The sequence below is a fragment of the Streptomyces sp. NPDC037410 genome (assembly GCF_055602235.1).
In genome coordinates this window covers 164,853-210,613 of record NZ_JBVJWR010000011.1, presented here as the reverse complement: position 1 = coordinate 210,613, position 45,761 = coordinate 164,853, and the positions used below count along the sequence as shown (strand labels likewise).

The window sequence follows — 45,761 nt, the reverse complement described above, 5'->3', positions numbered from 1 at the left end:
TGGGTGGCTCCCGGGCAGCACAACTCCGGCCCACTGCGGGGGGGGGGGGGGGGGGGGGGGGGGGGGGGGGGGGGGGGGGGGGGGGGGGGGCCCCCCCCCCCCCCCCCCGGACCGGGGGCGGAGACCGTACGTACCACGTCGGGGGAGACCTGCTCGACGTCCACGGCAACACCTTCCACGGCGACTTCACCGGCATCCGCAAGAGCACGGGCGCGGGCGCGGGCACGGCCGCGGCCACGGGGGCGGGTGAACCGGAGTGAGCGACCAGGACGACGACGCGGCGACGGGGAGCGACACCCCGGACTCCGGCCACGACCGGGACCACCGTGACGACCGGGGCGACAGGGACCACCGGGCCGACGCGCACGATCGGGGCGATCGGAGCGAACGGGGGCGCGGTGACCGCAGCGACCGGGACCGCGACCGGGACCGAGACCGAGACCGCGACCGCGACCGGGACCGAGACCGTGACGGCCACCGCGGCGACGGCTCCGGTGAACCCCCGCGCGAGGCGAACGTCTTCGCGTCCGCCGACCGGGGGCCGCTCGCCGGTGGCGACACCGGTGGTGCCGCCACCGCCCGCCGCGCCCTGCGCACCTGGGCGAGCACGGCCGGCGACCGCCACACCAGCGTCCAGGGCGACGGGACGTTCTTCGAGGGCAACCAGTTCTTCTCCGTGTACGGCTTCGGCGACGCCTCGCGCTTCGTCCGGGGACCCGTACCGCCCGAGACGCTCGCCCATCTCGCCCAGGTGTACTGCGAGATCGCCGGCTACCAGCGGATGAAGGAACGGCTCCGCGAGAACCGGGTCCTCGTCCTGTGCGGAGAGCCCGGCAGCGGCCGCAAGGCCACCGCGCTCGCCCTCCTCGACGAGGTCACCGGCGGCAAGGTCTTCCGCCTCGACCCCCGTCACGGCGTCGACGAGATCACCGGCGAGGCCCTCCAGGAGGGCGGCGGGCACCTCATGGAGCTGCTCACGGAGGACAGCCGGACCGAGAACGAGGCACCGCGCGACGGCGCCGCCGCCCCTGCCCGCCGCCCCGCCACCCGCCTCTCCGAACTGCACCTGGACCGCTTCGGGGAGCTGCTCCGCAGCCGGGACGCGTACGGGATCGTCCTGGTCGAGAGCGGCGAGCCGGCCGACCGGCTGCTGCGCGGACGGTACGGGATGTACTGCGCGCCGCCGCCCGCCGGCGAGGTCCTCCGGAGGCATCTCCGGGAACGGCTGCGCGGCGAGCCCGCCGAGGCCCTCGGCGCCGCGCGGGCGCTCGCCGCGCGCCCCGACGTCGTCCGGGCGCTCGGCCTGGAGGAGCTGCGGCCCCGCGAGGCCGCCCGCCTCGCCGAGCACCTCGCCCGGCACTGGCGCGGGGAGATGACGGACGATCAACTCCTGGCGGAGTGCGCCGGGTTCGTGACGGCACAGGCCCGCGAGTGGTTCGCGGGCGCCGACCGGCCCGGTGTGCTCCCCGAGGCGCTCCCCGCCCTGAACGCCGGGGCGTTCCGGATCGCCGTCGCCGTGTTCGACGGTTCCGCCTACAGCCTCGCCGCCGAGGCCGCCGAACTCCTCTCCTGGGAACTCGCCGTCACCCTCGACCCCGGACAGGCCCCCGGGCGGCGCCTGTTCGGCGCGCACGCCGAGCACCGGCCGACGCGCGCGCGGGCCGTCCTGGAGGACGGCGAACTGGACCTCGGCCCGGCGAAGGTGCCGGTACGGGCCGTGCGCTTCCGGGGCGAGGCCCTGGCCGCCGCCGTCCTCGGGGAGATCTGGCACGGCTACCACAACGTCCGCGGTCCGGTGGCGCGCTGGCTGCGCGCCCTCTGCGACGACCCGCGCGCCGAGGTGTGGGTGCGGGCCTCCGTCGCCGCGGGGGTGCTCTGCTCCTGGGACTGGATCCACGGCTTCCGGGAGCTGATCGTCCCCCTCGCCGTGACGGACGCCCCCGTCACCCGCCTCGCGGCCGCGACCGCGCTCGCCGAGTCCGCGCGCGATCCCCGGATCAGGCCGGCCGTCGCCTCCGTACTGAAGGACTGGGCGGTCGCCGAGGACTCCACGCTCGTCGCGACGGCCCTCCTCGCGCACGGCTTCGTCCTGGCCGCCGGGGACGTGCCCGGCTCCCTCGACGCCCTCGCCCGGGTCGTCAGGGCGTGCGAGCCCGCCGACGGCGACGTGCTCGTGCCCGCCTCCTTCAGCACCGCCCGGCTGCTCGCCTCCGGAGAACCGGAGCCCGTCCTCCGACGGCTCCGCCGGTGGCTGGAGGACGGCCGGCTCAACCTCGCCAACCTGGTCCACCTCACCGTCATCCGTGCGCTGAGCACCAGGACCACCCACCTGTGGGCGCTGCGCGACGTGCCCGAACTCGACGAGCACGCGGCAAGGCCCCTGCTCGTCGCCCTGCTCGCGACCCGGCCCGGGCTCGCGTCCGAACTCGCGTGGCTGCTGCGGCACACCCTCGCCACGGCCCGCTCGGGAGAGGCCGCCCTCGAAGCCCTCGGCGGCCTGCTCCGGCGCGCCGCGAAGGACCCCGAGGCGCTCGGGCACGTCTGCGCCTTCCTGCCCCGCCTCGCGGTCGACCGCCGCGACCGGGACCGGCTCAGGGGACTGCTGAACGAACTCGTCCGGGACCGTGACCGGCCCCTGGACAAGAGCGCGGCGCGCCGGATGTGGGACGCCGTGAAGGAAGGAGCGAACCGATGACCGGGCCCGAGCAGAACAGGAACGCGCGGCCGGACGAGCGCGCCCGCTGGGACGACCGGGACCCCGACGACCGGGAGCGGTACGAGGGACGCGACGGCCGGGAACGGCAGCGCTACGAGGGACAGGGCCGACAGGAGCGGCAGCGGTACGAAGAGCAGCGCGACCGCCGGCCGTACGAGGGCCAGAACGGCGGACAGCACTCCGGCGGCCGCGACGGGGACGAGGACCTCGACCTCGACCTCGACCGCGCGCGGGAAGACGAGGAGCAGCCGCGGGACCCGGGGCGGCAGCGCCCGGCGGCCGACGGCCGGTCCGCGGCCTCCGGACGGCCGCGCGGCCCGCTCATCGGCGAGTACGCGCCCCCGTACCGCCGCCGCAGCGGCCGGGTCGCGGCCGTGCTGCTCTACCGCAACGGCGGCCACCGGGTGGTCTGGCCGGACCGCACCGAGGACGTCGACAAGCCCATGTTCGGCTCCCCGTACACCGTCTTCGAGGTACGGCTCGGCCGCAACGTCACCGAGTTCCGGCTCCAGCTGCCCGCCGCCGGCGACGGCGTCTTCTTCGAGGCCGTCGCGAAGGTCCAGTGGGTGGTGACCGACCCGCACCTCGTCGTCCAGGAACAGGTCGAGGACGTCGCCGAGCTGCTCCACGACGAACTGCTCGACGGGCTGCGCAGGCTCTCCCGGCGCTTCCGGATCACCGAGGCGCAGCGCGCCGACGAGGCCGTGCGCGAGGAACTCGCCGCCGGGCGCCTCAGCTTCGGCCGGGACATCGGGCTGCGGACCCGGGTCCTCGTCTTCATCGACCTCGACGACTCCGTCAAGGCCGAGGTCTCCCGGCGCGACCGGGTCGGCGTCACCATGGAGGCCGACGAGCGGGTCGCCGAGGCCGAGCGGCGCAGGGAGGCGGCCGACCGCGCGCTGGTCGCCGAGCGCGCCCGCGAGATGGAGGCCCTCTTCCGGCGCGGCGACCTGGCGCAGATCGCCCACCACATGGCGATGAACCCCGACAAGCAGTGGGAGATCCGCACCCAGCTCCAGCGGGAGCGGCGCGAGGGCCAGGACGACTACCTGCGGGTCTTCAACCGGCTCCTGGACACCGGTGTCCTGGAGCGGCACGACATCGGCGAGCAGATGTACCAGGTCCTCATGTACCTGCGGTCCCAGACCGGCACCGTCCTCGGCGGCATCACCGACCGGGTCCTCAATCCCTCCGGAGACCGCTCGGGCGACCGCTCGGGCGACCGCTCGCGGGGGAGGCGCGCCCTGGAGGAGGCCTCCCCGGAACCGAGCGACCCGGACTGGGACGAGGACCCCCGTGACGCCCGGCGCGGACGCGGTGACGAGGAGCACGGCCCGGCCCCGCGCGACCCCCGGGTCTACGAGCCGACCCGCGTCGAGTCGGGCTCCGAACGGGAGCGGGAACGCGAACGGGAGCGCGAGCGGGGAAGGTCGCGGGGCCGCCGGGACGACGGCTTCGACGACGGCCGCGACCGGTACGAGCCCGACGCGTACGACCGGAACGACCGGTACGACCGCGACGACCCGTACGACCGCGAGCGCCGCGACCGGCCGCGCAGGACCTCACGGCCCGCCCGGCCCAGCTCCGACTTCGACGACTGGGACGACGAATGAGCACGCCGAACCAGGCCCCCGCGCCCGCGCCCGCGCCCGCCCCCGTACCGCCCGCGGAGATGCGGTACATGGCCGAGCGGCTCCTCTCCACCGTGCGGGAGGACATCGGCCGGGCCGACACCAAGGCCGCGATCCTGCTGTCCGGCGCCCTCGCCTTCCTCGCGGTCGTGTTCTCCGGCGACCGCGCCCCGCTGCCCACCACCGGCACCGGGCTCGCGTTCCTCCTCGCGGCGGGCGCGCTGTGGACGGCCGGGGTCCTGATGCTCGTCTCGGTGGTGCTGCCGCGCACCCGGATCGGCGCGGACCGCACGTTCCTGCGCGAGCTGACGGCCGGTCCGTCCGCGGCCGCGCTGCGGGAGCAGCTCGGCGCGTCCGGCGCGGACGCCACCGACTGGCTCCTCGAACAGGCCGGCGTGCACGGGCTCGTGCTCGCGGCGAAGTACCGGTGGCTGCGCCTGGGCGTGACCGCGCTCGCGCTCGGCGCCCTCCTGGCCCTCTTCAGCGAACTGTGGTGAGAGAGACGATGCACTGGACCAACAAGGGGAGCGCCCTGCTCCTCGCCGGGGTGCTCCTCGCGCTCCCCGGCCCGCTCACGGCTCCCGCGGCCGCCACCGGTGCCGCGGGCGTGACGCGTACGGCCGCGGAGCCCGCCGAGGGCCCCGATCCGCTCGACTTCGCCGTCGTCGTCGACCAGTCGGCGAGCCTGGCCGAGAAGGACCTCGCGCGCGAGACGGAGGCGGCCGCGCTGCTCAGCCAGGGCGAGATATCGGAGCGTTCCCGGGCCGCCGTCATCGGCTTCGGCAGCTCCGAGAAGGCCGGCCAGTCGCCGGTGCGCGAGGTCTGCCCGCTGACCGTCGCCGACGCGGCCGGCCGCGAGCGGCTCAGCGCGTGCGTCCAGCAGCTCGGCCGCCGTGACACCGCCCGCATGGGCCCCGGCACCGACTTCCCGGCCGCCATCCGGCAGGCCGTCACCCGCCTCACCACGGCCGGCGGGGCGAAGACCCCGCCCGTGCCCAAGGTCGTCTTCCTGCTCACCGACGGCAAGCTGGACGTCGCCGACAGCCCCGAGTACGGCACCGACCGGGACACCCGCCAGTCCAACGGGGCGCGGCGGCTCACCGAGGAGCTCGCCCGCGCCCGGGCGGCCGGCGTGCAGATCTGGCCGCTCGGCTTCGGCAGCGAGATCGACCGCTCCGCGCTCACCGCGATGGCCGAGGGCGGCTACCGGGGCGCCTGCTCCGACATCCCCGGCTCCGTCCCCCGCATGCGGGTCGTCGGCGGCTCCGCCGAGATCGACAAGGCGCTCCAGGAGACCTTCGCCGCCGCCCGCTGCGCCCGGATCGCCGAGGGCACCGTCGGGAAGCCGCCGGCCGACCTGACCGTGACCATCCCGCCCATCGCCACCGACGGCTCCCTCACCGTCGCCAAGCACGACCCGAAGGTACGGGTCACCTACTACGACCCGGCGGGCCGCAAGGTGCCCGTGCGGGGCGAGTTCGACGGCTCGACGTTCGAGGTGAGCGGCCAGGACGGGCCGGTCGAGGCGCTGCGCGTGAAGGACCCGCTGCCCGGCCGCTGGCGCGTGCACATCGAGGCGCCGGAGGGCCACCGGGACCGGGAGGTCGCCGTCCGCGCCATCTGGCAGGGCCGCCTCCGCTCCGACGTCACCCTCGACCCGGCGTCCCCGCGCGCGGGCGAGAAGGTCACCGTGCAGGTGCGGATGCAGACCCGGCGCGGGGTCGTCATCACCGATCCGCGGCAGCTGGCCGGTCTCACGGCCTCCGCCGAGGTCGCCGGCGCGGGCTTCCAGCCCTTCACCTTCCGGCTCGCCGACGACGGGCAGGCGCCCGACCGGAAGGCCGGGGACGTCCGCTTCACCGGCACGTTCACCCTGCCCGCCGGGGCCACCGGCGACCTGGAGCTCGTCACGCGGATGGCGGCGCCCGGCATCACCTCCGACCGGCGCCCGGTGCACGCCCGGCGCGGCGCGGACGTGCCGGTGCTGACCGCGGGGCTCGTCGTCGACCGCGCCACCGTGCACCCGGGCGACACCGTCCGCGGCACCCTCGACGTCACCAACAACGACTCCGCCCCGCACACCCTGCGGCTCGCCCTCCAGGACCAGGCGCCCGGCGCCGAGCTCACCGTCGCCCCGACCTCCGTCACGGCGGCCGCGGGCAAGACCACCAGCATCCCCTTCACGGTGACCGTCGCGCCCGGCACGGCCCTCGGCGAACTCGGCGGGCAGGTCGCGGCCGTGGACACCGGTGACGGCGACACCGTCCTCGACACCGCCTTCCTCGACGTCCTCGTCGTGGCGCCGCCCACCTGGTGGGACCGCTGGTGGAAGGCCGTCATCGGCGGCGCCGTCGCCCTCCTCGTCCTCGGCACCCTCGTCGGGATCCGGATCCTCGCCGGGATCCGCCGGCGCGACCTCACCGGGACCACCCTCGAACTGCGCGACGACGGCCGCTCCCTGTACGCGCTGACCATCCGCAGGGGGCAGAGCGAGGGCGGCACCTTCGCCTTCACCGTCGACGAGCCGTACGGGGGGCCGCCCACGCTCCGCAGCGTCCGCGGCACCGCCGCCTCCACCGCCCACGTGCTGCGCCGCACCAGCTCCGGCGAGCTGCTGCTGCGCCCCAGCGGTGGCCGCCAGGTGCCGGTCAGGGCCGGTGAGCCGATCGGTCTGGGCGAGCACGAACTCGTCGTACGGGGCGGGCGCGTGCCCACGCCGCGGAGGAGCCGTCCCCCCAGGAGGCCCGGCCCCGGCCCCGGACGCGGCGGCGGCACCGGTCCCGGCACGGACCCCGGCCCCGGCCCCGGCCCCGGCCCTGGCACGGGTCCTGGCACCGGCACCGGTTCCTCCTCCGGGGCGGGCGGGTCCGGCGGGTCCGACACCTACGACGTCAACTTCTGAACGGGCACCGAGGAGAGACGACATGAAGATCTACCAGCCCATGCTCTTCGTCGGACTCGGCGGCACCGGCGGAAAGATCGGCAGCGAGCTCGAACGACAGCTCCGCAGGGAACTCTGCGGACCCGACGGCACCGACCTCGTCGACGGCGGCCGCCGGCTGCCCTTCCAGCTGCCCGACTGCCTCCAGTTCGTCTACGCCGACTTCAGCGAGGGCGAGCTGCTCGGCTACCCCCAGTTCCGGGCCAAGGGCGCCGAGGGCGCCGCCTTCGGCCGGACCTCCCGCATGGTCCGCGACCTGCTGCCCACCGACTTCGACTCCTCGCCCGAGGTGACCCGCATGCTGCGGGTCTCCGTCCACGAGGAGACCCGGCTCTGGCTGCCGCCGCAGGCCCGCCAGCCGCGCGTCGCCCCCCTCAACAGCGGCGCCGGCCAGCTGCCGACCGTCGGACGCGCCGCGCTCTTCGCGACCATGCGCTCCGGCCTCGGCCCCGTCCTGCAGCAGCTCCGCGCGGCGATCGGCGCGATCGGGCAGGCGGCGGGCGACCTCAAGCGGGTCGGCGGCGGCCGCATCCGGGGCTGCGACGTCTTCGTCGCCTTCTCCGTCGCCGGCGGCACCGGCGCCGGCATCTTCTACGACTTCATCCACCTCATCGGGCACGAGTTCCGCAACGCCAACGTGCCCGGCGTCAAGATCTACCCCCTCGTCGTCATGCCCTCCGCCTTCCCGCCCGAGGCGGGCGGCGGCCGCGAGGCCGAACTCAACGCCGCCCGCGCCCTCGTGGACCTCTCCCGGCTCGTCGACGACCAGAACGTGCCCAACGCCCTCGACACCGTCGGCGACGTCGAGGAGCACGGCCGGCTCAGCGTCACCTACCCCAACCACGGGGTCGTCGCCCTGCGACCCGCCACGATGCAGACCGCCTTCCTCTTCTCCAAGCCGGCCGTCATCGGCGCCGAGGACCTCCGTCGCTCCATCACCGCCATGGTGATGTCGCTGATCGGCACCGAACTCGACAACGGCTCGGTGACCCGCGCGGAGGACGACTACCAGTCCTTCGCCGCCAGCTTCATCAACAGGAGCGTCGAACGCGCCACCCCGGCCCGTACCGGCATCGGCTACCGGGGCATGTCCACCAGCCTCGCCGCCTCCCTCACCGTCCCCGTCGACGACCTCGCCGAGATCGTCGCCGCCCGCCTCCTCGCCCAGGCCGTCCGCGGCATGTCCGAACGCGCCCGGCGGCCCGCCCGCGACGGACAGGACCTCGTCCGCGACCTCTTCACCCGCTCCGGCATCGGCCGCCTCTGGAGCCGCGAGGCCCCCGACGTCCCGCTGCCCGAACAACTCCCGCGCGGCAGCCGGGACATCACCCAGGAACTCCGGCAGCGGCTCAACGACATGGAGGACTCCCTCCAGCGCCTCGACGTCCACCTCTCCCGCGAGATCCCGCGCCTCACCGAGGACTTCAGGCCGGGCGGGGGCACCCGCGAACTCCTCGGCCTCATCGGCCCGTTCCAGCTCGAAACCGTCCTCGCCGGACTCCCTGGCCACCCCGACCGGGTGGCCAGGGAGGGCTTCACCGGCATGCTCGACAACCGGCGCAACGACCCCGAACGGCCGCCGAACGTCCAGACCGCCGCCCCCAACATCCCCCACATCAAGCGCAGCGTCGGCGGAGTCGTACCCGCCCGGTGGACCGACCCCGACGTCCAGGACACCCTCGCCGCCCAGCAGGCCTGGTACCAGTGGCGGGCCCGCGTCCTCTGGCACCGCGGCTGGCAGGCCGGCGAGACCCAGTGGCGGCCCTCCCTCAACCGCGTCACCGCCGAGGTCGCCGAACTCACCAAGGCGCTCCGCGCCCACGAACAGGACGAGTCCAAGTCCTTCGCCGACCGCCGCCGCGAGCTCTACCGCGACGACCGCGCGGGCATCGCCTATCTGCTGCCCCCGCAGAACACCCTGCGCGCCTTCTACGACGACGTCGTCGACCGCCTCGCCCAGAGCATGGGCCTCCCCGAGACCACCGACGCCGCGACCCTCCTCGACCGGCTCGTCGGGCCCGACGACTGGCGGCGCGCCCTCGACGCGGTCCTCCGCCCCGGGGCGGCCGTGAAGGAGATCAAGCAGGTCGTCGAGCGGCGGGTCAAGCGCCTGTTCGGCGAGGCCAACGAGGACGTCTTCGCCCGCCCCCTGCTGCCCTCCATGGAACTCCTGCTCCGCGCCGCCGCGGGCGACGAGACCGCCGAGGCGAAGGTCGACCCGCGCTGGCTCGACCAGTTCCGCTCCCGGCTCGCCGGACTCATCCCCGTCGGCTTCGTCCCCGACGGCAGCGGCCCGCTGAAGATCCTCATCGTGCACCCGGCGAGCGAGTCGGACGGCCGCGCCTCCGACTTCCTCGGGCAGGAACTCAACCTGCCCGCCCGGGTGGTCCCCGAATGCCGGGCCGTCGACACCGACTCCATCACCGTCGTCTTCTTCCGCAGCGGCATGAACCTCACCGACATCTCCGAGGTCCGCGGCGTCCTCAGCCTCTGGTCCGAGGCCCGCGACTCCGGCGGCGAGGACGACTTCCTGCACTGGCGCCAGCGGCTCGGCTACCAGGACGACTGGCTCGTCTCCACCGAGGAGGACCGGCAGCGCATCCTCCACCGGCTGCTCTGCGCCCTGTGGAACGGCCACATCGCCGCCGAGGGCCCGGCCGACTCGCCCCGCCTCGTCCGCATCAGCCTCCAGGACGGCGAGTCCGCGACCATGTCGCTGCGCCTGGAGGGCTTCGACGGCGCACTCTCCAGCTGGGCGGGGCTGCTGCGCGCGTACGAACGCTGGGCGCTGCTCGACGAGGGGCAGATCATCGAGCAGTTCTGCGAACGCCTCATGCGCACCCTGCCGAAGGGCCTCGCCCAGGTCCCGGCGCCCCCGTCACCGCTCTTCACCCACTTCGTCGAGCAGGTCGCCCCGCGCCAGCTCCGCCTGATCGACCGGATCGCCGCCGAGTACGGCCCGGCGGACAGCGAATGGCTGGCCCCGCTCCGCCACTTCTGGGAGGTCACCTACCCGGGCGCCCTCGCCATGCGCTTCCCGAGCGCGGCCCGCGCGACCCGGGCGAACCTCCGTGCCCTGTACGAACGGCACGCGCCGCGCCCGGGCAAGGGGCCTGGCCGGCGGCCGGGCTCCGTACCGAGGGCCCGCCACGAAGCCGGGCCGCGCGTGCCGCACGACAACGGGTACGTGAACGGAGTCCGATACGAGAACGAGGCCCCGCGCGACCCGCGTTCCGCGCAACCGCACCGGACGCCGCCCTCCCCGTCCCCGTCCCCGTCGGCCTACGAGGGGAACTGGGAGCTGGAGCCCGAGCCGGACTTCGGGCCCGAGGAGGAAGAGCGGGACGACGGGCGGCGCGAGGGGCGGTACGACGGCCGGCAGGACGGCCGGCACGAGGGGCAGTACGAAGGGGAGCACGAAGGGGAGCACGAAGGGGAGCACGAAGGGGAGCACGAAGGGGAGCACGAAGGGGAGTACGGAGGGGAGTACGGAGGGGATTACGACGAGGAGTACGCGGACGAGGCGGACTACGGCGGCGACGTCCGGTCCGCCCGGTCCGCCGACGACGAGCCGTACCGCCGCGACCGGGGCGGTGAGGCGCGGTGAGTCCACGAGTCCCTTCCGTCCTCCCTGAGCGGCCGATGCCGGGCCACGCCGTCTGCATCGACCTGCGGACGCCGACGGGCCGGGCGTACGACTCCGAGGCCGCCGTCCGCGCGGCCCTGGACGTCCCGCAGCCCGGCGGCGAGCGGCGCTTCCTCGTCGTCGACGAGGCCGACCGGCTCGTCGCCCACCAGCTGCTGTACGAGCGCCTCTCCTCGTACGGCCCCGCGCACATCGTGTGCCTGGCCGTCGGCGCCCGGGGCGAGCGGACGCTGAACCGCTCCCTCACCCTCCGCCCGCCCGCCGCCGGCGTCCTGTGGGTCTTCGACTCCACGGAGGACGGCGTCCCGGGCGAGGCCGTGCTGCGCCCGCTCGTCGACGTCCTGTCCACGCCCGAGGTCTTCGACGCCGTCCTGCGCGCGCTCGGCGAGGTGGTGCACGGCGTCGCCGTGCCCGCCGCGCGGGTCCTGGAGCACGACCTGACCGACGAGGCCAGGGCGCGCGCCTGGCGGCAGGCGGTGGAAGGCCTGGCAGGCCCTGACGTCCCCGCCGGGAACGTCTCCGCCGAGCAGGTGCCGGCCGCGCTCGCGCTCCTCCTCGACGAGGGCGTGCCGCGCTCCCTGTCCGGGCACGCCTGGCTGCCGCTCCAGGGCCGGGCGGGCGCCCGGCTCGCCGCCTGCGACGCGGCGGTCGGGGAGGCCGTCGACGGCTACCACCGGGTCCGGGGCCCGGCCGGGCTCCTCACCGGGGCGGGCCGGGGCGGCGACCTGCCGGGGGACGTCGAGCGGGTGGCGGACGAGCTCGACCGGTTCCGTACCGCCGTCGCGGACGCGTTCGGCGCGGCGGGCGGCACCCGGCTCACCGCCGAGCACCGGGGCGTGCTGCGCGAGCGGGGGATCGAACTCCCGGAACTGCCGCGGGAGATCTCGCGGGCCGGGATCGTCCCGGCGCTGCGCGACCTCACGCACGACCTGATCGGCAAGGGACTGCCGCTGCGCTCCGTCGCGGCGCGGCTCTCCGCGCTGTCCGCGCGCACCGCGCCCGTGGGCAGCGCGGCCCGGCTCGCCCGGCTCGACGCGATCTGCGGCCGCGAGCGGCTGCGGCGGCTCGGCGCCTCGTACCCCTTCACCGCGGGCGGTTCGCGGCCCGTGGCCTTCGCCGTGACCGGGCTCCTGGCGCTGCTCGCCGGCCTCTGGCCGCTGCTCGGCTGGGTCCTCGGTCCGGCCGTCGGCGTCCTCGCCGCCGGGCTCGCCCATCTGATGCTGCGGCGCAGGCCCAACCGCTCGCCCGACGGGCGGATCGACGGCGGCGGTGCCACGGGAGCCGCGCCCCGGCTCTTCGGCGGACTCCTCGGCGGTCTCGTCGGGGCGGGCCTCGGCCAGTTCCTCGGCCTGCCCGTCTGGGCGGGGGCGGTGGCCGCGACCGTGGCCGTGGCGGCCGTCGTGCTGCTCGCGCTGCGGGACTGGACCCGGGCCGTGGACGACTGGTGGGCCCGCGCGGACCCGGAGGAGGCCTGGCGGATCCTGCGGGAGATCCAGGACCTCGTGGTCACGACCGCCGTGCACGACTGGCTCTTCGCCGAGGTACGGCACCACTGCTCGGCCGGGGCGGGAGCCGTCGCCGGACTGCTCCGGGGCCTCGCGGAGACCGCCGACACGCACGGACAGCCGCGCCCGGCGCGCAAGGACCACCACCCGGAGGCCGAACCGGCGCAGGGCCGGGAGACGGGTGCGGCGTCGTGGAGCTGGGAGGACTGGCGGGACGACGCGGACGACTGGGGGGAGACGGCGGAGGCCTGGGGCGACGGGGCGGAGGACGACCTCTGGACCGAAGCGCCGGGCGCGTCTCCGGCGTCCGACCGGTGGTCCGAGGTGCCGGGCGCGTCTCCGGCGTCCGACCGGTGGTCCGAAGCGCCGGGCGCATCCCCGGCGGCCGACCCGTGGTCCGCACCACCGGGCGAGTCCCGGGCGGCCGAACCCGCCGCTTCTCCGTACCCCTCTCCCTCCGGCTCCTTCGACCGCGACCCCGGGGTCTTGGCCGCAGGGCCGCTGTCCGGCCCCGCGCCCGGCTGGCTGGAGCGGCGGTACGGGGACGGGGGCCCCGCGCTCGTCGACACCCTCGTCGGCGACCTGGTCGCCGGGACCGTCCTGATCCTCGACCGCTGCTGGGCGGGCATCGAGCGCGACCCGGGCGGCCTCGCGCGGGCCGGCCACGAGCAGCGGCTCGCGGAGCTCCTGGACGAGACCCGGCTCCGCCTGGAGCGGGACGTGGCCGCCTCGCCGCCGCCCCGGTACGAGGGGCTCCGCGACCCCGACGCGCTCACCTCCCTCGCGGCGTTCACCGACCGTTCCGACCGGCCCGACGCGGCCCGGCTCACCGGGGTCGCCGCCGACGCGGTGGCCCGGCTGCTCCTGGCGGAGGACGACCCCGGCCGTACGGTCGTGCTGTGCGGCCCCGAGCACCTGCGGCTGCTGTCCCACGACCCGCACGCCGCCCGGCAGGTCCGCTTCGTGCCCGAGGCGATGCGGCGCGGCGCCGCCGGGGACGACATCTGGCGGGGCACCGCCGAGGACGTCGTGTGGACCGGCGCGGGACGCCACGCCGGAATCCTCCGTCTCGTACCGCTGCGCGCGGACGTCGTGCACACCGTCCGCGCCGAGGAGGCGGGAGAACCGTGACCGACCCGAACCATCCGAACCATCAGAACCACCCGAACCATCCGAGCGACCCGAGTCGTCCGACGGGCCCGGCGCACATGGACCAGTCCTTCGGGCCGGACCAGCCGCCCGGCCCGGACCACTCGGGCGACCCGAACCAGCCGCTCGGTCCCGAGCACCCCGACCACCTGAGCGAGCCGACCACGCCGACCCATCCGTACTACCAGGAGCTGGAGTTCCTCACCCCCCGGGAGGTGCCGGCGCGTTTCACCGTGCGCTACGGCGAGGACCGCCGGCCGCCCGGCCGTCCCGGCGTCCTCGCCCGCCGGGCGGTCCTCGGCGCGGGCTCGCCCGTCCTCCAGTACCGGCTCGCGTCGTCCGCGCAGGGCGACCCGCGGGCGTACGCCCTCCTGGAGCGGGAGGTGGAGGCCGCCGTCGCCCTCGAACGGCGCTACGGCGGCGCGAAGTTCGGCGCGGTCTTCGCCAGGATCGTCGGCTTCGACCTGACCGCCCCCGAGCCCTTCGTGCTGTACCGGCCGCCGGCCGGCCGCCCGCTGTCCGAGTGGGCCGGGCGCCTCGGCGCCGAGGACCAGGAGCGCGTCACCGGCCAACTCGCCATGGCCGTACGGCTCCTGGCCGAGGCCGGTTTCGTGCACCGGGCCGTCGCGCCCGACACCGTACGGTGGGACGGCGCCCGGATCCGGCTCTGCGAACCGTACGCGGCGCAGCGCGCCGGGGAGGCCCGCGAGCCCTTCGGCGGCGCCCCCTGGGCCTCGCCCGAGCAGCGCGCGGGCCACGGAACCGCCGACCCGCGCGACGACCTGTGGTCCGTCGCCGAACTCGCCTACTACCTGCTCGCCGGCCGCCCCGACCGGGGCGAGGGACCCCCGGCCGACCTCGGCGACTACCGGCGGCTCGCCGCCCTGGGGCAGAGCGGGTTCTTCGCCGCGCGCGCGGCGGACCGGCCCCGGCCGGACGAGCTGCTGCGGCTCCTGCACGTCCCCGACCCGCTCGCCTCCGGCACCGGGACGGCGGACCCGCTCGACCGGTGGCGTACCGAGTACGACCGGCAGATCGCCAGGAAGCGCGCGGCCGCGGGCGGCGTCCCGCTCCCCGTGGAGGCGGAGGAACCGCCCCCGCCGTCCCCGCGCTCGCGCCCCTCCCTCCGGGACCGGATCTTCGGCGGCGGCGACTCCTTCCGGCCCGCGGCCCCCGCCGTGCCGCCCGAGCCGGCGGCGTCCCCGGCGTCGCGCAGCCGCATGTGCCCGCACTGCCTGCTCCCCGTCGAGTACGACGAACGGCTGCTCGTCACCATCGACGCCAAGGGCAACCGGATCCCGCTCGACCTCAGCGCCGAACGCCGCCCCGGCCACGTCGCGGACGCCCTGCGCAAGGCCTACCACCTGTGCCCGCACACCGCGGACGGCGACGAGGAGCACGAACTCCCCGTCCCCTACCTCACCAACGGCGAACCGCTCTCCGTCGCCCTCGTCGGCAGCTCCTCCGTCGGCAAGACCCACCTCCTCGCCGCCATGCTCGGCGAGGTCGAACTCGGCGGCCTCGAACCGTACGGACTCAAATGCAGGCCCCTCAACCCCGAAGCGCACCGCACGTTCGTGCGCGAACGGGTCCAGAGACTCAAAGAGGGCCAGCAGCTGGGCCGGACCGGGCAGCAGACCTTCGCGCGCTTCGCCGACGGCCTGCTCGTCTCGGCGGGCGCCGCCCCGCCCCGCCCCGTCGTCTTCTTCGACCTCGCGGGCGAGGACCTCGCCCAGGACGGGGAGGTCGGCCGCTTCCTCATGGGCGTCGACGCCTTCATCTTCGTCCTCGACCCGCTGCGCGCCCTCCGGCTGCCCGGCCTCGACCCGGTGCGCGAACAGAGCGGGCTGCGGCGGCGCGACCTCGGCGACGAGGCCTTCACCACCGTCCTCAACCGCATTCCCCGGCAGCGCGGCGGCCTCGTCGCCGCGCCCGCCGCGCTCGCCGTCAACAAGAGCGACCTCGTCCGCTTCGAACCGGTCGTCGACCGCTGGCTCGGCCGGGCCCTGCCCGGCCGCCACGACCCCGAGGCGCTCCGGGCGGAGAGCCGGGACGCGTACGCGTTCCTCGCCCACCACGCCAGTGCCGCCTGGCTCAAGCCCTTCGACGACTGCGCCGACTGCACCCTGCACTTCGTCGCCGCGACCGGCGGGCAGGCGCGCGGCGACCGATTCCCGCACGGGGCCCGGCCGCGCCGGGTCCTCGCGCCGCTGCTGTCGCTCTTCGCCCACTGCGGGCTGCTGCCCGGGGCGGAACCTACGGAGGGGATCGTCCGATGACGCGGACGGAGAACGAGCTCGACCAGATCGTCTTCCGCTGGGACAGCGAGAACCTCAGCGGCAACACCGGGTTCGGGCCCGTCGCCTGGTCCGGGGCCCGCGACGAGACCGAGAACCTCTTCCAGGTCTCCGGCCCCGTCCTGCGGGCCGCCGGGGACGAGACCCGACCGGCCCTGATCCGGCTGCGGCGGCGCGACTACGTGATGCTCGTCCGGCGCACGCCCTTCATGGACGCCGACGGCCGTACGTCCGTGCTCTGCCACGCCCTCGTCGGTGCGCCCGCCCTCCTCAGCCCCGCCGTCTGCCTCGGGCTCCACCGCTGGGACTGGGACGGCGCCACCGCCGCGAACGCGACCCGGGCGCGGGGGCGGCTGCCGGTGGTCCCGGCGGAGGTCCTCGTCCCCGCCGCGAGCCGCCGGGGCCTGCTGGAGCTCGACCGGCTGCTTCCGTACGCCGTCGACGAACTCGTCGGCACGCTCGCGGAGTTCCTGCGGCACCCCGACGCCCTGTTCACCGTCCTCGACGAACGGGGCGACACCGCGTGCCCCGTGCTGTGGGGGCTGCACAGCATGCTCGGCGCGCTCACCAAACGCCCGTGGACCTTCGCCACCCACGACACGGTCGAACTGCCGGTGCTCCGCTTCGCGTTCGTCGGCCGCTGGTCCGGGGCGGCGAGCCGCAACACCGAACGGCGCCGCGTCGACCCGCGCGAGCGGTGCGGCGACCGGGCGGAGGAGGTCGCGGCCCGGCTCGTCCGCCACCACCTGTGGGAGCTGGAGGCGAAGGGCCGCGACCGCGTGGTCGGCAGAGCCCTCCGCACCGCCGCCACCCTCTTTGTTCCCCCCTCCTGGGAAGCGTCCACCCAACCCACCAACCGCCGAGACGCGATGGCCCCCCCCCCTTTGCCCCCCCGCGGGGGGGGGGGGGGGGGGGGGGGGGGGGGGGGGGGGGGGCCCCCCCCCGACCCCCGGAACGAGGCCGACCGGGGCACGCCGGCCGCGTGGGACGAGGAAGACAGGCCCACGCCGCGGCCCGGCGCCCACTCCGCACCGGAAGCCCCTGGCCCTTGGGACGAGACCACCTCCGCCCCGAGGGGCCGGTCCGCGCCGGACCCTCGGGAGCAGGACAGCCCCAGCCCCCGGCACCCCGGAAACCCGGACCCCCGGACCCCCGGCACCTCGGACCCCCGGACCCCCGGGACCCCGGACTCCCGCCACCCCGGCGCCTCGGACTCCCGGCAACCCGCCACCCCGGACTCCCGGTACCCCGCCACCCCGGAGCCTCAACGTCCCGAGCCGTCCGGTGCCGTGCGGCCCGACTCCGCGCGCTCGTCGTACCCGGTCTCCCCGGGGCCGTGGTCCGATGCCTCAGGACCGGCAGGTCCGGATCCGGACCGACCCGCGCCCGCCCAGGCCCGCGAGCCCGCGTCCGCGTCCGCGCCCGCCTACGTCCGTGACCCCGCGCCCGCCCAGGCCCGCGAGCCCGAGCCCGCCTACGCCCGCGAGCCCGCGTCCGCCCCGGTGACCCCGCCGCCGCCCGTGACTCCCCCCGCTCCCGTACCCGACTCCCCTCCCGTACCCGACTCCCCGCCCGCCCCCGACGTCCCGACCGCCCGGTGGCCCGCCGACGTGGCGCACGGGGGTGCCGTCGCCCACCCCCGGCCCGATCTGCCGGCCGTCGGGTCGCAGTGGACCCGGCCCGGTAAGGGGGTGCGGCGGCGGAGGCAGGGGCGGGAGGTCGAGACCTCGCTCGTGCACAAGCTGCCGACCGTGCGCAGTGTGGAGGAGGCGCGGGAGCTCGTCGTGCGGGCCGGCAGCCGGGAGCTGCTCGCGGCGTTGCGCCGGCCCCAGGCGTACGCCGTCGTCACCGTGCTGCTCCGGGAGGTCGCCCGGCGCCGGCCGTCCTGGGGCCATCCGATGCGCCGGGAGCTCTGCGAGGTGGCCATCGACAGGGGGCTGTGGGCGGTCCCGCCGCCCACCGCGCGGGACGACCCGTCCGAGCCGGCGCCGGAGCAGCGCGCGGCCAACGCCGCCGAGCTGCACCACTGGGCCGTCCGCCCGCTGCTCGCCGGCGGCGGCGCCCCGGTCGGCACCGTCGCGGAGCTGCTCGCGCGGCTCCGTACGAGCCCGGAGCCGTCCGCCCGGGAGGCGTTCTGGCTGATCGTCGACGGAGAGAGTCCCGGTCTCCCGGACGCCGTCTGGCTGACGCTCCTGAAGGAGGCGTACGGCCTGCCGCGCACCGCGCCCCGTCCGAGCTCCGCACCGGAACCGGAGCGTCCGGACGACCTCGGCAACGGCTACACCCGACGCTTCCTGCGCCGCGCCGCGCTCCTGATCGGCGGCCTGGTGGTCGCGATCATCCTGATCGGCCTGGCCAAGTGGGGCGGGTGACCCACGTCGAAAGGCGGGCCGGGCGAGCCCGGCTCCGTCAGGATGGGCGCATGGGATTCCATGTCGATTCCGAGACCGGGCGCCTGCGCCGCGTCATCCTGCACCGGCCCGATCTGGAGCTGAAGCGGCTCACCCCGTCCAACAAGGACGCCCTCCTCTTCGACGACGTGCTGTGGGTGCGCCGGGCCCGGCAGGAGCACGACGGCTTCGCGGACGTGCTGCGGGACCGGGGCGTGGAGGTGCACCTCTTCGGGGACCTGCTGCGCGAGGCCCTGGAGGTCCCGGCGGCCCGCGCGCTGGTCCTCGACCGGGTCTTCGACGAGAAGGAGTACGGGCCGCTCGCCGCGGACCACCTCCGCGAGGCCTTCGACTCGCTGGACGCCACCGCGCTCGTCGACGCGCTCGTCGGCGGCATGACGAAGCGGGAGTTCCTGGCGGTGCACCGGGAGCCGACCTCGGTCCGTTTCCACGCCCTGGACCTGGACGACTTCGTCCTCGGCCCGCTGCCGAACCACCTCTTCACCCGGGACACCTCGGCCTGGATCTACGACGGCGTGTCCATCAACGCCATGCGCTGGCCGGCCCGGCAGCGCGAGACGGTGCACTTCGAGGCGATCTACAAGCACCATCCGCTGTTCACGGGCCCGGAGGCGGGTTCCTTCCACCACTGGTCGGAGGGGCAGACGGACTATCCGTCGACGATCGAGGGCGGCGACGTCCTCGTCATCGGGAACGGCGCCGTGCTGATCGGGATGAGCGAGCGGACCACGCCTCAGGCGGTGGAGATGCTGGCGCGGAGGATGTTCGCGTCCCGTTCGGCGCGCACGCTCATCGCGCTCGACATGCCGAAGCGGCGGGCGTTCATGCACCTGGACACGGTGATGACGATGGTCGACCAGGACACGTTCACGCAGTACGCGGGGCTCGGCATGCTCCGCTCGTACACGATCGAACCGGGCGACGCGGGGCAGTCCCTCCGGGTCACCGACCATCCGCCGGAGCAGATGCACAGCGCCATCGCGGCGGCTCTGGGGCTCCAGGACATCCGGGTGCTCACGGCGACCCAGGACGTGCACGCGGCGGAGCGCGAGCAGTGGGACGACGGGTGCAACGTGCTGGCCGTGGAGCCGGGGGTGGTCGTCGCGTACGAGCGGAACGTCACGACGAACACGCATCTGCGCAAGCAGGGCATCGAGGTGATCGAGATCCCCGGCAGCGAGCTGGGCCGGGGGAGGGGCGGTCCGCGCTGCATGAGCTGCCCGGTGGAGCGGGAAGCCGCCTGAACGCGGCACGGCAGGGGAGGGGGCTGTATAGAAATGTTGATGTGCGTATACACTTCCAGGAGTCCCGACCGCCGTCCTCCCGACCCGTACCCACAGGAGCGCGTCCCATGGCCACAGACCTCATCGGCCGCCACTTCCTCAAGGAGCTGGACTTCACCGCCGAGGAGTTCCGCGGCCTGATCGCGCTCGCCGCCGAGCTCAAGGCCGCCAAGAAGGCGGGCACCGAGGTGCAGCGGCTGCGCGGCAGGAACATCGCGCTGATCTTCGAGAAGACCTCGACCCGCACCCGCTGTGCCTTCGAGGTCGCCGCCGCCGACCAGGGCGCCTCCACCACCTACCTCGACCCCTCGGGCTCCCAGATCGGCCACAAGGAGTCGGTCAAGGACACCGCGCGTGTCCTCGGCCGGATGTTCGACGGCATCGAGTACCGCGGGGACAGCCAGGCGGCGGTCGAGGAGCTCGCCGCCTTCGCGGGCGTACCCGTCTTCAACGGCCTCACCGACGACTGGCACCCCACCCAGATGCTGGCCGACGTGCTCACCATGACCGAGCACGTGGACAAGCCGGTCGACGGGATCGCCTTCGCGTACCTCGGCGACGCCCGCTTCAACATGGGCAACTCCTACCTCGTCACCGGCGCCCTGCTCGGCATGGACGTCCGGATCGTCGCCCCCGAGGCGTACTGGCCGGGCGAGGAGGTCGTCGCCGCGGCCCGCAAGCTCGCCGAGGCGAGCGGCGCCACGATCACGCTCACCGAGGACGTGCCGCAGGGCGTGGCCGGCGCGGACTTCGTCGTCACCGACGTCTGGGTGTCCATGGGCGAGCCCAAGGAGGTCTGGGACGAGCGGATCGCCGTGCTCTCCCCGTACTCCGTGACGATGGACGTGCTGCGCGCCACCGGGAACCCGGACGTCAAGTTCCTGCACTGTCTGCCCGCCTTCCACGACCTGGGCACGGCCGTCGGCCGGGACATCCACGCCCGCCACGGCCTGACCGAGCTGGAGGTCTCGGACGAGGTCTTCGAGTCGGCGCACTCGGTGGTCTTCGACGAGGCCGAGAACCGGATGCACACGATCAAGGCGGTCATGGTCGCGACGCTGGGCGCCCCGGCGGGGGAGTAGTTCCCCGCGCCCCCCTGTGGGCCCGCCCCGCGGAGGACCTGGGGCTCCCGCGCCCTCTCGCGGGCCCCGCAGCCCCGCGTACCCCGCACGGCCCCTTCGTAGCCCCCGCGCCCCCGCGTACCCCTCACGGCCCCCGCGTAGCCCCCACGGCTCCGCGGGGGCCGTGGCTCGTCAGTCCGCCCGTCGACGCCGCTGTTCCGGTATCCCGGGGAGGGTGAACCAGACCGCCTTGCCCTGCGCGGTGGGGCGGTGGCCGCAGTCGCTGCTGAGCGCCCGCATCAGGAGGAGGCCACGGCCGTGCTCCTGCCAGGGGTCGACCCCGGTCTCGGGGTCGGGGCAGACGAGCTCGCCGGGGCGGGCGGGCTGGGAGTCGTGGACCTCGATCTGACAGCCGCCGGGCGCCGAGAGGAGTGCGACGACCAGCTCGATGGGGCCGGCGCCGGCGGTGTGCTCGACGGCGTTGGCGACGAGCTCGGCGGTGAGGAGCTCCGCCGTGTCGCAGTCGGGGCGGCACCCGGCCCCGGAGGTGAGGTCGGTGAGCGCGTTGCGGACCAGGGTGCGGGCGATCGGCACGGCGGCCGTGGTGTGGGGCAGACGGACGCGCCAGGCGGTGGCGGGTCCGGTGGTGGCTTCGGGCATGTGCGGCAGGCTCCCTTCACCGAGGAGTGGGCGCTTCACCGGGAGGTGGGGCGGGACGAGTGGGGCGGGGTGGGGGAACCCAAGACGTCCTGGTTTCAACCTTACGAGGTGCAAAATCCGTTTCCCAGGGCACCCCCACCCTCGCGGCAGGGACCTCGGTCGGCGATCGTCCGGGACCTTGGGAGGTCCGGATTCACACCGTCCTTATCGGCCTTATCGCGCACTCGTGACGACAGTCACAGTACGGTGATACCCTCCCTGCGGAGGAAGGAGGCCCCTCGGATGAGCCCCTTTACCGGCTCCACGCCCCGCACGGCCCACTGGCAGCACCTGCGCCTCGACATCGACCAGGGCGTCGCGACCGTCACCCTCGCCCGTCCCGCGAAACTCAACGCGCTCACCTTCGGCGCCTACGCCGACCTGCGCGACCTGCTCGCCGAACTCTCCCGCGAGCGCGCCGTCCGCGCCCTCGTCCTCGGCGGCGAGGGCCGCGGCTTCTGCTCGGGCGGCGACGTCGACGAGATCATCGGCGCCACCCTCGCCCTCGACACCGCCCGGCTCCTCGACTTCAACCGGATGACCGGCCAGGTCGTCCGCGCGATCCGCGAATGCCCCTTCCCCGTCGTCGCCGCCCTCCACGGCGTCGCCGCCGGGGCCGGGGCCGTCCTCGCCCTCGCCGCCGACTTCCGGATCGCCGACCCGACCACCCGCTTCTCGTTCCTCTTCACCCGGGTCGGGCTCTCCGGCGGCGACATGGGCGCCGCCTATCTGCTGCCCCGGGTCGTCGGACTCGGCCACGCCACCCGCCTCCTCATGCTGGGCGAGCCCGTCCACGCGGCCGAGGCCGAGCGCATCGGCCTCCTCAGCGAGCTCACCGAGGAGGGCGCGGCGGGGGAGCGGGCCGCCGCCCTCGCCCGCCGCCTCGCGGACGGCCCGGCCCTCGCCCTCGCCCAGACGAAGGCGCTGCTCACCGCCGAGCTGGACATGCCGCTGGCCGCGGCCGTCGAAATGGACGCGGCGACGCAGGCGCTCCTGATGAACGGCGAGGACTACGCCGAGTTCCATGCCGCCTTCACCGAGAAACGCCCCCCGAAGTGGCGAGGATGCTGACGCCGCCGGGCCGGGGCCCGGGGGACGCGGCAGACCCGCCCCGGCCCCCCGGACGAGCCACCGGCCCGCACCCGGACCCCCGGACCACCGCCGCCCCCGGCCCGGGTCCTGACCCTGACCACCGCCCCGGCCCCGTGCTCGCCCCCCGCCCCGCCCGTATCGCCGTCGTGGGCGGTGGCCCCGGCGGGCTCTACGCCGCCGCGCTGCTCAAGCGCCAGGACCCGGTCCGTGAGGTCACGGTCTGGGAGCGGAACGCGCCCTCCGACACCTTCGGGTTCGGGGTCGTCCTCTCCGACGAGACCCTCGGCGGCATCCGGGACGCCGACCCCGTCGTGTACGAGGCGCTGCGCCGCGAGCTCGTCCGCTGGGACGACATCGACGTCGTCCACCGGGGCCACCGCACCACCTCCACCGGCCACGGCTTCGCCGCCCTCGGCCGCCGCCGGCTCCTGGAGCTCCTGCACGCCCGCTGCGCCGACCTCGGCGTACGGCTCCGGTTCCGCACCGAGGCCCCGCCCGCCGCCGTCCTCGCCGCCAGCCACGACCTGGTGATCGCCGCCGACGGCGTCCACAGCCACACCCGCGAGGCCCACGCCGCGCACTTCCGCCCCCGGATCACCACCCACCGCTGCCGCTACATCTGGCTCGCCGCCGACTTCCCCTTCGAGGCCTTCCGCTTCGAGATCGCCGAGACCGAGTACGGCGTCATGCAGCTCCACGCCTACCCCTACTCCACCGACTCCTCCACCGTCATCGTCGAGATGCGCGAGGAGGTCTGGCGGGCCGCCGGCTTCCACGAGCTCGACGAGGCCGAGTCCACCGCCCGCTGCGCCAAGATCTTCGCCGAGGCGCTCGGCGGCCGGGAGCTCCGCGCGAACAACTCCACGTGGACCGCGTTCCGTACCGTCGCCAACGCCCGCTGGTCGTACGGCAACACCGTGCTCATCGGCGACGCCGCGCACACCGCGCACTTCTCCATCGGCTCCGGCACCAAACTGGCCGTCGAGGACGCCGTCGCCCTCGCCGCCGCCGTCGGAGCCCACCCCACGCTGGACGAGGCCCTCACCGCGTACGAGACGGAGCGCCGTCCCGTCGTCGAGTCCACCCAGCGCGCGGCCGGCGCCAGCCTGCGCTGGTTCGAGGAGCTCGCCGGGCACGTCGACCGGCCGCCCCGCCGGTTCGCCTTCGACCTGCTCACCCGCAGCCGCCGCGTCACCCACGCCAACCTGCGGCTGCGCGACCCGGCCTTCACCGCCGCCGTCGAGGCGGACTTCGGCTGCCCGCCCGGCACCCCGCCCATGTTCACCCCGTTCCGGCTGCGCGGCCTGACCCTCCGCAACAGGGTCGTCGTCTCACCCATGGACCTGTACGTCGCCGAGGACGGCGTCCCCGGCGACTTCCACCTCGTCCACCTCGGCTCCCGGGCCCTCGGCGGCGCCGGACTCGTCATGACCGAGATGGTCTGCGTGAGCCCCGAGGGCCGCATCACCCCCGGCTGCACCGGCCTCTGGTCCGACGGACAGGCCGAGGCCTGGTCCCGCATAGCCGACTTCGTCCACGCGCAGTCGCCCGGCACCGCGTTCGGCGTCCAGCTCGGCCACTCGGGCCGCAAGGGCTCGACGCGCCGCATGTGGGAGGGCATCGACCAGCCCCTCCCCGAAGGCAACTGGCCCCTCGTCGCCCCCTCGCCCCTCCCGTACCGCAGCGGCGTCAACCAGACCCCGGCCGCCCTCGACCGCGCCGGACTCACCGCCGTCCGCGAGCAGTTCGCCGCCGCCGGCCGCCGCGCCGCCCGCAGCGGCTTCGACCTGCTCGAACTGCACTGCGCCCACGGCTACCTCCTCTCCTCCTTCCTCTCCCCGCTCACCAACCACCGCACCGACGCCTACGGCGGCGACCTCACGGCCCGGCTGCGCTACCCCCTGGAGGTCTTCGACGCGGTACGGGAGGCCTGGCCGGCCGACCGGCCCATGACCGTCCGCGTCTCCGCCACCGACTGGGCCGAGGGCGGCACGACCGCCGCGGACGCCGTCACGATCGCCCGCGCCTTCGCGGACCACGGCGCCGACGCCATCGACGTCTCCACCGGCCAGGTCGTCCCCGACGAGGAACCCGCCTACGGCCGCTCGTACCAGACGCCCTACGCCGACCGCATCCGCAACGAGCTCGGCGTCCCGGTCATCGCGGTCGGCGCGATCTCCTCCTGGGACGACGTCAACTCCCTGCTCCTCGCGGGCCGCGCCGACCTCTGCGCCCTCGCCCGCCCCCACCTCTACGACCCGCACTGGACCCTGCACGCCGCGGCCGAGCAGGAGTACCAGGGCCCGGCCGCCCCCTGGCCCGCCCCGTACCGCGCGGGCAGCCGCCGCCCGCCGACCGGCCGCCGCGAGTGAGGACCCTGGACGCTCGCGTATGCGCGTGCGACGCGGGGCCATGGTCCGCGCACCACTCCCGCCCTTGAATGGGGGCATGACAGAAAACAGGGGCGGGAAGGGTGCCGGGGCGGTCCTCGGCGCGGCGACGGTGGCGACCGGACTGCTCGCGGGGGTGTGGTTCGCGTACGTCTGCTCGGTGATGCCCGCGCTGGCGCGCAGCGACGACCGGGTCTACGTGGAGGTGATGCGGAACATCAACGACGTGATCCGGAACCCGGTGTTCTTCACCCCGTTCTTCGGGGTGCCGGTCCTCACGGCGGTCGCGGCCTGGCAGCACCGCGCCGGCCGGGCCCGGGTCTGGACGCTCGCCGCGTTCGTCCTCGGCCTCGCGGTCCTGGTCGTCACCTCGGCGGCGAGCGTCCCGCTCAACGACGCCCTCGCGGCGACGAAGGACCCCGCCGCCGCCCGCGCCGCCTTCGAGACCCCGTGGGTGGCGTGGAACCTGGTCCGCCGCGGTCCTCGGCACGGTCGGGCTCGCCTGCCTGCTGCGGGCCCTGGCCGTACGGAAGTAGCTACTCCCCGGAGAGGAACGGGCCGACGTACTCCGCGCCCCGGTCCCGCAGCAGTTCGTGCAGGGCCGTGAAGACCTCCGCCGAGCGGCGGCCCGGCCAGTCGTCCGGCAGGAGCTCCGCCGGGAGCACCGGGTCCGCGTAGGGCAGCCGGCGCCAGGAGTCCAGGGCGAGGAGGTAGTCCCGGTAGGCGTCCTCGGCGCCCGCCGGGGCCGACCGCCAGGCCCGCAGGACCGGCTCGTGGGCCGCCAGGAACTCCTCGTGGAGTCCGGCGATCGCCGGCAGGTCCCACCAGCGGGCCACCGCCTCGGCCGTCGCCGTGTACCCCAGGTGGTCGCCGCGGAAGAGGTCCACGTACGGGGAGAGCTCCAGGCGCTCCAGGGCGTTCCGGGTCTCCTCGTACAGCCGGGCGGGCGCGATCCAGACGCCGGGCGCGGCCGAGCCGAAGCCGAGGCGGGCGAGCCGGGAGCGCAGCAGGTGCCGCTTGTGCCGCTCGGCCTCGGGCACCGAGAAGACGGCCAGGACCCAGCCCTCGGACAGCTTCGGCTCCGTACGGGCGTAGATCCGGCGGTCGCCGTCGTCGAGGAGCCGCCGGGCGTCCTCCGAGAGGGCGTACCCGGCGGCGCCGTCCGCCGTCCGGCCCGGCAGCAGCAGCCCGCGCCGCTTGAGCCGCGACACCGAGGAACGCACGGAGGGCGCGTCGACGCCGAGCGCGCCGAGCAGCCGGATGAGCGCCGCCACGGGCACCGGCGACTCGTCGGGCGCACGGCCGTACGCGCCGTAGAAGGAGACGATCAGGGATCGGGGGGTGTGCTGCTCGGCCACGTGATCACTTTAAAGCCCATCGGTCATACCGGGTCCCTGAGCAGGAAGCGCTGGAGCTTGCCCGTCGCCGTGCGCGGCAGCGCGTCGAGGAAGACGATCTCCCTTGGTGATTTGTACGGGGCGATGCGGGCGCGGACGAAGGCCCGCAGCGCGGCGGCGGTGCCCGAATCGCGCGGCACCCCGTCCCGTACCACCGTGTACGCCACGACGACCTGGCCGCGCAGCTCGTCCGGGCGGCCCACCACGGCCGTCTCCACGACGTCGGGGTGGTCGAGGAGCACCTCCTCGACCTGGGGTCCCGCGATGTTGTAGCCGGCCGAGATGATCATGTCGTCGGCCCGTGAGACGTAGCGGAACCAGCCGTCGGGTTCGCGGACGTACGTGTCGCCCGTGACGTTCCAGCCGTTCCGCACGTACTCCTGCTGGCGGGGGTCGGCCAGATAGCGGCAGCCCACCGGGCCGCGCACCGCGAGCAGCCCCTCCTCGCCGTCCGGGACGCCGTTGCCGTCGCGGTCGACGATCCTGGCCTGCCAGCCGGGTACCGGGCGGCCGGTCCTGCCGGGGCGTATGTCGCCGTCGGCGGCGGAGATGAAGATGTGCAGCAGTTCCGTGGCCCCGATGCCGTTGATCAGTCGGAGCCCGGTCCTGGCGTACCAGGCCGTCCAGGTGGCCTCCGGCAGGTTCTCGCCGGCCGAGACGCAGCGGCGCAGCGAGGCGACCTCCGGGGCGGTGCCCAGGGTCAGCTCGTCGAGCATGACCCGGTAGGCCGTCGGGGCGGTGAACAGCACCGACACCCGGTGCCGCTCGATCGCCGCGAGCAGTTGCTTGGGTCCGGCCTGTTCGAGGAGGACCGCGCTCGCCCCGGCCCGCAGGGGGAAGACGACGAGCCCGCCGAGGCCGAAGGTGAAGGCGAGCGGCGGCGAGCCGGCGAAGACGTCGTCGGGCAGCGGGCGCAGGACGTGCGCGGAGAAGGTGTCGGCGACGGCCAGGACGTCCCGGTGGAAGTGGACGCAGCCCTTGGGCTGCCCGGTCGTGCCGGAGGTGAAGGCGATCAGGGCGACGTCGTCGGCGGCGGTCGCCACCGCCTCGTACGGCTCCGCGTGCCGGCCGGCGAGGCTCAGCAGGTCGTCCGGGCCGTCCCCGCCGAAGGGGGTGACCCGGAGCCCGGGTATCCGGGCCGCGAGCAGCTCGTCGAGCACGCGGTCGTCGCAGAGCGCGTGGCTGCACCGGGCGGCTTCGGCCATCACGGCCAGTTCGGGGGCGCGCTGCTGGGCCAGGACGGTGACGGCGACCCCGCCGGCCTTCATCACGGCGAGCCAGCAGGCGGCGAGCCAGGGGGTGGTGGGGCCGCGCAGGAGGACCCGGTTGCCGGGCTGCACCCGCAGGTCGGTGGTGAGGACGTGCGCGATGCGGTCCACCCGCTCGTGGAGCTCCCCGTAGCTCCAGACCCCGCCCTCGCCGTCGTGGAACGCGGGCCGGTCGGCGCCGAAACGCTCCACCGTGCGGTCGAGGAGCTCCGTGCCGCAGTTGAGCCGGTCGGGGTAGCGGAGCTCGGGAAGGTCGAAGACGAGCCGGGGCCAGTGGTCGGGCGGGGGCAGCCGGTCCCGGGCGAACGTGTCGAGGTGGGCCGTGGGTGTCAGCTCCATGAGTCCGTCCCCCTGTCGTGGTGGGGTCGTCCATCGCTCCACGAGCGTATCGTGTTGGTGACGACAGTCAACGGTTCGCGACAGAGCTGCCGCGAGGCCCGGGGACGAAGGCGCCGGACGGCGCCCGGACCAGGGCGCCGGACGCCGCCCGGACCGGGGCGTCGGACGGCGTCGGGACCGGGGCGCTGGACGGCGTCGGGACCGGGGCGCTGGACGCCGCCCGGACCGGGGCGTCGGACGGTGTCCGGGCCAGGGCGTCGGACGGCGTACGGACGAGGGCGCGGGACGCCGCCCGGGTCCCGACGCCGGACGGCGTCGGGAGGAAGGCACCGGAGGGCGCCGGCACGAAGGCGCGGGAAGGAGTCGGGGCCGGGCCCCTGGAGGGCCCCCGGAGGAGAGCGCCGGGCGGCGTCGGAACCACGGCACCGGACGGCGCAGGGACGGCGGCGCCGCGCGGCGCCGCCACACGGGCGCCGGAGGGCGTCAGAGAGGGCCCACATGCCCGCATTCTCGCTCGATCCGGCACAGACCACCTGGTGTGCGGAGCTCAGCACGCTCGCCGCCGAACGCCTGAAGCCCCTCGCCGACCAGGGCGAACCCGGCCGGGTGAACCGCCCCCTAGTCGCCGCCCTCGGCGAGCTCGGCCTGCTCGCCCGCCTCTTCGAGGCCGGCGCCCTCGACCTCTGCCTCCTGCGTGAATCCCTCGCCCGGACGTGCACCGAGGCCGAGACCGCCCTCGCCCTCCAGGGCCTCGGCACCCACCCCGTCGCCGCCTTCGGCACCCCCGCCCAGCGCGCCCGCTGGCTCCCCGAGGCCACCGCGGGACGCGCCGTCGCCGCCTTCGCCCTCTCCGAGCCGGACGCCGGCTCCGACGCCGCCGCCCTCGCCCTCGACGCCGTCCCGGACGGGCGCGGCGGCTGGCGGCTGCACGGCGAGAAGCGCTGGATCTCCAACGCCCCCGAGGCCGACTTCGCCACCGTCTTCGCCCGCACCACCCGCGGCGCCGGGGCCCGCGGCGTCACCGCCTTCCTCGTCCCCGCGGACCGCCCGGGCCTCGGCGGGGAACCGCTCGACATGCTCGCCCCGCACGCCCTCGGCACCCTCACCTTCGACGGCGTCCCCGTCGGCCCCGAGGACCTCCTCGGCGCACCGGACAAGGGCTTCCGCGTCGCCATGAACACCCTCAACCTCTTCCGGCCCAGCGTCGGCGCCTTCGCCGTCGGGATGGCGCAGGCCGCCCTCGACGCGGCCCTCGCCCACACCGCCGCCCGCCCCGCCTTCGGGGGCGTCCTCGCCGACCTCCAGGCCGTCTCGCACCGCGTCGCCGAGATGGCCACCCGCACCGAGGCCGCCCGCCTCCTCGTGTACGCGGCCGCCGTCGCGTACGACGAGGGCGACCCGGACGTCCCCCGGCGCTCCGCCATGGCCAAGCTCCTCGCCACCGAGACCGCCCAGTACGTCGTCGACGCCGCCGTCCAGCTGCACGGCGCCCTCGCCCTCCAGCGCGGCCACCTCCTGGAGCACCTCTACCGGGAGGTCCGCGCGCCCCGGATCTACGAGGGCGCGACGGAGGTGCAGCGCACGATCATCGCGAAGGAGCTGTACGCGAAGGTGCCTCCCACGAAGCCCACCGAGGAGAAGCCCACCGAGGAGAAGACGGCCGAGAAGACGACGGAGAAAACGACCGAGGAGACGACGACCCCATGAGCCTGCACCGCCACAACCCCGCCGAACTCTCCCCGCCCACCGGCTTCTCCCACGCGGTCACCGCGACCGGGACCCGGCTCGTCTTCCTCGCCGGACAGACCGCGCTCGACACCGAGGGCAAGGTCGTGGGGGAGGACCTCACCGAGCAGTTCGCCACCGCCCTCGGCAATCTGCTCACCGCCCTGCGGCACGCCGGCGGCACCCCCGCCGACCTCGCCCGCATCACCGTCTACACCACCGACGTCCCCGGCTACCGCGACCGGGCGCACGAACTGGGCCGGATCTGGCGCCGGTTGGCGGGCCGTGACTACCCCGCGATGGCCGTCATCGGAGTCGTACGCCTCTGGGACGAACAGGCCCTGGTGGAGCTCGACGGCTTCGCTGTCCTGGAGTAGGGCCTGTCTGACCGTTCCTCTCCGCGCACTCTTGATCAACTGGTCGACCGCCCGGGCCGGGCTTAGTGTCGAAACGTGGACTGACCGGCCCACGGCTCACTCACCAGGCGAGGCCCGAGGCGCCAAATGAGTACTCCCAAGCCGACGACACCGGCACAGACCGCGGCGCCGAAGCGCGGCGGCGACGGCAAGGGCATCGCCCTGTTCGTGATCGCGTCCTGCCAGCTGATGGTGGTCCTCGACATCACGATCGTGAACATCGCGCTCCCGCACATCCAGAGCGCGCTGGACTTCTCCACGACCAGCCTGTCCTGGGTCGTCAACGCCTACACCCTGACGTTCGGCGGCCTGCTGCTCCTCGGCGGGCGTGCCGGCGACATCCTGGGCCGAAGACGTGTCTTCATCTTCGGCGTGCTGCTCTTCGGACTCGCCTCTCTGTTCTGCGGACTCGCACAGAGCGAGTGGCAACTCCTCGCGGCCCGCTCGCTCCAGGGCGTCGGCGGCGCGATAGCCTCGCCGACCTCGCTCTCCCTCATCACCACGACGTTCGACGAAGGCCCGGAACGCAACCGGGCCTTCGGCGTCTTCGCCGGCGTCTCCGCCGGCGGCGGCGCGATCGGCCTGGTGGCCGGAGGCATGCTCGTCCAATGGCTCGACTGGCGCTGGATCTTCTTCGTCAACGTCCCGATCGCCATCGTGATCGCGATCCTCACGCCGCGTCACGTCAAGGAGTCCGAGCGGCACCCCGGCCACTTCGACCTCGCCGGCGCGGTGACGGCGACGCTCGGCATGGTGGCGCTGGTGTACGGATTCATCCGGGCCGCGCAGGAGGGCTGGAGCGACCCCTACACGATCGCCTCGTTCGGAGCCGCGATCGTCCTCCTGTTCACGTTCATCCTCATCGAACGGCGCTCCCAGCAACCCATCACGCCCCTGCACATGTTCGCCGACCGCAACCGCTCGGGCACCTACGTCATGATGCTCTGCCTGGCGGCGGCCATCTTCGGGATGTTCTTCTTCCTCACCCTGTTCGTGCAGCAGGTGCTGGGCTTCAGCCCCCTGATGACGGGTCTCGCGTTCCTGCCGGTCAGCGCGATCATCGCGGTCGGCGCGGGCTTCACGTCCAACCTGCTGCCCAGGTTCGGCCCGAAGCCCTTCATGGTGACGGGCTCGCTGCTCACGGCGGTCGGCCTGTCCTGGCTGACGCTCACCGATGTGGACTCCACCTATGCGGGCAGCATCCTCGGACCGATCCTCGTCTTCGGTCTCGGCATGGGCCTGATGTTCGTCTCGCTGACCATCATGGCGCTGTCGAACGTCGAACCGCAGGAGGCCGGGGCCGCGTCCGGCCTGCTCAACTCCACGCAGCAGGTGGGCGGTTCGCTCGGCCTCTCGATCCTGGTGACCGTCTTCGGCACGGCCAGCCGCAACGAGGCCGACACCCAGGTACCCGCCTTCCTGTCCCAGGCCGGCCCGCTGGAGAAGGCCCAGTTCGCCAAGACCGGCCAGCTCCCACCGCCCTGGAGCGACCAGATCCTCGCCACCGGCGTCTCCGCGGGCTTCGTCACAGCGGCGATCTTCGCCGTCGTCGGTGCCCTGGTCGCCATCTTCGTGATCCAGGTCCGCCCCTCCGACATCGAACGCCTCAAGGGCGGCGGCGTGATGCCGGGAGCCTGACCGTCCTGCTACCGCGTCGGCGCGGGATCCGGGCGCAACTCGGCATAGGGCTGCGCGGGACAGGCGGCATCGGGCGGAGCGAGCTTGAGATACACGGTCGAGTACTGCGGATCCTCGACCTCCTTGCCCGGAGCGGGGTCCTGGAAGCAGACCTTCCACGGATCGGCGACACCGGGCAGCGCCACATCGGAGTACGCGCTCTCCGCGACGACCTTCTTGAACGCGAGGGGCTTCAACAGCTCGCCGGCCCGCGCGAAGGTCACCCGGGTGACGGCGGGCATGGCCGGCCAGGGAATCCTGTCCCCGTCGGCGGCGGGGCAGGGCGCCCCGTCCCGCACCACACCGAGGTCAAGCACGGGCCGGCCACCGTCCCGCTGCCCCGCCGAGGTCTGGAAGCACACGCTCCACTCACCCGCGTCCCACTGCCGGGCGTCCTGCTCGGAGGCATCGTGCGACACGACGGAGTACCCGGCGGCGGAGGCGACGGCCTGCGCCTCCTTGAGCCCCTTCCCCACGAGCGCGGGAGGCCCGGTGGGAGTGGGCGAGGGCGTGGCGGAGGCGCTGACGGATGCACTGACGGATGCACTGCCGGACGCCGCGGGCGGCCGGGCATCGCTGTGCCCCGCCTTCTCCTCCTCCGCCGGATCCCCGCGGAGGAGCAGCACGAACCACACCGCCGCGAGCACGCTGGCGAGGATCTTCCGCTTCCGGTCCCAGAGACTCAGCCACGCGAGCCCGATCCCGACGGGCGGCAGCGCGACCAGCGCGACGACGACGAGTCCCGGATGCTGCCACCACCGCCGAACAGCCCCTCGGGGCGGCGACGGAGGCGGCGGCGGTGCATACGCGTACGAGTCCACGCCGGGATCGTAGACAGAACCCCCGCGCCGGGCACGGGGGTTCGTCAGCCACTTCCGGATTCCTCCGGATCGGGGTCCTAGATGTCCCGGAAGATCTCGATCTGTGCGCCGATCGAGTTCAGGCGCTCGGCGAGGTCCTCGTAGCCGCGGTTGATGACGTACACGTTCCGGAGGACCGAGGTGCCCTCCGCCGCCATCATCGCCAGGAGGACGACCACGGCCGGGCGCAGGGCCGGCGGGCACATCATCTCGGCGGCGCGCCAGCGGGTGGGGCCTTCGACCAGGACGCGGTGGGGGTCCAGGAGCTGGAGGCGGCCGCCGAGGCGGTTGAGGTCGGTGAGGTAGATGGCGCGGTTGTCGTAGACCCAGTCGTGGATGAGGGTCTTGCCCTGGGCCGTCGCCGCGATCGCCGCGAAGAAGGGGACGTTGTCGATGTTGAGGCCCGGGAAGGGCATCGGGTGGATCTTGTCGATCGGCGCCTCCAGCTTGGAGGGGCGGACCGTGAGGTCGACGAGGCGGGTGCGGCCGTTGTCCGCGGCGTACTCGGCGGAGCGGTCGTGGTCGAGGCCCATCTCCTCCAGGACCGCGAGCTCGATCTCCATGAACTCGATCGGGACGCGGCGGATGGTCAGCTCGGACTCCGTGACGACCGCCGCGGCCAGCAGGCTCATCGCCTCGACCGGGTCCTCGGAGGGGGAGTAGTCGACGTCCACGTCGATCTGCGGCACGCCGTGCACGGTCAGGGTGGTGGTGCCGATGCCGTCGACCCGGACGCCGAGGGCCTCCAGGAAGAAGCAGAGGTCCTGGACCATGTAGTTGGAGGAGGCGTTGCGGATGACGGTGACGCCGTCGTGGCGGGCGGCCGCGAGGAGGGCGTTCTCCGTCACCGTGTCGCCGCGTTCGGTCAGGACGATGGGGCGGTCGGGGGAGACCGAGTGCTCGACCTGGGCGTGGTAGATGCCCTCGGTGGCCGTGACCTCCAGGCCGAAGCGGCGCAGCGCGATCATGTGCGGCTCGATCGTGCGCGTACCGAGGTCGCAGCCGCCGGCGTACGGCAGCTTGAAGCGGTCCATGCGGTGCAGCAGCGGGCCGAGGAACATGATGATCGAGCGGGTGCGGATCGCGGCCTCGGCGTCGATGGACTCCATGTCCAGCTCGGCCGGCGGCACGATCTCCAGGTCCACGCCCTCGTTGATCCAGCGGGTGCGGACGCCGACGGAGTTGAGGACCTCCAGGAGCCGGAAGACCTCCTCGATGCGGGCGACGCGGCGCAGGACGGTGCGGCCCTTGTTGAGGAGCGAGGCGCAGAGCAGCGCGACGCAGGCGTTCTTGCTGGTCTTGACGTCGATGGCGCCGGAGAGGCGCCGGCGGCCGACGACCCGGAGGTGCATGGGGCCGGCGTAGCCGAGGGAGACGATCTCGCTGTCGAGGGCTTCGCCGATACGGGCGATCATCTCAAGGCTGATGTTCTGGTTGCCGCGCTCGATCCGGTTGACGGCGCTCTGGCTCGTGGCCAGTGCTTCGGCCAGCTGCGTCTGCGTCCAGCCGCGGTGCTGCCGGGCGTCACGGATGAGCTTGCCGATGCGTACGAGGTAGTCGTCTGCCATGGCGTCAACGTATCTCAGATATGAGATGTGACGATCACTGGGGTAGTGCGTTCGGGTGATGCCCTGTTACGTATGGGGCGCTATGACCGGATTGGTCTAGCCGGGGAGGTCCAGTGCGGTGGGATGGCGGGGTTCGTACAGGGGGAGCTCCGTGCCGCTCGGCAGCCGTACCGCCGCGAGCAGCCCCCAGGCCTGTTCGGTGATGGCCCGTGAGATCTCCGCGCCCCGGTCCTCCAGCTCGGTGAGCGTACGGGTGAGGTCCTCGCACATCAGGTAGACCTCGTGCTTCGGCTCGCCCTCCGTCGGGTGCACCGCGAACTCGGCGGGCGGCAGCTTGAAGACGAGCCAGCCGCCCCCTGCGTCCACGTACTCGAAGCCGACGACGTCCTTGAGGAAGGCCCGGTCGGCCTCCGCGTTCCGGGTGTAGAGAATCACGTGCGCGCCGCTGAACATGATCCGATCGTCGGCCGCGCGATCCGCCGCGGCAATCGGACGGCGTCCGTACGGGGCCCGCCCGCCGGACCGCGTCGTGCGGGGCCCGGTCGGCCGGGGCTAGGATCTGCCGCCATGTATACGGGTGGGGATCACATACGGGACGCGGCCGCGCGAGACACTGCCGTCGCCTTCGTCTACACGCCGACCGAGGCCGACTACCGTTCGGCCGTCCGGCGCTTTTCTTTCGGGACGCTGTCCGGACTCCCGGGCGTGCTCATCCCGGCGGCCACAGGCCTCCTGCTCGCGTGTTTCTACGCGTGGCGCAAGGGCTTCTCACCCGCCGCGTCGGCCGTGGTGGGCGCCTGCGTGCTGGTCGCCATGGGCGTGATCCTCCCTCGGATCCTGGCGCGCGTCGCGCGCGAGCAGTACTCGGGGATGGCGGACTACGGAACCTGTACGACCGTCGTCGGCGACGACGGGATGACCACCACCGGTGGCGGTCTCACCAGCACCATCGACTGGCAGGCGTTCCCCCGCTACATCGAGACCGACGAGCTGTTCGTCTTCATGCCCAGGCGTATGCGCATCTACGTCGTCCTGCCCAAGCGCGGGGCCGCGGACCCCGCGGACGTGGATCGCGTGCGCGCCCTCCTGGTGGCGGCGGACTTGCGCCGACTCAGGGGCATGCCAGGCATGACCGTTCGGCGGTGATGTACTAGAGTTATCTCGACATCGAGATATCTGCCGAGGCGCACCGCTGCCGCCACCCTGGTAAGGGATACCTAACTTAGCCTTACCTTAGCGGATCGACGACGTGTACGTGGCGGCAGGATGTGGTGGAACGCGCACATATATGAAGGAGACTGTCGTGTCGGCGAACAGCTTCGACGCCCGCAGCACGCTGCGCGTGGGCGACGAGTCGTACGAGATCTTCAAGCTGGACAAGGTCGAGGGCTCCGCGCGCCTCCCTTACAGCCTGAAGGTCCTCCTGGAGAACCTGCTCCGCACCGAGGACGGCGCGAACATCACCGCCGACCACATCCGGGCCCTCGGCAACTGGGACTCGCAGGCCCAGCCGAGCCAGGAGATCCAGTTCACGCCGGCGCGCGTGATCATGCAGGACTTCACCGGTGTCCCCTGTGTCGTCGACCTCGCCACCATGCGTGAGGCCGTCGCGGCGCTCGGCGGCGACCCGGCGAAGATCAACCCGCTCTCCCCGGCCGAGATGGTCATCGACCACTCCGTCATCGCCGACAAGTTCGGCACGAACTCCGCCTTCGCCGAGAACGTCGAGCTGGAGTACGGCCGCAACAAGGAGCGCTACCAGTTCCTGCGCTGGGGCCAGACCGCGTTCGACGACTTCAAGGTCGTCCCGCCGGGCACCGGCATCGTCCACCAGGTGAACATCGAGCACCTGGCCCGTACGGTCATGGTCCGCAACGGCCAGGCGTACCCCGACACCCTCGTCGGCACCGACTCGCACACCACCATGGTCAACGGCCTCGGTGTGCTCGGCTGGGGCGTCGGCGGCATCGAGGCCGAGGCCGCCATGCTCGGCCAGCCGGTCTCCATGCTCATCCCGCGCGTCGTCGGCTTCAAGCTGACCGGCGAGCTGCCCGCCGGCACCACCGCCACCGACCTGGTGCTGACCATCACCGAGATGCTGCGCAAGCACGGTGTCGTCGGCAAGTTCGTCGAGTTCTACGGTGAGGGCGTCGCCGCCACCTCCCTCGCGAACCGCGCCACCATCGGCAACATGTCGCCGGAGTTCGGCTCCACCGCCGCGGTCTTCCCGATCGACGGCGAGACCCTGAACTACCTCAAGCTCACCGGCCGCTCCGAGCAGCAGGTCGCGCTCGTCGAGGCGTACGCCAAGGAGCAGGGCCTCTGGCTCGACCCGGCCGCCGAGCCCGACTTCTCCGAGAAGCTGGAGCTCGACCTCTCCACGGTCGTCCCGTCGATCGCCGGCCCGAAGCGCCCGCAGGACCGCATCGTCCTCGCGAACGCCGCCGAGCAGTTCAAGACCGACGTCCTCAACTACGTCACCACCGCCGACGAGGCCGAGCTGGAGTCCTTCCCGGCCTCCGACGCCCCGGCGAACCACCCGAACGGTGGCGCCCCGTCGAACCCGGTCCAGGTGACCGCCCCGGACGGCTCCACCTACACGATCGACCACGGCGCCGTCACCGTCGCCGCGATCACCTCCTGCACCAACACGTCGAACCCGTACGTGATGGTCGCCGCCGCGCTCGTCGCGAAGAAGGCCGTCGAGAAGGGCCTGACCCGCAAGCCGTGGGTCAAGACCACCCTCGCCCCGGGCTCGAAGGTCGTCACCGACTACTTCGACAAGGCGGGCCTCACCCCGTACCTCGACAAGGTCGGCTTCAACCTCGTCGGCTACGGCTGCACCACCTGCATCGGCAACTCCGGCCCGCTGCCGGAGGAGGTCTCCAAGGCCGTCAACGAGCACGACCTGGCCGTGACCTCGGTGCTCTCGGGCAACCGCAACTTCGAGGGTCGCATCAACCCCGACGTCAAGATGAACTACCTGGCCTCCCCGCCGCTGGTCGTCGCGTACGCCATCGCGGGCTCCATGAAGGTGGACATCACCAAGGACGCCCTCGGCGTCGACCAGGACGGCAAGCCCGTCTACCTGGCCGACATCTGGCCCTCGGAGGCCGAGGTCAACGACGTCGTCGCCAACGCCATCGGCGAGGACATGTTCAACAAGTCCTACCAGGACGTCTTCGCGGGCGACGCCCAGTGGCAGGCGCTGTCCATCCCGACCGGCAACACCTTCGAGTGGGACGCCGAGTCCACCTACGTCCGGAAGCCCCCGTACTTCGAGGGCATGACGATGGAGACCACCCCGGTCACCGACATCACGGGCGCCCGCGTGCTCGCGAAGCTCGGCGACTCGGTCACCACCGACCACATCTCCCCGGCCGGTGCCATCAAGGCCGACACCCCGGCCGGCAAGTACCTCACCGAGCACGGTGTGGAGCGTCGTGACTTCAACTCCTACGGCTCGCGCCGAGGCAACCACGAGGTCATGATCCGCGGCACCTTCGCCAACATCCGCCTGCGCAACCAGATCGCGCCGGGCACCGAGGGCGGCTTCACCCGCGACTTCACCCAGGCCGACGCGCCGGTGTCGTTCATCTACGACGCCTCGCAGAACTACCAGGCCGCCGGCACCCCGCTGGTCATCCTGGGCGGCAAGGAGTACGGCTCCGGCTCGTCCCGCGACTGGGCCGCCAAGGGCACCGCGCTCCTCGGCGTCAAGGCCGTCATCACCGAGTCGTACGAGCGCATCCACCGCTCGAACCTCATCGGCATGGGCGTCCTCCCGCTCCAGTTCCCGGCCGGCCAGACGGCCGACTCGCTCGGCCTGACCGGCGAGGAGACCTTCTCCCTCACCGGCATCACCGAGCTGAACGAGGGCACGACCCCGAGCACGGTCAAGGTCACCACCGACACCGGTGTCGAGTTCGACGCGGTCGTCCGCATCGACACCCCCGGTGAGGCGGACTACTACCGCAACGGCGGCATCATGCAGTACGTGCTCCGCAACCTCATTCGTGGATAAGCACAGTCGCGGCTGACGCCACAGGATCCGGTAGACGGAAAGGGCCCCGCTCCTCGGAAGAGGAGCGGGGCCCTTGCGTTCGGGCGGGAGCCCGATCAGAACAGCTCGCGGAAGCTGTTCCAGCCGGACGTGCCGATCTTCACGCGGCCGCTGAACGGCGCCGAGGCGTTGCCGGTGCCCTTGTACAGCCAGAGCTCGCCGGCGCTGTTGCGGGCGACGAGGTCGGCCTTGCCGTCGAAGTTCAGGTCACCGGAGGAGGCCAGGGTGTTGTACGTGTTCCAGCCGGAGCCGATGCGGGTGCGGGCGGTGAAGGGCGCCTTGTAGTTGCCCGTGCCCTTGTACAGCCACAGCACGCCCGAGCCGTCGCGGGCGACGAGGTCGGGGCGGCCGTCGCCGGTGATGTCGCCCTTGCCGGCGATCTGGGTGTAGGCGTTCCAGCCGCCGCCGACCTTGTAGCGCGTGGTCAGGGCGCCGTTGCCGTAGCCGAGGTAGTGCCACAGCACGCCGGAGGTGTCGCGCGCGAGGAGGTCGTCGGCCGCGCCGCCGCCCGTGTTGGAGGCGGAGACGATCTTGTTGTAGATGTTCCAGCCGCCGCCGAGGTCGCGGGGGGCGCCCGTGTCGACGAAGTTCAGACGGCCGTTGCGGATGGCGTACCAGCCGTCGGAGTGGCCGTCGCCGTCCAGGTCGGCCTGGGCGAACTTGCTGTGGTAGTTCCAGCCCGTGCCGGAGTTGTCCGCGAGGCGCTGGATGGCGCCGCCACCGACCGGCTCGTAGGCCCAGACGGTGCCGGCGCTGTTGACGCCGAGGAGGTAGTTGACCGGCGCCGAGGCGGCGGTGGTGGTGGCCGCGAAGGCGCTCGCGTTCGAGGTCCGAGCGATGCCGGAGGAGACGGGCTGCGGCGCCTCGGCGGCGACGGCCGCCGTCGTGGTGCCGACCAGGGCGGCCGTGATCGCCGCGACCGTGACACGGGACAGGACGCCCGTGCGGTTCAGGCCAGAAGAGTTGGCCACGTGTACTCCAGATCCGTATGGAATAAGGCAGGTCCCGCCACAGGCCCCCTGCGCGAGGGCAAGGAGTGGGCGGGGTCTCTATGATCCCGGATCCTTCTCATCGAATCTTCACCTGGCAACGGGTTTGTGACACAACTGTTTCGATGTTCGATCATTTGTCCTTTTCGTCGCTTCCCTCCCTCCCGCCGGGGCGCGTGCGGGAGGGAATCCCCGTCCTATGCCGTGACTCTGACGTGATGTCAAGGGTGTTGTGCGGCGAATGGTTGGACGAAACGCCGCAGATCCAGCGTGCTTATCCCGGAGGTCTCAACTCGGGAAAGATGGTCGTGCAAACCTGGTTTCGATCTTGCTCCCGTGAAGGGAAGTGGACTATACCTGTCGGCGTCCAGCCAGTCGGAGCAATCCGGCGACGGCCCGACGCGTGCACGACCCGGCTGCAAATGACCGCGGTGGCGGGGCCCTTCGCCTGTGGCGAGTGAGTACGGGCGACCGGTACACCGCCTGAGTCCTGAATGAAGGCGAGGACTTGAGCATGGGATCCACCTCCGCACACAACGGTGAGGGCCTCGGCCGTCGCGATCTGATCAAGCGTTCCGCCGCTGTCGGTCTGATCTCCGTACCGACCATGGGCTTCCTCTCCGCCTGCGCGAGCAGCGGTGACGGTGGCAACGAGAAGGTCGAGAAGGGCACGAAGTCCGACAAGAACCCGCTCGGGGTGAATGCGGCGGCCCCGCTCGATTTCGTCCTCTTCGACGGCGGATTCGGACAGCAGTACGCCAAGGACGCGATCAAGGTCTACGAGACGAATTACCCCAAGGCCAGCGTCAAGTTCACGCCGACCCAGAAGATCACCACCACGCTGCAGCCGCGCTTCAACGGCGGCACCCCGCCGGACCTCATCGACAACTCCGGCGCCGAGCAGATGGACATGGGTGTCCTCGTCGGCCAGAAGCAGCTGGCGGACCTCACCCCGCTGCTCGACGCGCCGTCCATCGACGACCCGAGCAAGAAGGTCCGCGACACCCTGCGGCCCGGCATCGTCGAGATGGGCCAGTTCGACGGCGACCCGGTGTGGATCATGTACTACGCGTACACGGTCTACGGCGTCTGGTACTCGCAGAAGCTGCTCGACTCCCTCGACGCGAAGTACCCCGAGACCTGGGACGAGATGCTGGCCGTCTGCGAGAAGGCCAAGAAGAAGGGCATCGCCGGCTGGACGTACGCCGGCAAGTACCCGTACTACGTCCCCTTCTCGCTCTACCCGATGATCGGCAAGGTCGGCGGCCGCGAGGTCCTCGACGCGATCGACAACCTGGAGCCGAAGGCCTGGGAGCACCCCGCCGTCAAGGCCTGTTTCGAGGCGTACTACGAGCTGGTCAAGAAGGGCTACATCCTCCAGGGGACCCCCGGCCTGGACCACATCCAGTCGCAGACCGCCTGGACCGAGGGCAAGGCGCTGTTCATCCCGAACGGCTCCTGGGTCGAGAACGAGGCCGCGAAGACCATGCCGGCCGACTTCAACCTGGCCGTCTCCGCCCCGACCGGCATCGACTCCTCCGACAAGATGCCCTTCGGCACCATCTGGGCCTCCGGCGGCGAGCCCTTCATCGTCCCCGCGAAGGCGAAGAACCTGGAGGGCGGCCTGGAGCAGCTGCGCATCATGCTCAGCGAGGCCTCCTCCAAGAACTTCACCCAGTCCGTGAAGTCGCTGACCGCCTTCAACGGCGGCACCGACGGCATCGAGCTGACCCCGGGCCTCAAGTCCGGTGTCGCCGCCCTGGAGAAGGCCGGCCAGAACGTCGTCAACCCGCGCCTCCAGGACTGGTACGTCGCCCTCCAGAAGGAGAAGATCGGTGTCGCCGGCCTCGGCGAGATGATGGCCGGCCGTGCGACGCCGGCCGAGACGATCAAGAAGATCCAGAAGTACGCCGACGAGGCGGCCAAGGACTCCTCGATCAAGCACTACAAGCACCAGTGAGCAGTGCCGGGGCCCCTTCCCGCCGACCGGGAGCGGGCCCCGGCCCCATGGCGCGCGGCAGCAGCGGCGCGTGGCACCAGCGGCGCGCGTCTCCGCGGGAAGATCGGGGTCGGTAGGAATGCAACACGGCAAGTACCGTTTCATCGTGGGGTTCCTGGCGGCCCCCCTCGCGCTCTACGTGCTGTTCGTCATCTGGCCGTTCATCCAGTCCATCTACTACTCGTTCACGGACTGGACCGGACTGAGTCCCGAATTCGGGATGGTCGGATTCGACAACTACAGCAGAATGCTGGACGACGAGGTCTTCTGGAAATCGCTCCAGCACAGTCTGACCTTCGCGGTGGTGCTGCCCCTGGTGACCGTGGGACTCGCGCTCTTCTTCGCCTTCATGCTCAATGTCGGCGGTCGGCGCCGCGGGGGCGCGGCGATCGCAGGTGTGCGCGGTTCCGCGTTCTACAAGATCGTCTATTTCTTCCCGCAGGTGCTGTCGATCGCGATCGTCGCACTGCTCTTCCAGTTCGCGTACAACCCGAACAGCGGAGCCATCAATTCCGTATTGAAGGGGGTCGGTCTCGGCTCCGTCCAGCCGGACTGGCTCGGTGATCCGGACCTCGCCCTCATCTGTGTGATGGTCGTCCTCGTCTGGTCCACCGTCGGATTCTTCGTCGTCCTCTTCTCGGCCGGCATGGCGTCCATTCCGAGGGACTTCTACGAGGCGGCCCTGCTCGACGGCGCGAACCGCTTCACCACCTTCTTCAAGATCACCATGCCGCTGCTCTGGGACACCGTGCAGTCCGGCTGGATCTACATGGGCATCCTCGCGCTCGGCGCGGAATCCTTCGCCGTCGTCCAGATCATGACCGTCGGCCCCAACGGCGGCGGACCCGACTTCTCCACCGTCGTCCTTCCGCTGTACGTGTACCAGAAGGCGTTCCGGGACGGTCAGGCCGCCTACGCAACGACCATCGGTGTCGCGCTCCTCATCGTCACGCTGGCCTTCGCGGCCGTCGTGATGAAGGTGGGCCGGCGCGAGCGGCTGGAGTTCTGATGAAGACGACCGACACTGCCACCACCGGCGTCGGGAACCCCGGCTCCCCGGCCGGCCCCGGCCCCACGGTCACCAAGATCGCGCCGCCCGCCGCGCGCAGGACCGCCAAGGCCGAGGGCGCGACCCTCAACGTCTTCTCGCACGGCGTCCTGATCATCTGGGCGATCATGGTCGTCATGCCGCTGCTCTGGGCGGTCATGACCTCCTTCAAGACCGACAAGGCGATCTTCACCTCGCCGTGGTCGCTGCCCGACAAGCTGCACTTCGAGAACTGGTCGCGCGCCTGGACCGAGGCGCACATGAGCGACTACTTCCTGAACACCCTCCTGGTGGTCGGCGGCTCGCTCGTCGGTACGCTCCTGCTCGGCTCGATGGCGGCCTACGTCCTGGCCCGCTTCGACTTCCCGGGCAACCGCTTCATCTACTTCCTCTTCATCGGAGGGATGAGCTTCCCGATCATCCTGGCGCTCGTGCCGCTCTTCTACGTCATGCAGAACATGGCCCTGCTCAACACGCAGCACGGCCTGATCCTGGTCTACATCGCGTACTCGCTCCCGTTCACCGTCTTCTTCCTCACGGCCTTCTTCCGCACCCTGCCGACCTCGGTGGCGGAGGCGGCCTTCGTGGACGGGGCCTCGCACACCCGGACCTTCTTCCAGGTCATGCTGCCGATGGCCAAGCCCGGCCTCATCAGCGTCGGCATCTTCAACTTCCTCGGCCAGTGGAACCAGTACCTGCTGCCCACCGTGCTCAACACCGACCCGGAGAAGAAGGTGCTCTCCCAGGGCCTCGTCCAGCTGGCCGTCAGCCAGGGCTACAAGGGCGACTGGTCCGGCCTCTTCGCCGGCCTCGTGATGGCGATGCTCCCGGTCCTCGCCGCGTACATCGTCTTCCAGCGGCAGGTGGTCGCCGGCCTCACCGCGGGCGCCGTGAAGTAGCCCGCCGACCCTTCCTCCGGAGCCCCCGGCGCACCCGCGCCGGGGGCTCCGTGCGTCGTGTGACACTCGCAGCCCGATACTCAAGGTCTTGACGGGGACCGAGCCGAAAGCGTCCCCTAGAGTTCACATGTTGGAGAAAACGGTGGGAGTGAGAGAGTCGATGGAGACTCCGGGGTCGCAGACGTCGCTGCACAGGGCCAATCTCGAACGGGTCGTCCGGGCGGTGCGGATGGCCGGCTCGCTCACCCAGGCGGAGATCGCCCGGGCGACGGGCCTCTCCGCCGCCACGGTCTCCAACATCGTGCGGGAGCTGAAGGACGGCGGCACCGTCGAGGTCACGCCCACCTCCGCGGGGGGCCGCAGGGCCCGCAGCGTCTCCCTCTCCGGCGACGCCGGCATCGTGATCGGCGTGGACTTCGGCCACACCCACCTCCGGGTCGCCGTCGGCAACCTCGCCCACCAGGTGCTCGCCGAGGAGGCCGAGCCGCTCGACGTGGACGCCTCCGCCGCGGAGGGCTTCGACCGCGCGGAACAGCTGGTCAAGCGGCTGATCCGGGCCACCGGCATCGGCTACGACAAGGTGATCGGCGTCGGCCTCGGCGTGCCCGGACCGATCGACGTCTCCTCCGGGACCCTCGGCTCGACCTCGATCCTGCCGGGCTGGGGCGGCATCAACCCCGCCGACGAGCTCTCCGGCCGGCTCGGCGTCCCCGTGCACGTCGACAACGACGCCAACCTCGGCGCGCTCGGCGAGCTCGTCTGGGGCAGCGGCCGGGGCGTCAAGGACCTGGCCTACATCAAGGTGGCCAGCGGCGTCGGCGCCGGACTCGTCATCGACGGGCGGGTCTACCGGGGGCCCGGCGGCACCGCCGGGGAGATCGGGCACATCACCCTGGACGAGTCGGGGCCGGTCTGCCGCTGCGGCAACCGAGGCTGCCTGGAGACCTTCACCGCCGCGCGGTACGTCCTGCCGCTGCTCCAGCCGAGCCACGGCCCCGATCTGACGATGGAGCGGGTCGTCCAGCTGGCCCGTGAGGGCGACCCCGGCTGCCGCCGGGTGATCGCCGACGTCGGACGGCACATCGGCAGCGGCATCGCCAACCTCTGCAACCTGCTCAACCCCAGCCGGGTGGTGCTCGGCGGCACCCTCGCCGAGGCCGGTGAGCTGGTCCTCGCGCCCATCAGGGACTCCGTCTCGCGGTACGCGATCCCCAGCGCCGCCCGGCAGCTCTCGCTGGCCCAGGGGGCCCTCGGCGGGCGCGCGGAGGTGCTCGGCGCCCTCGCCCTCGTACTGAGTGAAATGGGCGATTCGACCCTTTTGGAGAGCGCGCTTCCCTCGGCGGCGCCAGCCTCCCGTCTTGCCTTCACTTAGAGAACGAACACCACCGTTGTCATCTCGTTAAGAATTTACTTCTTGACGACAAGGTTGCGGCCGAGTTGACTTCGTGGCACCTCGGCCGCACCGTCGCGGCCTCGTCAGGGAGGCAACCCCACATGAACGCAGTGACGCGTCGTGCCGTCATAGCCACGGCCGCGGTCTCGATGGCCTTCTCGCTCGCCGCCTGCGGCCAGGCCGGTGGCGGCGACAGCGGTGACAAGGGCAGCTCGACCAAGATCGGCCTGCTCCTGCCGGAGAACAAGACCTCGCGCTACGAGGCCCTGGACAAGCCCCAGTTCGAGAAGGCCGTCAAGGCCGCCTGCTCCGACTGCGAGATCGTCTACAACAACGCCGTCTCCGACGTCGTGAAGCAGAAGCAGCAGTTCGACCAGCTCATCGCCGACGGCGTCAAGGTCATCGCGCTCGACCCGGTCGACGCCGCCAAGGCCGAGGGCTGGGTCAAGGACGCCAAGGCCAAGGGCGTCAAGGTCGTCGCGTACGACCGCGCCGTCCCGGGTGCCGACGCCTACGTCAGCCACGACAACAACAAGGTCGGCGAGCTCCAGGGCCAGGCCCTGCTGACCGCGCTCGGCGCGAAGGCCGCCACCGCCAGCGTCGTGATGATCAACGGTGACGAGAAGGACCCGAACGCCGCCCTGTTCAAGAAGGGCGCCCACACCGCGCTCGACGGCAAGGTCGGCAAGATCGCCTACGAGGCCTCCGGCGAGTGGGACCCGAAGGTCGCGGGCGAGAAGATGTCCGCCGCGATCTCCTCGGTCGGCAAGGACAAGATCGGCGCCGTCTACTCGGCCAACGACGGCATGGCCGGCGGCATCATCACCTCCCTCGAGAACGCCGGCGTCAAGGGCATCCCGGTGGGCGGCCAGGACGCCGAGGTCGCGGGCGTCCAGCGCATCATCGCCGGCACCCAGACCTTCACGATCTACAAGTCGCCGCTCCAGCTGGCCCCCGAGGCCGCCAAGTTCGCGGTGAACCTGCTCAAGGGCAAGGACCTCGGCGCCCAGGGCGCGACCGACGGCGTCCCCTCCACGCTCTTCGCCCCGGTCGTGGTCGACAAGACCAACATCCAGTCCACGGTCGTCAAGGACGGCATCTACAAGGCCGCCGACCTCTGCACGGCGGACCTCGCCGCCAAGTGCACCGCGCTGGGCATCAAGTAACACCGCCCGAACCCGCCGGGCCCGTAAAGGCCCGGCGGCACGGATCCGGCCCCAGGGCCTGGGGGGGGGGGGGGGGGGGGGGGGGGGGGGGGGGGAGGGGGGGGGGGGGGGGCCCCCCAAGGGGGATGGGCAC

The 45,761-nt window shown here is 73.0% G+C and carries 30 protein-coding genes; 23 read left to right on the top strand and 7 right to left on the bottom strand.

The features are described from left to right. Window positions 1-256: 256 nt before the first annotated feature. From ACZ7HT_RS20390 to argF, 10 genes are all read left to right on the top strand, one after another. Complete coding sequence (locus tag ACZ7HT_RS20390; protein WP_471167549.1) at window positions 257-2,695, top strand: hypothetical protein; 2,439 nt, start codon at window positions 257-259, stop codon at window positions 2,693-2,695. After that, window positions 2,692-4,329, top strand: a complete 1,638-nt coding sequence (locus ACZ7HT_RS20385; protein WP_471167546.1) for a hypothetical protein — start codon at window positions 2,692-2,694, stop codon at window positions 4,327-4,329. Before ACZ7HT_RS20390 ends, ACZ7HT_RS20385 begins: the two co-directional genes overlap by 4 nt. Further along, window positions 4,326-4,844: a Pycsar system effector family protein gene (locus ACZ7HT_RS20380; RefSeq protein WP_471167544.1), complete on the top strand. Its 519-nt coding sequence runs from the start codon at window positions 4,326-4,328 to the stop codon at window positions 4,842-4,844. The genes ACZ7HT_RS20385 and ACZ7HT_RS20380 overlap by 4 nt, the downstream gene beginning before the upstream one ends. Before the next feature lie 8 nt (window positions 4,845-4,852). Further along, window positions 4,853-7,249 (top strand): VWA domain-containing protein, encoded by a 2,397-nt coding sequence (locus tag ACZ7HT_RS20375; protein WP_471167542.1) that lies wholly within the window; start codon window positions 4,853-4,855, stop codon window positions 7,247-7,249. Window positions 7,250-7,271: 22 nt separating this feature from the next. Then, window positions 7,272-10,895 carry a tubulin-like doman-containing protein gene (locus ACZ7HT_RS20370; RefSeq protein ID WP_471167539.1) on the top strand — a complete coding sequence of 1,208 codons (3,624 nt, stop codon included), beginning with the start codon at window positions 7,272-7,274 and terminating at the stop codon, window positions 10,893-10,895. A 35-nt stretch (window positions 10,896-10,930) separates the two neighbouring features. After that, window positions 10,931-13,570 (top strand): hypothetical protein, encoded by a 2,640-nt coding sequence (locus ACZ7HT_RS20365; RefSeq protein ID WP_471167536.1) that lies wholly within the window; start codon window positions 10,931-10,933, stop codon window positions 13,568-13,570. After that, window positions 13,567-15,867 (top strand): hypothetical protein, encoded by a 2,301-nt coding sequence (locus tag ACZ7HT_RS20360; protein WP_471167534.1) that lies wholly within the window; start codon window positions 13,567-13,569, stop codon window positions 15,865-15,867. The genes ACZ7HT_RS20365 and ACZ7HT_RS20360 overlap by 4 nt, the downstream gene beginning before the upstream one ends. Then, window positions 15,864-18,257 (top strand): hypothetical protein, encoded by a 2,394-nt coding sequence (locus ACZ7HT_RS20355; RefSeq protein WP_471167531.1) that lies wholly within the window; start codon window positions 15,864-15,866, stop codon window positions 18,255-18,257. The genes ACZ7HT_RS20360 and ACZ7HT_RS20355 overlap by 4 nt, the downstream gene beginning before the upstream one ends. Before the next feature lie 50 nt (window positions 18,258-18,307). After that, window positions 18,308-19,540, top strand: coding sequence for an arginine deiminase (locus tag ACZ7HT_RS20350; RefSeq protein ID WP_471167528.1), 1,233 nt, complete (start codon window positions 18,308-18,310; stop codon window positions 19,538-19,540). A gap of 107 nt (window positions 19,541-19,647) precedes the next feature. Further along, window positions 19,648-20,661, top strand: coding sequence for an ornithine carbamoyltransferase (gene argF / locus ACZ7HT_RS20345; protein WP_471167525.1), 1,014 nt, complete (start codon window positions 19,648-19,650; stop codon window positions 20,659-20,661). A gap of 171 nt (window positions 20,662-20,832) precedes the next feature. Here argF and ACZ7HT_RS20340 read toward each other — a convergent pair whose 3' ends face one another. Beyond that, on the bottom strand, window positions 20,833-21,300 hold the full coding sequence (locus tag ACZ7HT_RS20340; RefSeq protein WP_471167522.1) for an ATP-binding protein: 468 nt from the start codon (window positions 21,298-21,300) through the stop codon (window positions 20,833-20,835). Window positions 21,301-21,582: 282 nt separating this feature from the next. Here ACZ7HT_RS20340 and ACZ7HT_RS20335 point away from each other — a divergent pair, with 282 nt between their 5' ends. The 3 genes from ACZ7HT_RS20335 to ACZ7HT_RS20325 all read left to right on the top strand — a co-directional run bounded on the left by ACZ7HT_RS20335 (window position 21,583) and on the right by ACZ7HT_RS20325 (window position 25,428). After that, window positions 21,583-22,410 (top strand): enoyl-CoA hydratase family protein, encoded by an 828-nt coding sequence (locus ACZ7HT_RS20335; protein ID WP_116158333.1) that lies wholly within the window; start codon window positions 21,583-21,585, stop codon window positions 22,408-22,410. Continuing rightward, the gene (locus ACZ7HT_RS20330) at window positions 22,404-24,803 is read left to right on the top strand and encodes a bifunctional salicylyl-CoA 5-hydroxylase/oxidoreductase (RefSeq protein WP_471167518.1); all 2,400 of its coding nucleotides are present in this window, start codon (window positions 22,404-22,406) and stop codon (window positions 24,801-24,803) included. The genes ACZ7HT_RS20335 and ACZ7HT_RS20330 overlap by 7 nt, the downstream gene beginning before the upstream one ends. Before the next feature lie 76 nt (window positions 24,804-24,879). Further along, window positions 24,880-25,428: an anthrone oxygenase family protein gene (locus ACZ7HT_RS20325; RefSeq protein WP_471167516.1), complete on the top strand. Its 549-nt coding sequence runs from the start codon at window positions 24,880-24,882 to the stop codon at window positions 25,426-25,428. On the opposite strand, the gene ACZ7HT_RS20320 is transcribed toward ACZ7HT_RS20325, so the two are convergent. Continuing rightward, window positions 25,358-26,179, bottom strand: a complete 822-nt coding sequence (locus ACZ7HT_RS20320; protein ID WP_471167513.1) for a PaaX family transcriptional regulator — start codon at window positions 26,177-26,179, stop codon at window positions 25,358-25,360. The genes ACZ7HT_RS20325 and ACZ7HT_RS20320 overlap by 71 nt on opposite strands. 23 nt (window positions 26,180-26,202) lie before the next feature. Then, window positions 26,203-27,825: an AMP-binding protein gene (locus ACZ7HT_RS20315; RefSeq protein ID WP_471167510.1), complete on the bottom strand. Its 1,623-nt coding sequence runs from the start codon at window positions 27,823-27,825 to the stop codon at window positions 26,203-26,205. A gap of 498 nt (window positions 27,826-28,323) precedes the next feature. Here ACZ7HT_RS20315 and ACZ7HT_RS20310 point away from each other — a divergent pair, with 498 nt between their 5' ends. The 3 genes from ACZ7HT_RS20310 to ACZ7HT_RS20300 all read left to right on the top strand — a co-directional run bounded on the left by ACZ7HT_RS20310 (window position 28,324) and on the right by ACZ7HT_RS20300 (window position 31,604). Continuing rightward, the gene (locus ACZ7HT_RS20310; protein ID WP_471167507.1) at window positions 28,324-29,532 is read left to right on the top strand and encodes an acyl-CoA dehydrogenase family protein; all 1,209 of its coding nucleotides are present in this window, start codon (window positions 28,324-28,326) and stop codon (window positions 29,530-29,532) included. After that, window positions 29,529-29,927, top strand: a complete 399-nt coding sequence (locus tag ACZ7HT_RS20305; RefSeq protein ID WP_471167504.1) for a RidA family protein — start codon at window positions 29,529-29,531, stop codon at window positions 29,925-29,927. The genes ACZ7HT_RS20310 and ACZ7HT_RS20305 overlap by 4 nt, the downstream gene beginning before the upstream one ends. Before the next feature lie 126 nt (window positions 29,928-30,053). Beyond that, entirely contained in the window at window positions 30,054-31,604 is a 1,551-nt protein-coding gene (locus ACZ7HT_RS20300; protein ID WP_471167501.1) for an MFS transporter, read from the top strand. Window positions 31,605-31,612: 8 nt separating this feature from the next. Here ACZ7HT_RS20300 and ACZ7HT_RS20295 read toward each other — a convergent pair whose 3' ends face one another. From ACZ7HT_RS20295 to ACZ7HT_RS20285, 3 genes are all read right to left on the bottom strand, one after another. Then, window positions 31,613-32,464: a PASTA domain-containing protein gene (locus ACZ7HT_RS20295; RefSeq protein WP_471167498.1), complete on the bottom strand. Its 852-nt coding sequence runs from the start codon at window positions 32,462-32,464 to the stop codon at window positions 31,613-31,615. 77 nt (window positions 32,465-32,541) lie between these two features. Beyond that, window positions 32,542-34,071 carry a helix-turn-helix domain-containing protein gene (locus ACZ7HT_RS20290; RefSeq protein ID WP_471167495.1) on the bottom strand — a complete coding sequence of 510 codons (1,530 nt, stop codon included), beginning with the start codon at window positions 34,069-34,071 and terminating at the stop codon, window positions 32,542-32,544. A 96-nt stretch (window positions 34,072-34,167) separates the two neighbouring features. After that, window positions 34,168-34,524, bottom strand: coding sequence for a VOC family protein (locus ACZ7HT_RS20285; RefSeq protein WP_471167492.1), 357 nt, complete (start codon window positions 34,522-34,524; stop codon window positions 34,168-34,170). A 114-nt stretch (window positions 34,525-34,638) separates the two neighbouring features. Between ACZ7HT_RS20285 and ACZ7HT_RS20280 the strand changes: the two genes are divergently transcribed. Further along, window positions 34,639-35,217, top strand: coding sequence for a YcxB family protein (locus tag ACZ7HT_RS20280; protein WP_471167489.1), 579 nt, complete (start codon window positions 34,639-34,641; stop codon window positions 35,215-35,217). A 157-nt stretch (window positions 35,218-35,374) separates the two neighbouring features. Beyond that, complete coding sequence (gene acnA / locus ACZ7HT_RS20275; protein WP_471167486.1) at window positions 35,375-38,095, top strand: aconitate hydratase AcnA; 2,721 nt, start codon at window positions 35,375-35,377, stop codon at window positions 38,093-38,095. A 95-nt stretch (window positions 38,096-38,190) separates the two neighbouring features. Here acnA and ACZ7HT_RS20270 read toward each other — a convergent pair whose 3' ends face one another. Then, the gene (locus ACZ7HT_RS20270; protein ID WP_471167483.1) at window positions 38,191-39,105 is read right to left on the bottom strand and encodes an FG-GAP repeat domain-containing protein; all 915 of its coding nucleotides are present in this window, start codon (window positions 39,103-39,105) and stop codon (window positions 38,191-38,193) included. Window positions 39,106-39,637: 532 nt separating this feature from the next. On the opposite strand from ACZ7HT_RS20270, the gene ngcE reads away from it, so the two are divergent. The 5 genes from ngcE (at window position 39,638) to ACZ7HT_RS20245 (ending at window position 45,628) form a co-directional block, all read left to right on the top strand. Continuing rightward, the gene (gene ngcE, locus ACZ7HT_RS20265) at window positions 39,638-41,083 is read left to right on the top strand and encodes an N-acetylglucosamine/diacetylchitobiose ABC transporter substrate-binding protein (RefSeq protein WP_471167480.1); all 1,446 of its coding nucleotides are present in this window, start codon (window positions 39,638-39,640) and stop codon (window positions 41,081-41,083) included. Window positions 41,084-41,201: 118 nt separating this feature from the next. Further along, entirely contained in the window at window positions 41,202-42,131 is a 930-nt protein-coding gene (locus tag ACZ7HT_RS20260; protein WP_471167478.1) for a carbohydrate ABC transporter permease, read from the top strand. Beyond that, the gene (locus ACZ7HT_RS20255; RefSeq protein ID WP_471167475.1) at window positions 42,131-43,069 is read left to right on the top strand and encodes a carbohydrate ABC transporter permease; all 939 of its coding nucleotides are present in this window, start codon (window positions 42,131-42,133) and stop codon (window positions 43,067-43,069) included. The genes ACZ7HT_RS20260 and ACZ7HT_RS20255 overlap by 1 nt, the downstream gene beginning before the upstream one ends. A 160-nt stretch (window positions 43,070-43,229) precedes the next feature. After that, entirely contained in the window at window positions 43,230-44,441 is a 1,212-nt protein-coding gene (locus ACZ7HT_RS20250) for an ROK family transcriptional regulator (RefSeq protein WP_471167472.1), read from the top strand. A 122-nt stretch (window positions 44,442-44,563) separates the two neighbouring features. Next, the gene (locus ACZ7HT_RS20245) at window positions 44,564-45,628 is read left to right on the top strand and encodes a sugar ABC transporter substrate-binding protein (protein ID WP_471167470.1); all 1,065 of its coding nucleotides are present in this window, start codon (window positions 44,564-44,566) and stop codon (window positions 45,626-45,628) included. Window positions 45,629-45,761: the final 133 nt, after the last annotated feature.

Coding starts and splice junctions, on each gene's coding strand:
- ACZ7HT_RS20280 (WP_471167489.1), top strand. CDS start 34,639: ATGTATACGGGTGGGGATCACATACGGGACGCGGCCGCGCGAGACACT.
- ACZ7HT_RS20375 (WP_471167542.1), top strand. CDS start 4,853: ATGCACTGGACCAACAAGGGGAGCGCCCTGCTCCTCGCCGGGGTGCTC.
- ACZ7HT_RS20365 (WP_471167536.1), top strand. CDS start 10,931: ATGCCGGGCCACGCCGTCTGCATCGACCTGCGGACGCCGACGGGCCGG.
- ACZ7HT_RS20250 (WP_471167472.1), top strand. CDS start 43,230: ATGGAGACTCCGGGGTCGCAGACGTCGCTGCACAGGGCCAATCTCGAA.
- ACZ7HT_RS20310 (WP_471167507.1), top strand. CDS start 28,324: ATGCCCGCATTCTCGCTCGATCCGGCACAGACCACCTGGTGTGCGGAG.
- ACZ7HT_RS20290 (WP_471167495.1), bottom strand. CDS start 34,071: ATGGCAGACGACTACCTCGTACGCATCGGCAAGCTCATCCGTGACGCC.
- ACZ7HT_RS20325 (WP_471167516.1), top strand. CDS start 24,880: ATGACAGAAAACAGGGGCGGGAAGGGTGCCGGGGCGGTCCTCGGCGCG.
- ACZ7HT_RS20340 (WP_471167522.1), bottom strand. CDS start 21,300: ATGCCCGAAGCCACCACCGGACCCGCCACCGCCTGGCGCGTCCGTCTG.
- ACZ7HT_RS20330 (WP_471167518.1), top strand. CDS start 22,404: ATGCTGACGCCGCCGGGCCGGGGCCCGGGGGACGCGGCAGACCCGCCC.
- ACZ7HT_RS20355 (WP_471167531.1), top strand. CDS start 15,864: ATGACGCGGACGGAGAACGAGCTCGACCAGATCGTCTTCCGCTGGGAC.
- argF (WP_471167525.1), top strand. CDS start 19,648: ATGGCCACAGACCTCATCGGCCGCCACTTCCTCAAGGAGCTGGACTTC.
- ACZ7HT_RS20315 (WP_471167510.1), bottom strand. CDS start 27,825: ATGGAGCTGACACCCACGGCCCACCTCGACACGTTCGCCCGGGACCGG.
- ACZ7HT_RS20335 (WP_116158333.1), top strand. CDS start 21,583: ATGAGCCCCTTTACCGGCTCCACGCCCCGCACGGCCCACTGGCAGCAC.
- ACZ7HT_RS20245 (WP_471167470.1), top strand. CDS start 44,564: ATGAACGCAGTGACGCGTCGTGCCGTCATAGCCACGGCCGCGGTCTCG.
- ACZ7HT_RS20300 (WP_471167501.1), top strand. CDS start 30,054: ATGAGTACTCCCAAGCCGACGACACCGGCACAGACCGCGGCGCCGAAG.
- ACZ7HT_RS20380 (WP_471167544.1), top strand. CDS start 4,326: ATGAGCACGCCGAACCAGGCCCCCGCGCCCGCGCCCGCGCCCGCCCCC.
- ACZ7HT_RS20260 (WP_471167478.1), top strand. CDS start 41,202: ATGCAACACGGCAAGTACCGTTTCATCGTGGGGTTCCTGGCGGCCCCC.
- ACZ7HT_RS20370 (WP_471167539.1), top strand. CDS start 7,272: ATGAAGATCTACCAGCCCATGCTCTTCGTCGGACTCGGCGGCACCGGC.
- ACZ7HT_RS20305 (WP_471167504.1), top strand. CDS start 29,529: ATGAGCCTGCACCGCCACAACCCCGCCGAACTCTCCCCGCCCACCGGC.
- ngcE (WP_471167480.1), top strand. CDS start 39,638: ATGGGATCCACCTCCGCACACAACGGTGAGGGCCTCGGCCGTCGCGAT.
- ACZ7HT_RS20385 (WP_471167546.1), top strand. CDS start 2,692: ATGACCGGGCCCGAGCAGAACAGGAACGCGCGGCCGGACGAGCGCGCC.
- ACZ7HT_RS20285 (WP_471167492.1), bottom strand. CDS start 34,524: ATGTTCAGCGGCGCGCACGTGATTCTCTACACCCGGAACGCGGAGGCC.
- ACZ7HT_RS20255 (WP_471167475.1), top strand. CDS start 42,131: ATGAAGACGACCGACACTGCCACCACCGGCGTCGGGAACCCCGGCTCC.
- ACZ7HT_RS20350 (WP_471167528.1), top strand. CDS start 18,308: ATGGGATTCCATGTCGATTCCGAGACCGGGCGCCTGCGCCGCGTCATC.